The following is a 57,671-nucleotide window of genomic DNA, read 5'->3' as shown; positions in this document are numbered from 1 at the left end:
ACACGCCGGAGGGCCAGGACCTCGCCGGCAAGCACTTCTACCGTCCGCGCGACCCACAGGCCGCGGCCAAATACGCCTCCACCTTCCCGGCATTGGAGCTCGTGACCATCGATCACTTCGGTGGCTGGGCCAAGGCGCAGGAGACTCACTTTGCCGACGGCGGCATCTTCGACCAGATTTATACCCGCGCGAAATAGGCACGGGCCCCGAACATCCATCCAACCGACAAGCAATCATGAAAACACGATCCCTCTTCCCGCTCGCTTTGGCCGCCCTACTGGCGCTGCCAGGCTGCTCTGGCAAGAAAGGCAAACTGGAACTCCAGAATGTCTCCTACGATCCGACCCGTGAGTTCTACGAGGCGGTGAATGCGGCCTTCACCAAGAAGTGGGCTGCCGATGGCAAGGGCGAGATCGACATCGTCCAGTCGCACGGTGGCTCCGGCAAGCAGGCCCGCGCCGTCATCGACGGCCAGCCGGCCGATGTCGTGACCCTCGCTCTGGCGGGTGATATCGACGCCATCGCCAAGAAGGCGCAGCTGCTCGCGGAAGACTGGCAGAAGAAGCTGCCGGACAACAGCTCGCCCTACACCTCCACCATCGTCTTCGTGGTCCGCTCGGGCAACCCGAAGGGAGTCAAAGACTGGCCGGATCTGGTGAAGTCCGACATCAAGGTGGTCACTCCGGATCCCAAGACCTCCGGTGGCGCACGCTGGAACTACCTGGCAGCCTGGGCATGGGCCGCGAAGGAATACGGTGGCGATGAAACCAAGATCCTCGACTACATCACCAAGGTCCTGCGCAACGTCCCGGTCCTCGATTCCGGGGCCCGTGCCGCCACCACTACCTTCGCCCAGAACAAGATCGGCGACGTCTTCCTGTCGTGGGAAAACGAGGCGTATCTGATTGAAAAGCAATTCCCTGGTCAGACCCAGATCGTCTATCCGTCGATCAGCATCCTGGCGGAGCCGCCGGTGGCCGTGGTCGAAAAGAACGCCGCCAAGAACGGCACCGCCGAAGCAGCCAAGGCCTACCTCGAGTTCCTCTACACCGACGAGGCCCAGGACTTGGCGGGGCAGAACTTCTACCGTCCCCGCAAGGCCGAGATCCTTGCGAAATACAGCAGCAAATTCCCCTCGCTGCCACTGGTGACGGTGGACAAGGACTTCGGTGGCTGGGCCGCTGCACAGAAGAAGCATTTCGACGACGGCGGCACCTTCGACAAGGCCATGGGAGCCAAGTGAGCAAGGCATGCCTCCGGTTCGGCTTGTGCTGAAGCACTCTGACTGAAAGTAAGGGGCGGGTGAGGCAATTGCTTCACCCGCCCCGGCTCGCCGGAGACCTGTCAGATCCCGATTTCTAGTTTCATGGCGAAACAGCGCGTCATCCCCGGCTTCGGCCTATCACTCGGCATTACCATTACATGGTTGAGCCTGATCATCCTCATTCCGCTCGCGGCCCTGTTCATCAAGGCAGCGGGCCTGGGGCCTGACGATTGGAAGAAGATCCTGACTTCGCCGCAGGTGCTCGCCGCGGCCAAGCTCACCTTCGGGGCCAGTGCGGCGGCTGCAGCGGTCAGCGTGGTCATCGGCCTGCTCACGGCGTGGGTGCTCGTCCGCTATGACTTCCCCGGGCGCAAGATCCTCGACGCGATGGTGGACCTGCCCTTCGCCCTGCCTACGGCGGTGGCGGGCATCACCCTGACTTCGATCTATGCGCCGAATGGCTGGATCGGCCAGTACTTGGAAGCGTGGGGGATCAAGGTCGCCTACACGCCCACCGGGGTTTGGGTGGCCCTCACCTTCATCGGCTTCCCCTTCGTGGTGAGAACGGTCCAGCCGGTCATGGAAGATCTCGCCCTGGAGCTGGAGGAGGCCGCGGCCAGCCTCGGCGCGAATCGCTGGACCACCTTCCGCCGCGTGATCTTCCCCATGCTGGTGCCCGCCCTGATCACCGGCTTCACCTTGGCCTTCGCCCGCGCGATCGGCGAATATGGCTCGGTCATCTTCATCTCGGGCAATCTGCCGATGAAGACCGAGATCTTGCCGCGCCTCATCGTCTCGCAACTTGAGCAGTACAAGTACGAGGCCGCCGCCGTGATCGCCTCGGGCATGCTCATCGTGTCCTTCGCCCTGCTTTTCCTGATCAACCTCCTGCAACGGCGCCTCAACTGGCAGGCCCGCTGAACCGCTGCGATGAGCCGTCCTTCCGCTACTACTGAATCCGGTCCCGTCCGCTGGTTGCTCATCGGCCTGGCCTTCGTCGCGCTTTCCCTCTTCCTGCTGCTGCCGCTGGCGGCGGTCTTCGTGGAAGCCCTGCGCCAGGGCTGGGATGTCTTCATCAAGGCCTTCTCCGATAAAGCCGCGGCGTCTGCGATCAAGCTGACCTTGCTCTCCGCAGCGATCGCGGTGCCCCTGAACACGATCTTCGGCGTCGCCGCCGCATGGCTGGTCACCAAGTTCCGCTTCAAGGGTCGCTCCTTCCTGATCTCTTTGATCGACCTGCCCTTCGCGGTCTCGCCGGTGATTGCAGGCTTGGTCTTCGTCCTGCTTTTCGGGGCCAGAGGCTGGTTCGGACCCTTCCTGCAAGAGCACGACATCCGGATCATCTTCGCCCTGCCGGGCATCGTGCTGGCCACGGTTTTCGTGACCTTTCCCTTCGTCGCGCGCGAGCTGATCCCGCTGATGGAAAGCCAGGGCAGCGATCAGGAGGAAGCCGCGGTCACCTTGGGTGCCGGCGGTTGGCAGATCTTCTGGCGCGTCACGGTGCCCAATATCAAGTGGGGCCTGCTCTACGGAATCCTCCTGTGCAACGCCCGCGCGATGGGTGAGTTCGGAGCCGTTTCCGTGGTCTCCGGCCATATTCGCGGCAAGACCAACACCCTGCCGCTACACGTGGAAGTGCTCTACAATGAGTACCACTTCAGTGCGGCCTTCGCCTGCGCCGCGCTGCTCGCCCTGCTGGCTCTTGTGACGCTCGGCCTGAAAACCGCCGTCGAGCATTTCACCGGGCACACCACCAAGGGCCGCCATTGAAACCCGATCTTCGCCACAGCCCGTCTTCCTCCAGTCTTCTGTCTTGAGTCTTTCAGTCTTGAGTCTCTTCCCATGTCCGTCTCGATCCAATCCATTCACAAGACCTTCGGTAACTACACCGCCCTCGACGATGTGTCGTTGGAGGTTCCGAACGGCTCCTTGACCGCTCTGCTCGGCCCCTCGGGTTCGGGCAAGACCACGCTGCTGCGGATCGTCGCCGGCTTGGAGTATGCCGATCCCGGCAGTGGCCGCGTGCTTTTCCATGGCGAGGACGTGACGGAGGTCCCCGCTGGCAAACGCGGTGTCGGCTTCGTCTTCCAGCACTACGCGCTCTTCAAGCACATGACGGTGGCGGATAACATCGCCTTCGGCCTGACCGTACTCCCCGCCGCCTCCCGGCCGCAGAAGAAGGAGATCGACGATCGCGTGAAGGAGCTCCTCCGCCTCGTGAAGCTCGAGGGTCTCGACAAGCGCCGCCCGCATGAGCTCTCCGGCGGCCAGCGTCAGCGCGTTGCTCTCGCCCGCGCCCTCGCCATCCGTCCGAAGGTCCTCCTGCTCGACGAGCCCTTCGGTGCACTCGATGCCCAGGTGCGCAAGGATCTGCGCCGCTGGTTGCGCCAGTTCCACGATGAGATCGGCCTGACCACCCTGTTCGTCACCCACGACCAGGAAGAAGCCCTCGAACTGGCCGATTCCGTCGTCGTGATGCGCAACGCGCGGATCGAGCAAACCGGCCCGCCCCAGGGAATTTACGACGAACCCCGGACTTCCTTCGTCTATGAGTTCCTCGGCGAGGTCAACAAGCTGGACGACGGCCGCTATGTCCGCCCGCACGAGATCGAGCTGCTCTTCGCCGCGGAGGAAGGCGTGCACCTCGCCGGTCGGGTCAGTCACCTCTTTGTTGCCGGACCCGTCGCCCGCCTCAGTGTCATGCCGGAAACAGGCAGCCGCCGCGAGATCGAAGTCTGGGCCACCCGCGACCAGGTCGACGAGATGGCTCTCAGTGTCGGCGACATCGTCGGCCTCCGCTTCCCGGAGCTGAAAGCCTCCCAGCGCCCGCGCAAGACCCCTGAAAAGGACGACCCGAACGATCATTCGATCTAAGGTTCAGGCAGTTCCGCCCCGCCGCAAAAAATCCCCTTGAAAACCCGTCTCCTTAAAACCTACATTTAGGTATGGATATTGAGTAGGCCACTTGGCCGGACATTGAAAAACCACCACCGCAAAAACCATGCATCTCACCACCTTGCATCCCGACCTCCGCAAGAACCTCCGGAACCTTGTTCAAGGCTACGTCGAGCATTGCGAATTCTCGCCGCACCTCACCGGCCGGATCGATTTCCCCATCTACTACATGGGCTTCAAGTATGGTGCCCCGGTCTTCACCCACACGGGTCCGGGCAAGGCAGGGATCGACCGTCCGGTGGTCGGCATGATCGGCTGGAATACCCCGGCGAGCCAGCTCCCGTCGCAGGTCCTGCTGGAGTTCGTGGAGATCTTGACCCAGCACCCGAAGCTGGCCCAGGAGTCGATCCTGCGGATGCTGCCGGTCGCCAATCCGGTGGCCTTGGAGCTCGATCAGGACGCTCCTTCCCGGGAAGATTGGGATCTGCTCGGCAATCTCGCCGACCAATTCCACGAGCAGGCCGCGGACGGCTGGATCGAGGTCCACACCGCTGACGTGAGGGAATTCACCCTCGCCGGCGAAGTCAGCCCGGCGCTCTACAAGACGCTGGAGCAGGCCAAGGAGCGCGCCGGTCTCCGCGAGCGCCTCGGGGTCCGCTTCCCGGATGTCTTCGACCTGAAGCCCGTGCGCCACGATGAGCGCTGGCAGGTGCGCCTGATCATTCCCTCGGATTGGGATGACTCGCGCTCGATCCGCGCCACTGCCCGCTTCCTGGCCCGCTTGGTCCACGTCCAAGCCCGGATCAATCGCCGCCAACGCAAGTCGGCTCGCCTCTAACATTCGTCGGCTTTTCCGGACTTAATACTCTACCAACCATTCTACATTCCATGTCCAACTCGATTTCACCGGTAGCCGTGATCGGGGCCGGTTTTAGCGGGACTTTCACCGCCATCCATCTCGCCCTCCGCCTGCCGGAGCGGCAGGTCATCTTGTTCGAGGAGAGTGGCGAGGCTGGCCCGGGCCTGGCCTACCGGCGCGATGACCCGCATGCGGTGATGAATATCCCCGCGCGCCGGATGAGCGCCTATCAGGACGATCCGGATCATTTCTACCACTATGCCCGCCGTACTTTGGGCGATAGCGTCAGCCCGGAGGATTTCCTGCCACGCCGGGTATACGGAGACTACATCAAGCATTGCCTTGATGAAGCGCTCCAGCAGTGTCCGAACCTCAAGGTCGATTACCGCGGCGTCGTCGATGTCCAGACCAACACGGCGAGCAGTGTCGCGGTCCTGACCTTGAAGGACAATAGCGCCCTGATGTGCTCGCGGGTGGTCCTTGCCAACGGCAATCAAGGCTCGGCCTTCTCCGGTTCAATCTGGGCCCAGCATACCCTTCCCGCACGCAAGGCCTCGACCTTCGATCAGGTGAAGCCCGGCCAGACCGTCTTGGTGATCGGCACCGGCCTCACGATGATCGATGCGGTGCTCGAGCTCGAGCGCCAGGGCAATGCCAAGCAGATCCACGCGATCTCCCGCAATGGTCTGGTTCCGCAGCCGCACCGCAACGCTTCGCTGGTGCAACCGCCGGAGCTCGATGAACTGCCGGACTCCGACCTCCAACGCAGCGTGAGGCTCTTCCGCCAAGCGGCGGCTCGCCATGCGAAGGATGGCGGCGATTGGCGTGATCTCTTCGCGGCACTGCGGCCCGCTACGCCGTCACTGTGGGAGATGTCACCCCACGACCGCGGCCGCTTCCTGCGCCATATCAGCCCCTTTTGGGAAGTCCACCGCCACCAGTGCGCCCCGGCCACTCACGTGGTCTTCCAAGGCTTGGTCGACTCCGGCAAGCTCGACATCCGCCGCGGCACGATCGTCTCCGTGGAGAACAAGGACGGCCGCCTTCGCCTCGGCCTCGCGCCGCGCAATCGTGCGGCGATCACCCGCTGGCTGGATGCCGATCATATCATCGATGCCACCGGTCCGGCCCGCGACATCACGACGGTCCGCCATCCGCTGATCACGAACTTGCTCCGCCGCGGCTTCCTGGTGCCGGATGAACACCGCCTCGGCGCACAGATCCAAGCCGACTACCGTGCGCTCCAGCGCAATGGCTACCCCTTGGAATGGCTCTACGTCACGGGACCCATGCTCCGGGCCCGCTACTTCGAAGCGACGGCCATTCCGGAGCTCCGTCTCCACACCGCTGCCTTGGCCGCACGCCTCGCCGCGGACCTGGAGCCGAAAGTGCGCCTGGCGGCCGCTGTTTAGGCGGTGCGGCGCCAGATCCGCTTACCGTTCAGCTCGTCCGGTTCAAAGATCCATGTCTCCGGCCGCGAGGCCGGGGACATGCCTCCGAAGTCCTCCGACCCCGGCGAGATATCGATCGCACCAGAACTGAATTTCTGGGGCTCGATCTCCTCCCGCCATTCGGGAACGGTAATAGCCTCCACCCAATCGCCAATCCGGCAATCTTCACGGGCGAGCTGCAGTGATTCAATCAATGCGGGATCCATAGATAAAAAAGCTCAGTGTTTGACGTGCGCTTTGCCGCCCTTGCGACCGCCTTTGCGGGCAGGCTCCTTGTTGGTGGTCGTACCCCGGCCGGAGCCGGACTTCTTGCCGCCGTGGTCCATCTTGTTGACGGTGGCCCAAGCGCGCGAATCGGCTTCCTTCTTGGAAACCCCGCGCTCTTCGTAGCCCTCCTCGATGTGCTCGGCTTGGCGCTTCTGCTTGTCCGTATAGCTGGACTTGTCTCCTCGTGGCATGGCTTTGGTCCTTTCTAAAGCTTTGGTGTGATGCTGGAGATCCTCCAGCATACCCCGTTCCGCGGGTGGCGCCCTTGAAAGATCGGCTCTCAAGCGCATCTCAGGCTGCAGCGGATTGCAGCGGGCATCGGGAAAGCGTGCAGAACGCTCCACCGGAACACCCCGGCCACTCGCAAAATAATTCTTCCGAAGGGGAGATCCTCCCCGACCATTGAGAAGCACGCCACATGACCCGCAGGGAGCGAGACCAGCAAATCGAGGAAGCCGTCCGGGCCCACCACTCCGGCCTGCGCTATTTCATCCGCTCGCTGGGCGTCAATGAGGCATGGGTGGACGACCTCGCCCAAGAGACCTTCCTGATCGCCCACCGCAAGTGGGAGGAGCTGAATCATCCGGACAATGCCCGCAGCTGGTTCCGCCAGATCGCCCGCAACCTGGTGATGAATGAATTGTCGAAGGCCGGGCGCCGCCAGCGCCTGCTCGACGAAAAAATCACCGGCCTGCTGGTGGCCGCCGAGCCGGACAGCCCCGCGCCTGGCGACCTGCAGGACACCGAGATCCGCCACGAGGCCCTGCGCCAGTGCCTTGACCGCCTCGCCCCGAATGTCCGCAAGGTGATTAGCGCCCGTTACTACGACGACCGCAATGCGACTGAAATCGGCGACCAACTTTCCATGAACCCCGCGGCCGTGCGCAAGATGCTCTTCCTCGCCCGCAAAACCCTGGCCGACTGCCTCACGGCGAAAAGCGTCAACGCTTCCCCCTGAGATCCGCCCGTGAACTCCGACGACGATACCGACTTCGATTCGCTCTGCGCCCAGTTCCTCGACGGCAACCTGAGCGAGCCCGACCGCGACTCGTTGGCTTCGATGCTCGAAGCCGATCCGGCGAAGCGCGAGGATCTGCGCTCGCAGCTCCTCGTCTCCGGGGCACTCGCGCGCATGAGGCCGGAGCTCAGTGACGAAGCTTTCCTGCATGCGGTTCTACCTCACCTCGAAAACGTCGGCAGCGAGGACGAGGGAGTCTTCCCGGGACGGGTGATGAATACCATCCGCTTCACGCGCATGCGCCGCGGAGCCCTGGCAATCGCTGCCGTGGTCGCGATTTTGGCCGGTTTGGCCCTGTTCTGGCCCGGAAAGGCCCCCCAAGGGGCCCCCCCGGGGGGAGAGGTGGTGGCGAGCCTGTTCCAGAGCACGGAAGAGAGTGAGGAACCGCGCTTGGTGCGAGTTGGCGAAAAGCTCGATTTCGCCGAAGGGGTGTCGCGGATGGAGTTCGTGAACGGCGCGGTCGTGGCGATCGAGGCTCCGGCCTCACTCGCCGTACGCTCGGTGGACGAGTTGGCGCTCGAACACGGCAAGCTCAACGCTTGGTGTCCGGAGACCGCGCATGGCTTCCGTGTGGTTACCGGCTCAGCCACCTTGGTGGATCTCGGAACCGCCTTCGGAGTCTCGGCGGACAAGGATGGCACCGCGGATTTCGTGGTGCTGGAGGGCAAGGTGGAGGTCAAGAAGGACGATGAGACCCGCACCCTGCTCAAGGGCGGTGCGGTGCGCGCCAGCCGCGGCAAGGGTCGCCTGCGCGATCTCGCCTACGAGCCGAAGGGTTTCCAAGGCACTTGGCGGGTGGCCTCCGGGATCCGCAAGACCCGCGGCGAGGTGGTGTCTGCACCACCGGGAACTCCCGAGGAGCTCGCCGCCCTGGAGGATGACGAGCGCATCTTCGTGATCCCGGAGCGGCGTGATCTGGAGCTTTCCGTGCCGATCCAGGTGGATATCACCGAGGCTGGCAACTACGAGGGCCCCAACTTGATCGCGGCTCCCGAGTTCCAACTCCAGCCGAAGGGAAGGGTCCGCAGCTACCTGATGCGCTACAATCCGGTCGGTAAGATTCATCGCCCCGACTACCGTCGCTTCAAGGGCTCGGTCACCTTCGATCGCCCGGTACTCGCGGTGATCGTTGGCAGCCGCAAGCTCGACCGCACCGACAAGGTGCTCTCGAAGGCACCCTTGCCGCCGCTGAGTCCCGAGGACGCCGAACTGCGCGGCTTGGAGCGGACCAAGGGCGGCGACCGGGTGGTGCTCTCCAAGGACCGCCGCACCGTGCATGTGACCTTCTATGCGGGAGAAGCGATTGATGAGATCCGCGCGATCACGGCGGATGGCAAGCAGTGACAGGAAAACGCTCCGCGTTCGGGGAACATTCCGTGGACTTGTGAAACGGGTCATCTGAAATGTCGTCCTTTCGCAGGTCCTCCCTCGCATGCTTGTTGCTGGCCCTGTTCGCGGGTTCCGCGCAGGCGCAGAGCCTCGTGCTCGATTTCCAGTTCAACCAGAACGCGGATCTGGAGTCGGGGACGAATGGCGGTGCGGACGACATGGGCAGCACCACCGCCACGCGCTCGAATATCGGGGTGGGGGATGGGACTTTTCTCAATTTCACCGTCGCCGCTGCGCCCGGGAACCTCAATTCCGCGGACAATGGGATCGGCGTGCAAGGTGGCACCGGAGTGGCGCGGATGGGCCCGGGAGAGAGCGCGACCTTCAAGTTCAACCGCAAGGTGATCGTGAACGGCTACACGCTGAACGAAGTCACCGGCACGGACGACTCCACTTTTCTCACCCCGACTTCCGGTGGGGTCCAGACCCGCACCACCGCGGCGGTCACGGGCTTGTCCTTGCCTCTGGAGATCGGCCAGACCTTGGTGCTTTCCTCGACCGTGGGAGATGGCATCCGCATCGCGACCCTGACGCTGACGGTTCCATCCGCTTCGGATGATAAATTCCAAGTGCTGCACGATAGCAGTGCCAATCCTCTGGAGGTCTTGCGTAACGACGCCAGCGGGGTCTCATTGGTCTCCTTGACCCAGCCTGCCCATGGCAGTGCGGCGATTGATGGCAGCCGGATCCTCTACACTCCGCTCGCGGGCTACGTCGGTCCGGATTCTTTCACCTACACCAGCAGCGCGGCGACTTGGACCGTCACGATGGACGTACGGCGCTACCCGAACTTCGTGATGATCTATGCGGATGACCAGGGCTGGACCGGTACCAGCGTGCGCATGGACAAGGATCGGGCGGATTCGAAAAGCGACTACTACCGCACCCCGAACCTGGAGCTGCTCGCTTCCCAGGGCATGCGCTTCTCGCGCGGTTACTCGCCGCACCCGAATTGTTCGCCATCGCGCTATGGCATTCTAACCGGCCGGACCCTGGCACGGCTGAAGATGACCGACATTGTAGGCCGCAGCGGCAGCGAGCTTTCCGGGAAATACAAGCTGATCACGCCCGGCAAGGCGGTGAATGCCATTCAGGCTGCGGAGCGGACGACACCGGAGCTGCTCAAGGCGATTCCCGGTTCGGGTTACTCCGCCGCGCATTTCGGGAAGTGGCACTTGGCCGGGGATGGACCTGCTTCGCACGGCTTTGATGCCGATGCCAACGACGGTGCTACCGGCAACGAGGATGGCAACACCGGCAGCGCGCCGATCAATGCCGATGCCAAGCGCGCTTATTCGATCACCAACCGGGCGATGGACTTCCTCGACAGCCGGGTGAACAGCGGCTCGCCCTTCTATCTGCAGGTTTCCCACTACGCGGTCCACGAGTCGATCCAGACCACGCAGGCTTCATTCGACTCCTACGCCAGCGTTCCGGTGGGCACGAACCACACCAACCGCAACTACGCGGGGATGACCACGGATCTCGACATCAACGTCGGCCGTTTGCTCGATCGTCTGGAAGGCCTCGGCATCCGCAATAGCACCTACGTCATCTATCAGGCGGACAACGGCGCACCGCAGGACATGTCGCAGAACGATCCCCTGCGCGGCTATAAGCCGGAGCTTTGGGAAGGCGGCATCCGCGTTCCGACCTTTGTTCGCGGCCCCGGCGTGCCGGCGGATTCGCAGTGCAAGCAAGCGGTGAGCGGCATCGACTGGATGCCCACGATCCTCGATTGGGCCAGCGGTGGCACGGCCACGCTGCCGGCGCCGACCGATGGCGGCAGCCTCGCGCCGGTGATCCACAGCATTGCCCAAAATGAGGCGGTGCAACCGGTCGTTGCGCGTGGTGGCGAGATGGTGATCCATTCGCCGCACTACATCGGGCCGCTGCCATGGCCGGACGATTGGAAGGACACGCCCAAGGACATGCGCCCGCGTTCCGCGATTCTCTCGGGCAACTACAAGCTGGTGGCGAACTACGAGAAGGGCAGCCTTGAACTCTACGACCTGAATAACGAGATCGGCGAGCTGACCAATCTTTCCGAGGCCCAACTGGCGATAAAATGGCAGCTCTGGGTGCGGCTGCGTGATTACCTCAAGGGCGTGAATGCGCAGATGCCGACGCTCGATCCCAGCTATCAGGGAACCTCGGTCGGTGACTTCGTGCTGCCTGCCGCGACCGGCCCTTTGGGCGATGCGGATTCGGATGGGCTGAGCGATGCCTGGGAATTCCGCGAACTGCTGACTTACGCCTTCGATGGCAATGGCGACATGGACCAGGACGGGGTGAGCAACGCGCAGGAACTCGCCCAAGGCACGGATCCCTTGCTGCCGAATGCCCTCGCCATCACCTCCCTTGCCCATCCAAGCCCGGATCAACTCCAGATGACCTGGAATGCCACACCGGGTGCGCAGTTCGTGATCGAGTCCTCTACAGACCTGACGAATTGGGCTGCGGTTCAGACGATCACCGCCGGTGACAGCCATCTGGGCAACGCCACTGTGGCCTGCAGCGGGCCGCAACAATTCTTCCGCGTGCGGCTGCCTTGAGATCGCCGCTACCAATCCACCTCTTCCGCTCCATTGATCTACCCTTGCATGAAACGTCTGCTCCTCGCGCTCATTTGCGCTTCGCCACTGCTCCTCCACGCCGATCCCGAGCCTGCCGCGGCTCCGGCGAAGCCGAACATCATCGTCATTCTCGCGGATGACATGGGCTTCTCCGATATCGGCTGCTACGGTAGTGAGATCCCGACGCCAAACATTGATGCGCTGGCGGCGAAGGGGGTGCGCTTCTCGCAATTTTACAACACCGGCCGTTGCTGTCCCACCCGGGCTGCATTGCTCACCGGCCTCTATTCCCACCAAGCGGGGATCGGCTTGATGAATGAAGATGAGAAGGAGCCCGGCTATCGCGGCTTCCTCACCGACAACACCTCCACGATCGCCGAGGGCCTGAGCAAGGCCGGCTATTTCACTGCGATGACCGGCAAGTGGCACGTCGGCCATGATCCAGACCAACGCCCGGGTGCGCGTGGCTTCCAGCGCAGCCTGAACATGCCGGCCGGCGGTGTGTATTTCCCGGATAGCCCGCGCTGCAATCTCTTCCTCAATGGCGAGTCGATCGGCCCGCGCGATGAGCGCCTGCCGAAGAACTGGTATAGCAGCGACCTGTGGGTGGACTACGGCATCCGCTTCATCGATGAAGCGCGCAAGGAGCAGAAGCCCTTCTTCCTCTACATGGCCTACGTCGCGCCGCACTTCCCACTGCAAGCGGAGCAGGCGGACATTGATCGCTTCCGCGGCAAGTACAAGGAGGGCTGGGATGCCCTTGCCGCCAAGCGCCTCGCCCGCCAGCGCGAGATGGGCCTGATCGATGCCGCATGGCAGCAAGCGCCGCGCCCGGACACGGTGGCCGCGTGGGATAGCCTGGATGATGCCGCTAAGGACCGCTTCGATCATCTGATGGCAACCTATGCCGCAGTGGTCACGCGCCTTGATCGCTCGGTCGGCACCTTGGTCAATGCGCTCAAGGAGCGGAACACCTTGGACAACACGGTGATCCTGTTCATGAGCGACAATGGCGGCAATGCCGAGTCCGGTCCGAATGGCAAAAGCAATGGCGATCCAACCAAGGCGGACTCGGAGTGGTTCTGCGGACAAAGCTGGGCCTACCTGGAGAACACCCCTTTCCGGATGTTCAAGCACTTCAACCACGAGGGCGGCATCGCCTCGCCGCTGATCGCCCACTGGCCTGCGGGGATCAAGGTGGCGGAGGGTTCGCCGAAGTTCATCACCACCCCGGGGCATGTGATCGATATCCTGCCGACCTGCTTGGATCTGGGTGGAGCGACTTATCCGGAATCACGGAATGGCAAGGCGGTGACGCCGGTGGCAGGGTTGAGCTTGAAGCCTTTGCTGACGGGGTCAGGTCCGCTCAAGCCCCGCGAACTCTTTTGGGAGCACGAGGGGAATGCCGCGGTGCGTCAGGGGGACTTGAAGCTGGTGCGCAAGGGGATGCGGGGACCGTGGGAGCTCTACGACATGAAGGCGGACCGCACGGAGCTGCATGATCTCGCTTCCTCGCAGTCGGAGAAGGCGGAGGAATTGAGGAAGCTGTGGAGGAGCTGGGCAGAGAGGTCACAGGTGCTGCCGAAGCCCGGGGCGCAAGCGGGTGCTGGCGGAGGCGGCAAGCGTGGAGAGAAAGGGGAGGAGTAGATCGAGGAGACGAGTGGCAGTGGTGATTCGGCACCTGCTGCCACTGGTGAATCCGCGGACCGCCTGGTGCTTCACGGCAGCAGGCTACACGCGGTCCAAGGCGGCTGCGCCGCGGGTATTGGGGAACACCAGGAGGGTTGATGAAATCATTCTCGTGGAGCGCTTGCGTTTCGGCGGTTAAGCTACCGGATGCCAGCCTTGGAAAATCCATTCCCCTGAATCCCATGAAAACAACGATCGTGGCCATGATGCTCGCGGCGCTCATCCTTCCAGTGGAGGCGGGGGCCAAGCGCGGCGGGATTCCGAAAGGACCGACCAAGCGCGACAAGGCGGAGGAGAAAAAGGAGCAGAAAGAAAAGGAGGAGCGCGACCGCAAGCACGAGGCCGTGAAGAAGTTCCTTGAGGAGCGCGACGGGAATCACGACGGCTCGCTCAGCCGCGATGAATTCCTCAGCCGCGAGACTGACAAGGAAGCGGGCGGCAAGAAGTTCGACGACGCCAACAAGAACGGCGACCGCACCCTCTCGAAGTCGGAAATCGAAGCGCTGCTCGGATTGTAGGGAACAAGCACGGTCTGCGCGAAACGTCTTGGTGCAGGGAGGCATGGTCGTCGCGACTGGCCATGCCTGCCGCAGGATTGGTGGGGCGGCCCAGCTGCGGTGGGGCAGAGTATTCCGGGCCGTCAGCAAATCGCGGAACACCCGTGCGCTTGCCGAAATCCTTTTAGGAAGACCGCAGTCTGGTGCCGACGCGGCGCCGTGCGGGCCAAACCAAGAACGCAAGTCAGCAAGTTAGGACCCACCCACCATGAAGAGCAAAATCAGTCTGATCGTACTGGCGCTCACCGCACTCGTCCTCCCGCTCCAGGCCGCCAAGCCGGGAGCCGGCGCGAGGAAGCACAAGCAGGAGGCCCACGCTGGCTTCAAGAAGAAGGACGCCGACCACAACGGCTTCTTGACCAAAGAGGAGTTTGCCGCTGGCGGCAAGGTCGGTCCCAAGCGGGAGAAGATCTTCGTCCGCAAGGATAAGAATGGCGACGGCAAGCTCTCCCGGAAGGAGTTCAATGCTGGCGGCAAGAAGAAGCATGGCAAGGGCCGTCACGCCCACGCCAAGGGCGGCAAAAAGAAGCAGAAAGGTTGAGCCGGGTCCGAATCGTATCCGGTTAGCGAACGAACGAATTTCCCCCCGCAGCGCGGGAGCGCCCTGGATCATGACCAGGGTCCCGCACCATCCCTCGCGCGACTCCTCTTCCATTGCGCGGGAAAAAAGAAACCGGTGACGGGCCGAGCCCGCCACCGGTTTTTGCGTTGCTACTGAATTGCTTCTGCAGGCTGCCGGCAGCTCAGGGCTGCGTCGCCTTGAGACGTGCGAAGAGCTTGCCGCCTACCGCATTGGAAGCCGGGATATTGACCGTGACGGTATCCGGATCGGTTGCTGCGTTGACCGTTACCACCACGCCGTTGGCATCCGGGCCGGAGGATGCGGCACCGATGAGGACCGCCTTCGGCCAGGTCGCGGCCAGGGTGCCGCCATACTCGACCGCCAGGGTGACGGCACCGATCGAGTCTTCCTCACGCTTGAAGCTTAGCGTGATTCCGGATGTGGCATTGGCAGTGACGGTCGGAGCGATTGCCGCGGTGTCGTTCAAGGTCGGGTTGCCACCGAGCACCCACTCCAGGCCGGTGCTGATGCCGTCGCCGTCGAAGTCGAATTCGAAGTCGGTGTTGGTCAGGCCGGGGAAGCTGGAGGTCCAGGTGGTGTAGGGATTGCCGCCGGAGCCGACCGTCAGCACCAGGTTGTTGCCGCTGATGGCGAGCGTGCCGGTGAGACCGGGGGAGATCTCAGCGCTGAGGTCCGCCGGATCGAGCGTGCCGGTGATCCCGGTGCCGGTGCTGATCAGGGTGTAGGTTCCCGCCTGGAGTCCGCCCGAGTTCGTGATGTTGAATTCGCTCAGGCCGATGGCTCCCGTGCCGAGGGCCAGACCGCCATCCACCCGGATCTTGTCGTTCGTTCCGGCCAGGGCACCGAGCTGCAGGATGATCTTGCCGGTGCTGCTGCTGATCAGGCTGACGTCAAGGCTGCCGTTGATGGTCAGCGTGGCCTGCGTGTCGGTGTTCACACCGGCAGCGCTGGTGCCACCGGGCGAGATCCTGCTGGCGTTCTGAAGCTTCACGTTGCCACCGATGCTACCGGAGCCACCGAGCACGCCGCCCGAACCAGTGTTAGTGCCGACCCCAACCGTTTCCCCGAAGAAGAGATTGCCCGGGACCCGGCCATTCACCAGCAGCGTGCCGTTGTCCACGACGTGGGTGGGGCCGGTGTAGTCGTTGGTGTTGTTGGTGATCACCACTGTCCCGGTATTGCGCTTGGTATAGCCGGCCACCCCGCTGCCGGTCATCTTGCCAGCGATCACGATGGTGCCGCCCGCCACCGGACTGATGCGGGAGACGCCCGCCACTGCCGAGGGGTCCGCGTCGAGGTGGATCGTGCCGCTCAGGGTGGCATCGGTAGCGCCCGTGGCGAGGTTGATGATCTTGTTCCCGGTGCCGCCGTTGGAGAAGAAGATCTCGTTGTCGGTGGAGCCGGTGAGGGACAGGGTGTTGGTGTTCGCCAAGCCCGGGCCCATGGTGATCGGGCCGCTGCCGAGGTTCGCATCGCCCGCGATCAGGACGCCGTTGTAGATGTTGAGACCACCGGAGAAGCTGTTGTTCCCGGTCAGCGTGACGGTCCCGGTGGCGCGCTTGTTGATCGAGCCGCTACCGGTGATGGTTCCGGCATAGGTCGTGGCATCCGAGCGGTTGAAGTCGGCGAATGCGCCCGCTTGGACCTGCAGGTCACCACCGATGGTCCCGGCGGCAGCGCCAGCGCCGATCTGGAGAGCGCCCGCATTCACCGTGGTCAGGCCGGTGTAGCTGCTGTTCCCGCCGAGGGTCAGGGTGCCGGTGCCGTCCTTGGTGAAGGTCCCGCTGCCGCTGATGACGCCGTTGTAGGTGAGGTTGTCACTCCGGTTGAAGGCAACCGAGCCATTGTTCACGATCGAACCCGCCCAGGTGCCCGTGGTGCCACCGGTGCCGACCTGCAGGGCTCCGGCATTCACGGTCAGGGACGCGGTGCTCGGGTTGGTGCCGGACAGGATCAAGGAGCCGCCGTTCACGGTGATTGCGCCCGTGTTGGTGTTATTGCCGGCCAAGGTCAGGGTGCCGCTGCCACCCGCCGTTACAGAGGCGGTACCCGTCAATGCAGCACCAAGGATCACATTGCCGGAGGAGGTCTTGTTGATGGCAAAGGCATCCAGGTTCTCGATCGAAGTCGGCTGGATGCTGAGGTCGTTGCCGGCGGTGTTCTTGAAGTTCACCGTCCCGGCGAGGATGCTCTGGATGAGGGTCACGGTCCCGGTGGCGGCGTCCGTGAAGTCGACATTGTCGCGTTCGAGGAAGTCGTCGTGGGCAGCGGTGCCCAGATTCTGGAAGTTGTTAGAGGCATCGCCGACGCCCCAGAAGGCACTGCTGTAGGCGCGCCATTCCAGATTGGCGGCTTGGAAATTGTAGATCAGGTCCGAGGTGCCACCGGTGCCGCCGAGGCTGAGCACACCGCGGCCAGCGTTGAAGAGGATGAAGCTGTTCAGATCCAGGCCGCCGTTGTTGTCGTGAAGGATCACGGCACTTGCGCCCGCGGAGGGTGCGGTGGCAGTCACGTTGATCGCTTCGCCGGGGGCGATGATCACGTCGGCAGCACGCAGGTATTGGTTCGCGCCGGTGGTGCTGGGGTTGAACTGGAGGTTCGCGCCGTTGGCGAAGGTGATCGAGCCGGTCGTCGAGCCCTCACCATCCAAGGTCGTGCTGGGGGCAACCGAGATCGGGCCGCTCAGTGAGCCGGAAAGCTCCAGCGCGCCGGTATTCACCGAGGTTAGGCCGGTGTAGGTATTCGTGCCGGAGAGCACCACCCGGCGGACCCCGCCGATATTGACGGCGGCTCCCGGAGTTCCTTCGCCGATATTGCCGGTGAAGATCAGCTTGTCGGTGGTCTCGGCACCGTTGCTCTCAAAGGAGTTGGTGCCGTTGAGGGTGATGTTGCCCGCGATCGTGTCACCGTTCAGGTTCGAGCCGCCGTTGAAGATCTTGGCGTCGGTGGCGACGATGTTGCGCGGGAAGGGATTGTTGATCTGGAAGACCCGGAATTCCGTGCCGCTGTTCAAGGTTAGCAGGCCGTTGTTGTAGAGCGCCGCACCCTCGGTCTGGAAGGCGCCTTGCTGGACCACGATGTCGCCGATGGTCACCGGTCCGCGCAGGTCGAACTGCCCCGCTCCGACCTTGGTCAGGGTGAAATTGCCGGTGGTTGGGCTGCCATTGTGGCCCACGCCGTAGCGGATGCCGGAGGGCGCGCCCACGCTGGCGTCGGCAGTGAGGATCAAGCCATCGGTGATCTTGGTCTCGGTACCGCTGTTGCCGCTATTCGAGTAGAGTGCACCGATGCCGCCTTGGCCGGCCCCGGCGATCGAGACGCTCTCGCCTGCCGGGATGATGTTGTTGTTCACATCCAGCGTGCCGCCGGCATTGACGACGGTATCGCCGCTGGTCGCTCCCAAGCCGTTGGCATTGCCGAGGCGGAGGATGCCCGCATTGATGGTGGTAGCCCCGGTGTAGGTATTCGCACCGGAGAGCAGAAGGGTGCCGCTGCCGGACTTGGTGATCGATCGCCCGGCCACGCTTTCGTTGATCGGGCGGGAGACGACCAGGTTGGCCGAGCCATTATGGACGACCGAGAGATCGCTCCCGAGGCTGACCGTACCGTTGTTGTCGGTGCCGGTGCCTTGGCCGATGGTGACCAGGGCGCCCACGGATGCGTCGACATTCAGCGAGGCGCTCCCGCTATCTGCGGTGAGGTTGAGCATCCGCGCCGTGGCATTGTTTTGGTTGGTGCGGATTTCCAAAGGGGCGGTGAATGCCCCGGTGAAGTTGATCGAGCGCACCGTCCGGGCCGCGCCGCCGAGGAAGGTATTGTAGGTGGCGATGGGGGTGGCTGCGTTGAAGACCACATCCGCGGTATTGTTGAAGGCGGGCGTGGTTCCTCCCCAGTTCGCCGGGGTGGCGGTATCCCAAGCGCCACTGGTAGTGCCGGTCCAAGTGTAGGTGGCGGCGGGCAGGCTGTGGGCGGTGGCCAGGAGGGCGGCGATGATCGGGTAGACGTGGTGTTTCATCGAATCGGTGATGCGGAGATGGGCGACCCGACCGGGGTTTGGCACCGGCTGAATCCGGAGCGGACGGTAGGAATTAGAAACTGACTGGATAGTCTAGATTAAAAGTGACCAATTCCTGGGGTTTTTTCGGGTCGCTAATTTCAGGTGTCACCAGCCTGCGGATTGTTCCCTTGCAGTTTTTTGCATGTCACGGCGCGCCGGGTTCCGGCATGGCTCGGTGCGTGCAATCGCCCCGCCGCTTTGAAGAACTCGATTTCCGCCAGACCGCGCTCGGGGATTTGAGCCTCCGGCGCCGGATCATGCCCTCGCTCGATAACCTGGAGGTCCACGAGATCATCCTCGGTGACGCCTATCTGATGACGAGCATGTTCACCGAGGTGGAGCAGGCACTGTCCCGGCTGGGACTGGCTGCCGCGGAGCAGGCTTTCCCCGGGGAAGCTGCCCGGCTCGATGTGGTCGTCGGGGGCCTCGGGCTGGGCTACACCGCCCGCGCGGCGCTGGAACATGCCAGCGTAGCCTCCCTGATCGTGGTGGACTACCTGCAGCCGGTGATCGAATGGCATCAGCAGGGCCTAGTGCCCCTAGGCGCCGGGCTGGTGGCGGATAAGCGCTGCCGTTTCGTTCACGGGGATTTCTTCGCGCTGGCCGTGGCGGGCAGAGAGGAAGCGGCCTTTGATCCGGATGTCCCGGGGCGTCGCTTTCATGCCGTGCTGCTGGATATCGACCACTCACCCGCGAATCTCCTGCACGAGACGAATGCTGCCTTCTACGCGACGGAGGGCCTTCGGAGCTTGGCGGAGAAGCTGCATCCGGGCGGGATCTTCGCCCTGTGGTCGGACGATCCGCCGGAGGCGGGCTTCATGAAGGCGCTGGGTGAGGTCTTCGAGAGCTGCGAATCGCAGGTGGTGAGCTTCTACAATCCGCTGCGGGAGAATGAATCCGCCAGCACGGTGTACGTGGCGCGGAAGCGGAGCGAGTAGCCGACAAGAAGAAGTTCAATTTGCCTTTCTCCCGCATGCCCGATCCTGATCTTCCCATCCGTGCCGCCACGGAAACCGCCATCGCCCACGGGATTGTCCCGGACCGTTGCGAGATCTTGCAGAACAGCAGCACTCTGGTGGTCCGCCTAACAGAAGACTTGGTCGCACGGGTGGTGCAGGATGTGGACGGTCCGCGGCAGGGGACGGACTGGTTCGCCCGCGAAAATGCGGTGGCGCAGCATCTGGCGGGGAACGGGGCACCGGTGATTCCGATGCATCCGAAGATTCCTCCCGGCCCACACCAGCACTCGGGGTATCCGATCAATTTCTGGCAGTTCGTCACGCGGGTGGAGGATGAGCCGGGGCCGGAGGCAATCGGGCGGACCATATTCCATTGCCATGAAGTGCTGCGCGCTTTCACTGAACCGCTTCCGGAGTTGGCGATTCTCCACGAGAGCGTCGCTCTGTTAGAGACCTTGGAGCGGCGCGACTTGTTTCCCTTGGAGACGATCGGGTTGCTCCGCGAACGCATGGAATCCTCCATCGCGGGCTTGTCGGGATTCCCCGGACAAGCGCTGCACGGCGATGCCCATCTGGGCAATCTCATGAACACCACGCTCGGCCTCCTGTGGACGGATTGGGAGGATACCTTCAGCGGCCCGGTGGAGTGGGACTTGGCGTCGATGATCTGGAATGCGCGGGTTCTGGAGGAGGACCACACCTATGCGGATGCGGTCCTCGATGCCTATCGCGCGGCGGGAGGGATCATCGATCGGGTGATCATGCAGCACTGCATGATCGGCCGGGCGGCAGTGATGACCGCTTGGTATCCGGTGTTGTATCCGGATATGAGCGCGGAACGGCAGGAGAGGCTGCGCCACCGTCTGGAGTGGCTGGCCGCGGCTGGAGATTGAGCGCTTTCAGCTTCAAAAGCACAGCGGACCATGTTCGGGTCCCTCGCAGATTCATGAAGATCGTCCGCCGCCTCACTTTTGCCGCATTGGCTTCCTTGTTCGCCTCTTGCACCACCTACTACAAGGACCCTGCCGGGGATTCCTCGAACAACGCCGTGCTCACCAGTTCGACGTACGATCACTTCTACAATTACGAGTGCTACATCGTGAAAGACGTGGACGGTCTGCCGATCGATTACTATTGGGTGGGGCCCGGTAAAAAGAAGATCTTGCTCGCACCGGGCGAGCACCAGTTGACGGTGAAGGCGGCCTACTCCGGCGGTTTCCAATCCGCTCCCTTCGAGGTGAGCGAGACTCTCCGTGTTCTTGCTCGTCCCGGGCGCAAGTACAAGGCGACCGGAAAGATCGAAAGCTTGCGGGCCAGCATCTGGATCAAGGATGAGGCATCGGGCGAAGTGGTTTCGGAAAAGAAGAGGGCGGATCTCCAGCCCGCCATGCAGGGCGCTCCGCCGACGCTGCCGATACCGCCGGTCATGCTGCGATAGCAGATTTCGCAGGGGGCACGCGGTCGCGTGCCCCTTTTGCTTGAGGCCGGGGACCTGTCGAAATCGGCAAAATCCGGTGGAGTTTGCGGGTAGCTGTTGTACCGGCTTTGGTTGATGGGGATTATTCCCGATTCCGCATGATGACGAACAACAACCCCGCAAAACCATGTCACTCAAAACCAAGGACGCGCCCGCGAGCCGCGTCTCCAAGAAAACCCGCGACTTCCTCGCAAAGCCGAAGAAGCTCCTAATCGGCGGCGATTGGCACAAGGCCGCCAACGGCAAGACCTTCGATAGCTTTGACCCATCCACCGGTGAGGTCTTGGCCCAGGCGGCCGAGGGCGATGCCGAGGACATCAACCTCGCCGTGGCCGCCGCGCGCCGTGCCTTTGACCAAGGCCCCTGGCGCAAGATGACTTCCTCCGAGCGCAGCCGGATCATCTGGAAGATCGGCGACCTGATTCTGGAAAATCTCGATGAGCTGGCAGAGCTGGAGTCGCTCGACAACGGCAAGCCGCTCGCGGTCGCGAAGGTGGCGGACGTGCCGCTCGCTGCGGATCTCTTCCACTACATGGCCGGCTGGGCCACCAAGATCGAGGGCAACACCATCCCGATCAGCGTGCCCTATGCGCCCGGTGCCAAGTTCCATGCCTATACCTTGCGCGAACCGATCGGTGTGGTCGGGCAGGTCATCCCGTGGAATTTCCCGCTGCTGATGGCCGCGTGGAAACTCGGGCCTGCGCTGGCGGCGGGAAACACGATCGTACTCAAGCCTGCGGAGCAGACGCCGCTCTCGGCGATTCGCCTGGCGGAGCTGGCACTTGAAGCCGGACTGCCCGAGGGCGTGCTGAATGTCGTGACTGGCTTCGGCGAGACGGCCGGTGCTGCACTCGCCGCGCATGCAGGCGTGGATAAGATTGCCTTCACCGGCTCGACGGAGGTCGGCAAGATCATCGTGAAGGCGGCAGCGGGGAACTTGAAGAAGGTCACCCTCGAGCTGGGTGGCAAGTCGCCGACCATCGTCTTCAAGGACGTCGCGGATGTGGATGCGGCGATCCAAGGCGCGGCGAACGCGATCTTCTTCAATCACGGCCAATGTTGCTGCGCTGGCTCGCGGCTCTATGTGCAGAAGGACATCTTCGAGCGCGTGCTTGAAGGCGTCTCCGGCGTGGCGAAAAAGATCAAGCTGGGTGCTGGCGTGGATCCAGAAACGGAGATGGGGCCGCTGGTTTCGGAAGAGCAGCTGAAGCGCGTGACCGGTTATTTGGAGTCCGGTCAGAAGGAAGGCGCGAAGGCAGTCACGGGCGGCAAGCGGGTGGGGGATCGCGGTTACTTCGTGGCTCCGACGGTGTTCACAAACGCGAATCCCAAGATGCGGATCGTGCGCGAAGAGATCTTCGGCCCGGTGGTGGTCGCGGAGCCCTTCGATGATGTCGAGAAGGTGGTCCAGCAGGCGAACAACTCCGACTACGGCCTGGCTGCCAGCGTGTGGACCAAGGACATCAGCAAGGCCCATCGTACTGCCGCGCTGCTGCGTGCCGGAACGGTATGGGTGAACTGCCACAACATCTTCGACGCCTCGATGCCCTTTGGCGGCTACAAGCAGTCGGGCTGGGGGCGCGAGATGGGGCACGAGGCCCTGGAGCTGTACACCGAGACGAAGGCGGTGTGTGTCGCCCTCTAGAGGCAGAAATTACCAATGACCAAGCACTGATTTTTAACCGGTCAGTGCTGGAGAGCAGGACGGCTTCGCTGTTGGGCGAGGCCGTCTTATTGCTTCGCTTCGGCTGGTACTGGTGCCGGGGCGGGAGCTTCCTTCTGATAGATTCGCACGTAGTCGACCTCGTAGCGCTGGGGAAATGTTGTGCGGGAAGGATCACCGCCTTGCGGGCCACCGATGGCGAGATTCAGGCGAAAGGCCTGGGGCGCGAGGAAGGGATTGATCGCGGGGCCGTCGCCGTTCTTCACGTGCTTCATGAGCTGCGTGTTGAGGATCTCTCCATCCAGCCAGATCACCATCTTCTCCTCGTCCCACTCGAGGACCCAGGTGTGGAAGCGGTCCTTCCACGTCTCGTCGGTGGCAAAGCGCCCGATCGAGTGCGAGCCGGTGTTCCAGACATCGTGCCCGCGTTTGCCGGCCCAGCAGAAGTTCGCGTAAATACGGCCGCTGTAGTACTCGAGGATATCGATCTCGCCGCCGTGCGGCCAGCGGCCGCGGCCGGTGGTCCAGATCGCCGGCCACATGCCCGGCAGCGGCGCGAAACGGGCGCGCACCTCGAAGCGGCCGAACTTCCAGTCCTGCTTGCCCATCGTGCTGATGGATGCGGAGGTGTACTCGGCCTGCTTGCGGTTGCGCTTCCAGTCGCCACCGGCATCTTCCCGGAATCGTGGATTGGGGACCACTTCCTTGCGGGCTTCCAGCACCAGCAGGCCGTCCTTCCGGAAGGCATTGTCCTTCTGATACCACTGTAGCTCCTGGTTGCGCTGGAAGCCTTCCTCGAAGCGCCACTTGTTCTCATCCAGCGGGCCATCGCCGTCGAACTCATCGGCCCACACCAGCTTGTAGGCGGGATCGTGGGACGGCTCGACGACGGCTTCTTCTTCGGCGCGGATGGCCGAGCCTAGAACGAGGAGGATGGGAAGCAGGCGGAGCATCGGCGGTGAGGAAACTCGCAGTGGCAGGAATCGTTTCAGGAAACGAGGCGGATTTGACTCCTATTTTCGTGGGAAGCGCCCAAGAATGGGCTTCGTGGACCCGGATGAAAAGCGCGAACCGGATTGGGATTCCTTCGAGACCTACAAGGGGCCGGAGGAGCAGGAGTGCTTCCCCGCGTGGTGCTACAAGGTCTTCGATGTCTTCATGATCCTGCTGGCGGCGGCGATCGTCTTCGCGATCTCCGGGGCCTTGGCCTTCCTGGCCACCTCGCGGCGCAGTGCCATCAGCGAGACGCCGGAGACGGCGTGGATCAAATTTTGTGCTGGCGGTTGCCTCGGTGTGGGCTGGGCGGCGCGTCTCTACTTTGGGAAGAAACCCTCGCCACCGATCTAGCTATGGCCGCGACTGCACGGGAGATTCTCCACGAATTGGAAGCACTCGGCAATGAGGGCACCAAGAAGATGCTGATGCGCAACCACGGCATCCGCGAGCCTGTCTTTGGCGTGAAGATTGGCGACATGAAGCCGATCGTGAAGCGCATCAAGAAGCACTACCAGCTCGCGCTCGATCTCTACGCCAGCGGCAATTACGATGCGATGTACCTCGCTGGCTTGATTGCGGACGATGCGAGGATGAGCCGGGAGGATCTCCAGCGCTGGGTGGAGCAGGCCTATGGTGGCTCACTGACGGGTAGCACCGTGGCTACAGTCGCGGCGCAGGGACCGCACGGTCATGAGACGGCGCTGAAGTGGATCGATTCTAGCAAGCCGCTGATTGCGAGTGCGGGTTGGGCCACGCTGAGTTGCCTGGTCGCTTTGAAGGCCGATGCCGAGCTGTATCTCGATGAGTTGAAGAAGCTCCTCCAGCGCGTGAAGAAGGAGATCCACCAAGCGCCGAACGATACCCGCTACGCGATGAATGGCTTCGTCATCAGCGTGGGTGGCTATGTGGTGCCCTTGACCGAATACTCCAAGCAGATCGCAGCGGAGATCGGTGCGGTGGGCGTGGACATGGGCAACAATAGTTGCGAGGTGCCGGATGCAGGGAAGTGCATCCGCAAGATGGAAGCCCGCGGGAACCTCGGGAAGAAGCGGAAGACGGTGAAGTGTTAGAAGCTCCAAGAACGGCAACGCAGTTCTTGGAGCATGAAAGTCGCCCTTGGCGTTCTTCCTTACAACAAATCCTTCGGCAGCTTGTCCGCGAGCTTCTTGATCGCATCCGCCTGATGCCGGTTCGCGATCAGCAGCGCATCATCCGTCTGCACGATGATCAGATCATCCACCCCGAGCAGCGCGATGTGCGAGCCCTTGCGGGCGTTGAAGACGATATTGTTCTCCGAATCGATCTCGGAGACGGGCGCGTTCACGCGGTTCTCGTTGCCGGCATTCTCCAGGTAGTTTGCGACGGAGAGCCAGGAGCCCACGTCGTCCCAATCGAAAGTCGCTTCGATGTTGAGCACGCGGCGTGCCTTTTCCATCAAGCCGTAGTCGATCGAGATTGGAGTGAGCTTGGGGAACTGCGCCGCGACCGTGGCAGCCACATTGGACGAACGGCGGATCTCGGAGATGAAGGCACCGAGTTCGGGCTGATGCGTGCTCAGCTCGCGGATCACGTTGTGGATCGTCCAGACGAACATCCCGGCATTCCAGCAGAAGCCACCTTGGGCCAGGAACTGTTCGGCGAGTTCGGTGCTCGGCTTCTCGCGGAAGCGCTTCACCTCAGCCGGCATTTGTTCGCAGTCGAGACCGGGGATCGAAGCCCGCTGGCCGCGCTCGATGTAGCCATAGGAAGGACAAGGCCAAGTCGGCTTGATGCCGATGGTCACCAAGCCGTCCGACTTCTCCGCGGTGGCGATCGCATCGCGCATCACCGAATGGAAGGAGTCCGTGTCGCGGATCAATTGGTCCGCGGGCAGCACGATCATGACCGCGTCCGGATCGCGCGCGGCGACGAGGCCGATACCCAGAGCCACGGCGGGAGCAGTGTCGCGCTTGGCCGGCTCGGCAAAGATGTTTTCCGGCGGCAGTTGCGGAGCGATTTCGCGCACCGCCGCCTCTTGCTGCGCATTGGTCAGGATCAGGATATTTTCCAGCGGCACCAATCCATCGAGGCGCTGAATCGTTTGCTCGAGGAGCGTAACATCTCCGAAGAGATTGAGCAGCTGCTTGGGCTTGGCATTCCGGCTCAGTGGCCAGAAGCGGGTGCCGGACCCTCCGGCAAGGATCAGGGCGTAAATGGGAGCGGCGGATGACATCGGTGGGGGAAATCTAACGCCTCCCTTCGCGGGGGAAAGGGCGAATCGCCGATTTTATCAAACCAAGTCCAATGGCGAAATGATGGCCAGTATGATCGCGCATCGCCAGACACCTTGTTTGTAGCGCCTGACACGCGACAGGAGGGAGCTCCCGCAGCGGTGAAAGTTGCGGTGAATGGCGCACAAATACGGGTCTTACATCTGGGTAGGGTTGTGGATCATTTAAGCTGAGTAAGTTATAAAATACTCCCTAAACCACTAGGTTCACGGACTGGGTAAACATGGCTACAGCTCGCATCAGGATGGCTCCCCGTGCCTTCCGCCGTACCCACGAACCCATGAGACCCAACTTCTCCAATCCATTCCTGCCGACCCTCCTGCTCTGCGCGGCGCCTGTCATCACCTTCACATCCGCCTCGGCGGAAGTGATGAGCTTCAATGAAGCGAATGCCACCAACGTGTGGACGCTTCCCACCGGCACCAACCTGCTGAACGGAGCCACCGCCGTCCCTGCCACCGCGAATACCCACGAAGGCTCATCGGCAAGTTGGACGGCACTGACCGACGGGGTGCTTGGCACGCCCGGCACCAACGCGGCCACCGTTACCCCGAGCAATGGCGATTCCGTGACCTTCCCGCTGGATATCGTGGCGAAGCCCGCCGGTTACGACATCACCACCTTCGACTCCTACGTCACTTGGGAGAACAGCGGCCGTACCAACCAGAATTTCACCCTGCAGTATTCCACCGTCGGAGATCCGACGACTTTCAACAACATCGCCACGGTCGCCAACGGCGACTCCGGTGCTGACAAGGCGACCCACGTCAGCCTGACCGATACGACCGGTGTGCTTGCCAGTGGCGTGCACTCCTTGCGGCTCGTCTTCGACGGCCAGGAAAACGGCTACGTGGGCTTCAGTGAGCTCAAGGCGCTGGCTACTCCCACGAACGTCAGCACCCTGATCGAAGCCAACAACGGCAATGCGTGGACCCTGCCGTCGGGTGCCAACCTGCTGAACGGAGCGAATGCAAATCCGCCCAACACCAATAGCAACGAAGGCTCTTCCGCCGACTGGTCGACCGTGACCAATGGCCAGCTTGGTGCCGCCGATAGCATTCCTTCCAGCGTGACCCCTCCGAACAACAGCTCGGTGGTCTTCCCGCTCGATCTTTCGGTCAATTTCAACGGCTACAACCTCAGCTCGATCGACACCTACTGCTCGTGGCCGAACAGTGGCCGCGACAACTCGGACATCTCGATCAGCTACTCCACGGTGGCCGCTCCAGAGACCTTCATCAAGCTGGGCAATGCCGTGGTTCACACCGGCGAACCGCTGAATGCCACCCACGCGCGGCTTACCCCGGTCAGCGGCTTCCTCGCCAGCGGCGTAGCGGCGATCCGCTTCGACTTCGGTCACCAGGAGAATGGCTATGTCGGTTACCGCGAGTTCATCGCCCAAGGCTCGCCGGTTTCCCTTTCCGATCCGATCACCTGGACGGGCAGCAGCGGTTCCGGCGGCAATGCCAACTGGATCAGCGGCTCCGACAACAACTGGAAGAAGACCGTCGGCGGTGCCGCGACCACCTTCAATCCGCAGGCGACTGCGACCTTCGATGCCACTGCCGCGAACCGGAACATCAATATCCCGACCGGGCTCACGGCCTCGGCCTTGGTCTTTTCGAACAGCGCCAGCACGCCTTACACCTTCGGCGGCCAACTGCTCACGGTGAGCAATGACGTGCTTTCCTCGGGTGCCGGCAGCGCGACCTTCAACAACGCGGTGAATGCGGTCACGGGAGTGACACTGTCCGGTTCCGGCAATCTGGCTTTCAATGGCGCGCTGCAATCCAACGGCCTCACGGTTTCGGGCAGCGGCAATATCACCCTGAATGCGGCGAATCCGGCGCTTACCGGCAATGCCTCTGTCAGCTCCGGCACTCTGACCGTCTCGAACAACAACGGTGCGCAGAACGCCAAGTTGGTGGTTACCGGAGGTGCCGTCCGTTTCACTTCGGCCGCACCTCAGGTCGCCAGCATCGCAGGGGCCTTCGGTTCCTCGATCGTCCTGGGCAACAGCAGCGGCTCGGTGAATACCAAGCTCTCGGTGGGGGATGTCGACTCCGTCAGCAATTTCGCGGGATCCATTTCCAATGCCGCCGGGGCCACCGGCAGCCTTACCAAGACTGGCACCAGCACGCTCGTGCTTTCCGGTGCGAATACCTACACCGGGACCACGACCGTGAACGGCGGTCTCCTCAAGTTCGACCAGCGCCTTGCGCTCTACAACGGCAACACCGCCGCGTGGACCGCGAGCAACATCGTCGTGGCGAATGGCGGCACGCTTGGCTTGAAGGTTGGCGACGAATTCACGGATACCGACGTGAACACCGCTCTCTCGCTGGGCGGCTTCCAAGCCGGATCCGCACTCGGGATTTTCAATGAGCTGGATTTCACCCTCTCCCGCAATCTGACCCAGCCGGGGATTGGCCTCTTGAAGGCCGGTCCGGGCCTCTTGAATCTGACGGGCAACAATACCTCGAACGGTCTCTACCGGATCGTGGACGGTGGTATCAACGCCGCCAGCACTTCCAGCACGGCGATCGGCGGCAGTGTCCTGATGGGCAACGCCGTGGCCCACGTCTACCTGAACTTCGCCGGCAGCAACCAGTTCGGAAGCGGCAGCGTCCTCGGCTTTGCGAATGGTAGCTTCTACCAGTCGAAGGTTAACCTGCGCGGCACGAACCAAACCGTGGCGGGCTTGGACGGTGAACCCTTCCCCGCCAACCGTGTCTCGCTGATCCAGAACGACGAAGTCGGCCAGATCGGCTACACCACGAACCCCGGCCCGGCGACCCTCACGATTAACGCCGCTACCGATCACAGCTTCTACGGCCTGATCCGCAACCAGGACGGCGACCCGGTCTCCGTGGTCAAGACCGGCCCGGGCACCCAGGAGTTTGTGAACATGGCGACGGTCCAAGGCTTCGGCTACAGCGGTCCCACCACCATCAATGAGGGCAGGCTCAAGCTGAACTTCAACGGCGGCAACTCCGGCTATGCCTCGAACGTCACCGTCAACAGCCCGGGCGTGTTCCAACTGGAAGGGGTCTTCAACTTCTTCCGGACCATCTCCGGCAACGGCGGTCTGGTGAAGACCGGTTCCGGCCTGATCAGCGTGGCGAACGTGGACGGCTTGGCCAACGTGAACACCTTCAGCGGCGGCACCGTGATCGAGGAAGGCACCCTGAAGTTCTTTGCCGCAGGTCCCAGCACCGCGGACGGCAACGCCCCCGGCCAGTTCTGCGCCGCCGGTCCGATGGACCCTTCGAACATCATCCGCGTGAAGGCCGGTGCCCGTCTGGGTGTCGGTGGCGTAGCGCCCCTCGGCCAATCGCCGGTGCTGCCACAGTTCGCGCCGACCATCGTGGTCGAGCCCGGCGGAGGCATCTGGGGTAGCGAAGGCAACGACATCTCCTTCGTGCCGAACATTCACTTGGATGGCGGCACGGTGGACGTGACCAACGGCAGCGATACCGGTGGCTTCCACATCAACATGGCCTTCGTCGGAACGGTCGTGGTCGGTGGCACCAGCAACACGCCGTCCACCGTTTCCACCTCCGGAACCGGAGCGAATGCCAGTGTTGGGCTCGGCTCGCTGGGCCTGCTTGGCACCACCTTCCAAGTCGCGGATGTCACGGCCTCGGCCGATGCCGACCTGGTGGTCAGCTCGAATCTGAAAGACGTCCTCGGCAACCCTTCGCCGCTGATCAAGACCGGCCCGGGCACGATGCAGTTGATCGGTGCGAAGGAATACACCGGGGCCACCACCGTCAGCGAAGGCGTGCTCCAACTGGACACCGCCACCCTCGCGGACAGAGCCAGCGTGTCGATTGCCGCGGCAGGGACCCTCAACCTGCAACACAGCAACACCGACATCGTCGGCGGGCTGAGCTTGGGTGGGGTCCAGATGGCGGCGGGAATCTACGGTGCCACCACGAACTCGACCCCCGGCATCATCAAGACGCCCCGCATCACCGGCACCGGACTGCTGGACGTGAGACCGGGCCTGACCTACGACGCCTGGGCTGCAGCGATTCCGAATCCCGCCGACCGTGATCGTGGCGACGACCCGGATTCCGACGGTTTCACCAACCTTGAGGAGTTCCTCTTTGGCACCTCGCCGACGGCGGCGAGCGGCAGCCTGAGCACGATCGAGAAGACCGAGGCCGGCTTGGTCGTCCACTGGAACCAGCTCGCTACCGGCAGCAGCATCTACGTCCTTCAGGAAAGCACGAGCCTGCTCGACAACCCTTGGGCGACCAGCGGTGCGACCATCACGGATGCCCCGGTGCAGGATCTGCCGGACTATGTGCGCAAGCAGGCCGTCCTCCCGGTGACGGGGATCCGCAAGTTCGTGCGCGTCCAGGCCACCGAATAAGGGCCAACCAGCCACTGAATTAACGAGTAAATCCAGCTCCCGGGAAGGCCTGCCTTTCCGGGAGTTTTCGTGTCCGGAGGCTGGGTCCGGGCCTACGCGTTTCCGGGATTGTCTGCGGCTGGGGCCATGGTTAGACTGCGCGCATGAACCCCGACGACGACGGAGAACGGACCTGGACGGAAGCGACGGCACTGGCGGCTCCCGCCTTGCTCGGCGCGGCTGCAGGCCTGATCTTGGGCGACCTGATGAGCCCGCAGGCCCGCCGTGGCGCTGCGCTCGGGGTGGCCGCACTCGGGGTGGCTACCCTGCTGCCGCTCGCCGTTGGCTTTACCATCGGCCTGATCAACGGTCCGGAGAGCAAGTTCGGTGCCCGCCGCCGCTTGCGGAAGATCCGCGACGCCGCCGGTGGTGTCGGATACTCCGACGACGACGATCTGGGCGACCTGCGGGCGGTCTGATGCGGCTCGCGATCACCGGCACGACGGGACGGGTGGGCCAGGCGCTGGCCACCCATCTGCGTGACCGTCACGAGCTGATTGAGTTACCGCGTTCGCTCTTCGATCTGGCTGGCCCTGATTTGCCGGCGAAGCTGGCTGAGCTGGATTTCGACATGCTCCTGAATCCCGCCGGGCTGACCGGCCTGGAGCACTGCGAGGATGACCCGGCGCTGGCGGAGCGGGTGAATGCCGCCGCCCCGGCCGAGATGGCCGACTTCTGCCGTCGGGAGGGCAAGCGCCTGCTCCATTTCAGCACCGACTACGTCTTCGACGGTCTCGAACCGGGCCTGAAAGGCGAAGACAGCCCGGTCGCGCCGCTCTCCGTCTATGGCCGGACCAAGGCTGCGGGCGAGCGTGCGGTGCTTGATGCCGGTGGCACCGTGATGCGGGTTTCCTGGGTCTTCGGACCAGAAAAACCGGCCTTTCCAGATACCGTGATCGACCGCGCCCTGGCGGGTCAGGAGGTCGCGGCAGTGGCGGACAAATTTTCCCGCCCAGCCCTGACGACGGACATCGCCGAGTGGGTTGGGACCGTGCTGGAGGCGGGCTGCCCGCCGGGGATTTTCCATGCCTGCAATGGCGGTCCCATCACCAGCTGGCATGGCATGGCGGAGGAAATCATCGCCTGCCTGCGGGCGCGGACCGGACTGGAATTGCCCGCTCCCAAGCCGCTTTTGCTGGCCGAAATGGCCGTCTTCCGGGCCGTCCGGCCCCGCCATACCGCCATGGCCATCACGCGCTTGTCAGCACTGCTCGGCCATGAGCCGCGGGACTGGCGGGAGGCCTTGCGGGAGCATGTGGAATCCCGTCTGATATCACGTTGACCCTCCACCGAGGCCGTGGCACTTTGCTCTCACTTACTTCATGAAGTCGCCTTTCCTCGTTTTAGGTACCTGTGGTGCCCTCATCCTAGCTTCCTGCGAAACCGGGGAGGTGACCACCAGCAGCGAGTTTGACCCGCTGCTTTCCCCGGGCGGCAACCGGGCCAAGGTGGCAGCCCGCAACGGTTACAAGCCGGGGACCTTTGTCCGCACCAACATGGACAATGTCGCCTTCTTCAAGAAGCAGCCGAAGGGGAACGTAGATGCGGACAAGACCCTGCCCGGGAATACCCAGATCAAGGTGATTTTCGACGACGGCAACTACGTGAAGGGCGAACTCGACAGTGGCGAGGTCGGCTTCGTCCTCTCCGTCCAGGTGACGGACCAGAAGTCCGGCATGAGCCCGGCCACCCTCGGGACTGGCAATGAATTCCAAGTGTATCCGCCGCCGCCGGGCGGTGTGCCGCCGATCATCGACCCGAATGTGCCGACGATCCCGCCGGTGATCGACCCGAATGCCACTCCCGCGCCGCCGCCACCGGAGGCTACCCCGGGCACCCCGACGCTGGAGAACCCGCCGGCCCCGCTGCCGCCGGTCGAGTCGACGCCCTTGCCTCCAGGCAACGAGTCGCAGTGAGGAAAGCGAAAGCGAAACGAAAAAGGCCGCGGGGTGACCGCGGCCTTTCAGTTTTCCGTTAGGAGAGAAAGGGCGTCTCAGCCGAGCGCCTGCAGGGCAGCCTTCACGCCGTCGAAGTCAGGCAGATCCTTCGGGTGATCCTTGATGTCCACGAAGCGGACCACGCCTTCCTTGTCGATCACGAAGGCCGAGCGCTTGGCCACGCCGCCCATGATCAGGTTGGCCTCGGGAAGGAATTGCTCGTAGGCCACGCCGTAGGCCTTGGCGACGCTGTGCTCGTAGTCGCTGAGCAGCGGCAGGGTGATGCCGGACTGTTTGGCCCAAGCCTCTTGGGCGAAGGGGCCGTCACCGGAGATGCCGAGCACCTTGGCGTCGAGCGATTCGTATTCGCCGATGCCGCCGGAGATGTCGCAGAGCTCCTGGGTGCAGACGCCGGTGAAGGCCATCGGGAAGAACAGCAGGACGATGTTCGACTTGCCGATCAGGTCGGCCAGCTTGACGAGCTGTGGGCCTTCGGCGGTTTTTGAGACGAGGGTGAAATCCGGAGCTTTGTCGCCTACTTGAATGGCCATGGGATGGGAATTTGAGAGGTTGTTCTTGAAAGAGCGGCCACTATAGGGTCACCCACCCGCCGGTCAACGGCACCCGCGTCATGAGCTACGAATTCTCCAATATCGGTCGGCAGCTTGCCGGCGGCAGCGGCATCGAGGAACTGATGGAGGACTTGGGGAATGCCCTCGCCTCCGGCGGCCCGGATATCTGCATGCTCGGCGGTGGCCAGCCGGCCCACATCCCGGCGGTGAATGCGATCTGGCGGCGGCGCATGGAGGAGATCCTCGCTGAGCCCGGCGTGCTGGAGAAGATGCTGGCGAACTACGATCCGCCGCGTGGCAATCCGCGCTTCATCGCGGCGGTGGCGAATTTGTTCCGCAAGGAGTTCGGCTGGGCGCTGGGACCGGAAAACGTGGCGGTGACCTCGGGCGGGCAGACGGCATTCTTCTTCCTCTTCAACGTGCTGGCCGGCGAGATGCCGGACGGGAAGCGCAAGAAGATCCTCCTGCCGCTGGTGCCGGAATACATCGGTTACGCGAACCAAGGTTCCTGCGGTGACCTCTTCCGCGCGGTACCGCCGAAGATCGAGAAGACCGGCCCACACGAGTTCAAATACCGCGTGGACTTCGACGCGCTGGAAGTCACGGACGACATCGCCGCGATCTGCGTCTCACGCCCGACGAACCCGACCGGCAATGTGCTGACGGATGAGGAGATTGCCCGCTTGTCCGCCCTGGCGAAGAAGCACGGCATCCCGCTGATCATCGACAATGCCTACGGCGCGCCCTTCCCGAATATCATCTTCACCGGCGCGAAGCCGATCTGGGAGGAGCACATCATCCTAACCCTGAGCCTGTCGAAGATCGGCCTGCCGGGCACCCGCACAGGCATCGTGGTGGCGCATCCGAAGATCGCCGCGGCGATGGCCTCGATGAGCGCGGTGGTGGGTCTGGCGAATCCGAACATCGGCCAAGCGATCGCGCTGCCGCTGATCGAGAGCGGCGAGATCCTCAAGATCGCCGATGAAACGGTGAAGCCCTTCTACGTGGAGAAGTCGCGCCAGGCCCAGGGCTTCGTCGCGGAGAGCTTCGGCGAGGACTTCGAATACTACATCCATCGTAGCGAGGGCGCCCTCTTCCTCTGGCTCTGGTTCCCGGGCCTGCCGATCACTTCCAAGGAGCTCTACGAGCGCCTCAAGAAGCGCGGTGTGTTGATCATCTCCGGGCACTACTTCTTCTTCGGCCACGACGACGAGTCATGGCGTCACCGCCACGAATGCCTGCGCATGACCTTCACCATGGATGAAAGCGTGGTGCGCCGCGGCATCCAGGCGATCGGCGAGGAAGTGCGCCGGGCGCATGCGGAAGCGCTGGAGACGGCGGGAGTGTAACGACGTATGGTAGGCGCGCTGGTGACAGCGCGTCAGCCCGCGGTGGTGGGGCGTATCACAAATACGCCTTCACCTCGCGCGAGAGGCGCATCGTTGCCTCTAGGGCGCGCGCGCCATTCGCAACCCACTGCTGGCCGAACTCCTGGAAGCCGAGCGGCTGAACGGTGGCGCAGAGCAGGGTGGCCAGCACGAGCTGGTTCGCGAGGTAGATGATCACAAGCGAGAGGAAGGTCCCATTCTCGCGCAGGTCCGGCTGGTCGCGCGGGATCATCCACAGCGTCCACAGCAGGTGGAAGGCCCAGAAGAAGCCGACGTAGCCGAACATGATCTTCTCCGAGACCGGGGTCGCTTGGAAGGCCAGGCTGAGCAAGGCGTGGAGGATCACGCCGACCACTGCCCACAGCGGCACGAAGTAAGGCGAGAGCGCGATCGCGATGTTGGTCTTGTCAGTGGTGACGTAGCCACCATCGAGGCTCACGCCCCAATCGCTCACACGCCCGCGGAAGGCCCAGATGAAGAGGATGTGCGTGAGCTCGTGGCCAAGCACATACAGATACAAGAAGACGGAGCGCAGCAGGCCGCTGAAGAACCAGCCGGTCATCAACAGGGCACCGGTGGCGAAATACCAGAAGGCTGGCGTCGTCCAAAAATGCTTGTCGATCGTCGCGTTGGTAAACTGCGTGAAGAAGGTCCACGAAGTGATCCAGCATAGCGGTAGCAGTATCAACCCGAGCACCCAGCGGCTCACGCGAGTGATAGCTCCGGTGGGCGGATCCATGTAGCCCGGAGTGGCGGCGAAGGACGCCCGCACGTTTTTCAGCTCGCGCTGGTTCAGACGGCGGTTGATCCGCTCATGGGCGCGCGCGTTGGCCTTGCTCAGGGCCTCCGTCAAACTCTGGCGGCGGCGGGCGCGGTTCCCGGTGCTGGAGCCGAGCCGGATCTGCTTCTTGGGGGTCCTCGCCATGCGCGCGCCTTGATTACTTAGCTTTGCTTAAGGAATCAAGGAGGATCGCTGTTCAGACGATCTTGAGCCGTGCGAGGTCCTGAGTATCAACCAAGCCGACCGCCCGGCCCTCGCCATCCAGCACGACGACATCGTCAACCCGATGGGAACCAATGGTTTGTAGCGCCTCCACGGCGAGCGAACTGGCATCCACGCTGATTGGCTTGCGGGTCATGAAATCGGCCACGGCCTGGTCGCCGACGTGCGGATCCCGCTGGTAGCAGCGGGCGAAATCGCCATGGGTGAAAATCCCCGCCATCTTGCCGTCCGGCTCCACCACCACGCAGGCACCGGCGCGGGCGCTGGACATGGCCACAAGGGCATCGCGCACCGTGGCACCATTCGGCACGGCGGCGAGCTGCTCGCCCTTGCGCATGATATCCGACACCCGGGTCAGCAAGGCGCGGCCCAGTGCGCCACCGGGATGGAAGCGGGCGAACTGTTCTTCCGTGAAGCCGCGGGACTCGAGCAGCACCATCGCCAGCGCATCGCCCATCACCAGCATCGCGGTGGAAGAGGAAGTGGGGGCGAGCTTCAGCGGGCAGGCCTCGCGATCGACCGAGGTGTCGAGCACCACGTCGCTGTGCTCGGCGAGGGTGGACTTGGGATTGCCGGTCAACGCGATCAAGCCGACGTCGAAGCGCTTGATGTGCGGCAGCACGTCGAGCAGTTCTCCGGTTTCTCCGGAGTAGGAAAGCAGCAGAACAGCATCACCATCCGAGACGATGCCCAAATCGCCGTGCAGGGCGTTCTGGGAATTGAGGACCACCGCGGTGGCACCGGTGGAGTTCAGGGTCGCGGCGATCTTGTGGCCGATGTTGCCGGACTTGCCGATGCCGACGACGACGATCTTGCCGCGGCGGTCGAGGGTCTCCTGAAGCAACTTCACCGCCTGCGCAAAGGAATCATCCAGCCGGCTGGCCATGCGCTCAAGCGCGCTGGTCTCGATCTCGATGACTTGCCGCGCATTCGCCAGGAAATCCATGCCCATGCCGGGAGGATGAGCGGGGAGGGACGCTTCGGAAATGGGAAAATCCTTCCGGGTTTACTTCTTCTTGTCCTCTTCCTTGGCCTTCTGCTGCTTCTCCATGAGTTCACCGGTCTTGTTCCCCTCGGTGCTGCCATCCGCGTTCTCCAAGAGGTAATCGAAGGCCTCGTCCAGTTTCACGGATACGGATGCGCCTGCCTTGAGGTCCTTGATGTAGAAGGGATCGTTCTGCAGCACCCCGGACAAGACGTCACCGTCGCTCCACTTCAGGACCTCCACCCACATCCACTCCTTGCCTTCATCGTCACGGGGAAAGCCGCCCTTGACCAACAGGTGGGCACCGGGCTCCAAGCCCTTGCGGAAGGTCTCCTTCATGGCGGCGAGCTTGAGCTTCGCGGCTGCGGACGCCTTCTCGATCTCTCCGTCATGCTTCACGGCGACGATCGCGTCAGAGCTCCCCCACATGCGTGCCAGCAGGGAGCTGCGGCGTTCGTCGTCGGTGGCCCCCTCCCCATGGCGGAAGTCCAAGGCCACTTGGGCATTGTCGGTATCGCCCTCGTCGGGAGTGCCTTTCACCACGGCGATCACGGCTTTGCCTTCGGCCTTTTCCTTGAGCGATGCCCGGTAGTAGTCCCGCAGATTGGGAGGTATGAGTTTATCAATCGAGACCGGGAAATGGGCCGGGTCCTTGAGAACTGGATCGGCGGCGATGGTCTGGCAAAAGATGTTGATCAAGTTGCCGCACTGATTCCGGTCGAAGGCGGTGAATTGCTCGATCGCCACGTCAGGCAGAGCGAATTTCTCCATGCCCAGGGTAATGGCCCGCATGTGGCCACTGCCATCATCGCGCGGATAGTTGTGGATGGTTACTTGGCTGCGGAGATCTGCAATCTCAGCACTACCCCAATCGTCAATGCGCGTTTTCTTCCACGCATCGCGGTGGAAGCATTCGCGTGTGGCGCTATCCCAGATGAATGCTCCGGTGCTGGTGGCGAAGGCGTGGACCACGCGGTTGAAGGAATTGGCCCGCTTCCAGACTCCGTCTGCAGGGGTGACGAGCACTGCGATCGTGGCGATCTCGGTGGCTTGGATGCCTTTGATGTCATCATCACTCATGCCGCGTCCGGAGGACTTGAAGTAACCGGCATCCGGGACGGGATAATTGTTCAAAGGGGCCTTTTCCTCGGTCAGCATGACGAAGGGCGGCTCCGGCGCATCCTTGAAGCTTGGGACCACGGGAATCCCGGGTAACTCTGCGGCCAGTGCCTTGCGCAGCTCGGTGTCTGGATCCGCCTTCGGTTTGGGCGTGTAGTAGAAGACGACGCCAAAGGGCGCATAGTCCTCGCGGATGTCTCCTGCGGGATGAGTGTTGGCCTCCTTGGCTTTGCTACAGGCCGCTTGGATCTCGGCCTCTGTCAGGCGGATATTACAGGCCGGGCCCTTGTCGCCGAGAATCTTGGCGGCGAGCAGGCCATTCGTGGGACCCAATACCGAAAAGTGACCCTGCCCCTTTGCGGTGACGAAGCCGAGCTTGGGATTCCGGTTGCGCTTCCGGAGCCTGTCGATCGAGTCCTTGTTGCCCTCTTCTCCCTCGATCACAAGGGTAGGGGAGCTGATCCCATTCAGGAATTCCACCGGAGCGCGCAGCCGGCGTTCCTTGGCATTGTGCACGTCGAAGGGGACGTTCTCCTGACCGTAGCCTGCGGTCTCATCCGCTGGGCCGAACGAGATCACCGCACGGAAGCGGCCCTCCGGCGCAGCGGCCGCCACGAGCAGCGCCAGCGTGCCGCCAGTGCTATGACCACCGAGATAGATTCGTGAGGGGTCTACCCAAGGCAAGGCTGCTGCATGAGCGGCAGCTGCCAGCACATCGTCAACTTCACCATAAAGTCCCTCCTTGAAGCCGGGGTTGTCGTTTCCGCCCCGCAGCGAGGGATACATCATCGCGAGTCCGGCCTTGCGGTAGGCGGAGGCGGATTGGTCGTTCTCGACCGGAATGTCATCCTCCCAGGCGATTTCCGAGATGCTGTTGCTGAAACCACCGGTCAGCCAGATCACCAGTGGGTGCTTCTTGCCGTCACCGGGATCGGGGCTGAGATACGCGGGGAGCTTGCCCGCCGGCGAGGTGTAGGAGATGAGATTGAAGACACCTTGCGGAGGCGCGGGTGCCGCTTCGTCTTCCGACTCTTGCTTGATCAAGGTGGTGGCAAACCCAGCCCGCGCCGCCGCCAATCCAGGCGCAGCGCTGCCGCCCGCGGCGGGCGACCCTGTAGGCTTCTTGCAAGCGTTGGACAGCAGCATGCCGAGCGTAAGCGCGGCCATGCCAAACAGTCTGGGAAGAGGAGATCCGGACATGACAAGGAGATGAGGGCAAGATGGGCCTCCGGTGAAGCGGAAAAGCGCGGCGCCTTCTTTACAAACGCGGGTCCACTGGCTCGCTCTCCATCGCCAAGACGGCGAGCACGCATTCGTGGACTTCGCGCAAGGGGCGTCGGGCGACGAAGCGTGACAGGCCCTCGATTCCCAAGGCGAATTCCCGCTCGGCCATCGAGCGCTTGTGGCTGAGGCCGCGCTCCTTGAGCCGCGAGAGATGCTCGGGGTGATCGTATTCCGGACCGTAAATGATCCGCAGGTATTCACGGCCACGGCATTTCACTGCCGGTTGGACCAGGCCGCGCTTGCCCTTGGTGATGAAGTCACGCGGCTTCACCACCATGCCCTCGCCGCCATTGGCGGTCATCTCTTCCCACCAGGTGATGGCAGCGGCGAGATCCTCTGGATTCTCCAGGTCCACTTCCCGCCAGCGCGTGGCCGGGAAGAGCTCGGGATCCACGGCTTGCAGGCGCTCGGCCAGGGCCATGTGCCAGGGGTGATCGCGGTCGGTGTAGACCGCGCCTTCCCCGGCGAGGAAGTGGAATGGCGCCAGCTTGAGGCCCTCCAGGCCTGCGACCTCCCAGCAATAGTGCCGGTAGGATTCGCGGTAGCGCTCCAGCATGGTGGTGCGGGCGCTATTGCGCCTGGCAAACTGGTCGAGCATGGCGCGGGTCTCCGCTTCCATCAGCGGATTGCCGCCGGTATCGGCCAGCACCGCAGCCAAGGCGGCGGAATGCGCCGTCGCGGCGGCGCCCACCGCAGCGTACTGCGATTGTAGTAGCTCCATCGCCTTGGCGGACCAGGGCATGAGCTCGCAATCGAGACAGAGCCAGTCACTGCCCAATTCATCCCAGGCGCCGGCGCGCTCCAAGGCGGTGGCGAGGCGGTCGAGCAGAGCTTGCTCCAGCGAAACCTCATTGAAGAAGGCCCGGCCGGTACGGGTGTAGATCACGCCGCGGCGTTCCTCCTTCAGGCCGAAACGCGTGATCGCCAGCTCCGGATCGCGGCAGACCATCGCCACGGCGCGCGAGCCCATGTGCTTCTCCTCGCACACCACCGAGGTGACGCCAGCCTGCGAATAGTAGGCGAAGGCCTCCTCCGGTCGCTCCAGCCAGCCATCCTGCTTGCTGGTGCCACAAGGCGACATCGTGGGCGGCAGGTAAACCAGCCAGCGTGGATCGACCGCAAAGCGGCTCATCACCTCCAGCGCGGCGAGCACGTTCTCTTCCCTCACCGTGATGGCGGGGCGCAATGCGGTATCGATGTAGCGCCGACCACGCAAGTCATCGAGATCGAGCAAGCGGTCGTGCGCAAGCTGCGCGTCCGGGCCAATGTCCGGTAGCAGCGGGCGGGCAGACTCGGCATAGGTGGCAAGCGCCGTAGTGCTCACCGTCTCCAGCTCCGGATAACGCAGCGCGGTGAGGGCACCGCCGAAGCAGCAACCAGTATCGATATTCACCGTGTGGTTTAGCCAGCGCGGCGCGGCGAAGGGCGTGTGCCCGTAAACCACCAACGCCTTGCCGCGGTATTCGCGGGCCCAGTCGAGTCGCTCCGGCAAGCCGTATTCATCGCGCTCACCGGTGGTCTCGCCGTAGAGACAGAACTCACGGACCTTGCCCGAACCGCGGCCTTGCATCTCCTCCTTCAAACCCGCGTGGGCGACGACCAGCTTGCCCTCGTCGAAGACATAGTGACTGACTAATGCATCGAGGAAGGCAGTGAGATCACGTCGCTCCACCGGATCAGCCTCAAGCTGCGCAACCGTCTCTGCGAGGCCGTGGGTGAGCTGCACCTTTTTGCCATTCAGCCAGCGCAGGAACTTCATGTCATGGTTCCCCGGCACGCAGATCGCGGTGCCCGCCTTCACCGAGGCCATGGCGATCCGCAACACGTTCGGTGAATCCGGGCCGCGGTCCACGAGGTCACCCACGAAAACAATTCGCCGGCCTTCTGGATGCGAGACGACATGGTCGCTCACGGCGTAGCCAAGCTTCTCTAACAAGATCAACAGCTCCGGGTAGCATCCGTGCACATCGCCGATGATGTCGAAGGGGCCGTGATCCTGCTTGCGGTTGTTCCACAGCGGCTCGCGCTCGATGCCCTCCACCTCGTCGACTTCCTCCTCGCTCTTGAGATAGACGATGCTTCGGAAACCCTCGGTCTTCAGCCCGCGCAGGCCGCGCTTCAGCAGATTCATCTGCCGCTTGATTACCTGTGGCCCGAAATCGCGGTCAGGCCGCGTGGCATTGCGCTCTTGGCAGAGACTCTCCGGAACCTTGAAGACAATCGCAGCAGGCAGGAAGTGATACTCGCGTGCGATGGCCACCAACTGCGCCCGCCCTGCGGGATCGACGTTCGTCGCGTCCACCACCGTCAAGCGCCCCAGCTCCAGCCGCTGCCGCACGATGTAGTGCAGCAGCGCGAAGGCCTGCGCACTTACCGTCTGGTCATTCTCGTCGTCGGAGACCATGCCACGGCAGGCATCCGAGGATACGACCTCCGTCGACTTGAAGTGCCGGTGTGCAAAGGTCGACTTCCCTGATCCCGAAGGACCAACGAGAAGCACCAGCGACAGCTCTGGAAGGCGGATCTTCATTGCTTCGTGTCACGTGCCAGATAGCCCGCGATCAATGCGGCATAATCGTCACCATGGGGCAATTCGAGCACCTCGGCCAAACGCTGGCGGGTGACAACGGCGGTCTCTCCGGTGAGCGGATTGGTTCCCGTCTTCTCGTAGCCCTCCCATGCCACCCCGTAGCCGCGCTTCTGCCAGGTAGGAAGATCGTTGAAGTTAATGCCGTTTGAAAACAGCAGATCGTGTTTCGCGGCGACGGTCATGCTCGAGAGCTGGCTGGTGGCCTTGGTGGCACTCATTCCCGCCTTGCGCAGCATCCAGTAGCAGTGGGAGTTCAGGCAGTTCCGTCCCGCATCCTCCATCCGCCAGCGGAAGTAATCGCAGGTCGTCTTCAGATCGGGGAGTTCGCTGATCCGGCAGTCCATCACCGCAGGGCGGCCGATCGTCAGGCTCAGAGTGGCACTGGCTTCACCGGAGAGGACGGATAGCCACTTGCGGTGCTTGCGGTCGAAGGTCTGGTCTTCGAGATGGAAGAGCAGCGAGATCTCGTCGCTCTGGGCATAGGCGAAGGGGATCTTGAAACCACACTCCATCAGGCGCTTGATCGTAGCCAGCATCGCGTCGCGGAAGCGCACGTCGTATGGCGCCTCATAATCCATCAGCTCTTTGGTCAGTTTGGTGAAGCCACGGCCGTCCAGTCGTGCGACCACGTGGAAGCCCGGCGGAACGCAACGGTCGTTGGCCTGCTCGTAGATGCGTAGTAGTTCGTCGAGTTCGTCAAACCTCATGGTGCCAGGGTGTGATGGTGAAGCCTTCCTCGGTCATGGAGACGAAGTGCAATTCCGTGAAGCCCTCCTCCAACGAGGGCAATTCCAAGCGGGCGTGGTGATCGCGCACGCCAACATCCGGGATGCGGTCCGCGCCGCGACGCTGGCGATTGCGTTCCAGGCAATCCTGAATCCGCGACTGGAAGAAGTAGCCGGTGATTTTCAGTCCGCGCTCCTGAGCGGGCCTGAGCCATGGGGTGCGGACCTCGCGGGTGCTGTTGGTATTGTCGATCACACACGACTGCTCGTGCTCTAGGCACCATTGATAGAGCGAGAGCTCGCGATACCGCGTCTTGAGCATATCCCGGTTGACGCGCAGATGGGAGCCCGCGAAGCGCTCGCGGTAGAAACTGGACTTCCCGGAAGCCGGGATGCCGATGAACAGGACGACTTCCATGGCATCAAGGATCAGAAGGTGGCTCGCCGGTAAGGTAGCGGATGCCGCCCCCGGAATTGAAGATCAGTGCTTCCCATGGCCGCTGGAGATTCGTCACGACCGGTTCATCGTCCTCGATGGCGAGAAAATCCATCCAGTGGCGCACAAAGGCGGCCCAAGTCGATTCGGTCACGAGAGATCTTCCGGTGAAGAAATAGACGGTGTCGTTCTCCTGCCAAGGAAGCGCTGTTAGGGCAGCCGCGACGTCCGCCGCGCTGTCCGTGTCGTATGCCTCGGCCCAGTGGCCGATGAGCGTGCTTTCGGCCCTCAATATCCAATGTCCGTCAGGCAGGCTGAAGTAGCCTCGCGCCTTCCCGCCGAGATGTAAGTGGCAAACCTCAGATGCTTCCACAGGCGGCAACTCACGAACGAGCGTGCGTGCTTCGGGTGAGAAGAACTCTTCGGATCGTCGACTCCGGCTTGGTCTCGTGTTGGCTTGGGCAGGCTGTTCCTCCTCCTTCGGCGAAGGGACTGTTGAATTGCCGCCATCCCGGCGGGTAAAGACCGCCATCTGGCTCGGCGGCCCGTGCTCGGCGTCCTCTTCCCCCAAGGGTTCGAAGGCGACTTCATATCCATGTTTTCCCGCCACGCGTTCCGCCCAGATGCGGAACTCCGACCTGGTCCATTCAAAGCGGTGATCCGCATGTCGCAGCGCACCCGGCTTCATGCCTTCGAAGAGCACGTTGTACTCGCGGTTCGGCGTGGTTACGATCACCCGTTGCGGCGTGGCTGCTGCGAAGACCACTTCCTCCAGCGAGTCGAGGCGGTCGGCATCGAGGTGTTCGATCACTTCGACCAGCGCCGCCACGTCGTAGCCGCGCAAGCGCGAGTCGCGATACACCAGCGAGCCGAGGAAAATCTCCACCCGACCCTGGCGCTTGAAGGGCGGCAGGCGCTCGAGCCGCTCATGCGCGACTTCTAGTGCGCGGCTGGAGACATCCATCCCCGTGACCTTCGGAATCTTTGTCTGTCCCAAGAGGCGGCGGATCAGCTTGCCATCGCCGCAGCCGAGATCGAGCACGGAGCCCGGTTGATAGCTCGCGATCAACTCCGTCACGCGATCGAGACGCAGCTCGTGCAGGGAGATCTTCTTCTCGACCGCAGGTTCGGTGGCGATGTCCTCGGTTTCCTCGCTTTCTTCCTCGGCCTCGGGTTCCGGTGCCAATCGTTCGAGTGCTTCGCGGGCAAGACGCTTCTGGAACTTCAGATAGCGGCGCACGATCCAGTCCTTCTCAGGATGGGTCGCCAGCCAGCCTTCACCCTTGGCGAGCAGTTTGTCGATCTCGTCCTGGCCCACCCAATAGTGCTTCGCACGGTCGAGTGCGCCGAGCATCACGAAGAGATGCTTCAGCAAGAGATGCAGCGGAGTCATCGCCCGCAGCGTGAGCTTGTGATAGCGGCTCTCGCCCCATGCGGGGAAAGCCGGATCCAGCGGCAGGCGCTCCGTCTCCACTGCATAGCCCAGCGGCTCGAAAAGCTTCTTCAACATCTCGCCATCGCCAGCGGGCACCACCGGCAGGCAAACTTCCAGATCCAGCAGCTTGTCCACCAGCTCCGGCCGCTTGGTGCAGCGGCCATTCAGCGCGGTGCCAAGTCCGCGCGAAATCGCCACCGACAAGAACGACGACGCGGCATAGGGGCGGTCATTCACATACTGCCCCAGGGCCCAGCCACCTTGCCGCGCACCGGGCGACCGCACCATGTCGATCGGATCCACCTCCACGCTGAGCACCGCTTTGCACTCATCCTGGCGCGCGACCGGATAGAAGATCAGTCCCTTGCCGAAGGCCAAGTCGATCGCGTGGCTCCGGGCCGGATGCTTGTGCAGCAAATGGCCGAGATCCGTGGCGTCAGGCGTCCGGTTGGTGATGGTGAGGAGCAAGGTCCGGTCGTTCTAACCGCGATCCCGCTCTCGCGCAAGTCATCGCGCGCCCGAAGGCAGCGCCTGCGGGGAGGAGGTCGGGCCGTGGATCTCCAGGATATCCGGACCACCCTTCGGATCCGGCACGAAGCGCACGCGATCGATGGAAAGTGCGCGCGGCTCGGTCTCCTTCAGGGTGTGATGGCGGTGGTAGACGATGAAGATCTCCTTGCCGTCCGGCGATTCGGTAAAGCAGTGGTGCGCCGTGCCGTGGGCATACTCTGTCGACTTCATCACCGGATTGAATTCGTACTTCTTCCACGGCCCCAGCGGGCTATCGGAAGTAGCATAGCCCATCGCATCCTCCGGGCTCTCGAAATGGCTGCCCGAGTAGGTCAGGTAGTAGATCCCCTTGTGCTTCAGCATCGCGGGCCCCTCCGTGACCTTGGCCTGGTGCCGCTCCCACGCCTGGTCCGGCTTCACCATCTGCTTCAGGGAAGATTGATCCACGCTGACCATGTCGGCATTCAGCTTGCCGCCCCAGATCTCGTTTCCGTCACCGAAGGTCACGTAGTAGAAATAGCGCTGGCCATCCTCATCGGTGAAAACATGCCCGTCGATCCGGATGCTTTCGGGCGTGATCGGTGCTTCCTTTTCCTGCTTGAAAGGCCCCATCGGTGATATCGCGGTGGCTACGCACATCCGCTCGTCCGCCGCGTAGTAAAGATAGAAGATGCCATCCTTCTCCACGATGTCTGGTGCCCAGAAGCCCCAATTGCCCCAGCTGTCCTCGTTCTTCAGCACGAAGCCCTCATCCGTCCAGTTCACCAGGTTGTCCGAGGTGTAGAGGCGGATCCCCCGCGTCATCCGCGGGAAGTCCGGGCTGTAAGTCGTATAAGCGTAGTATTTCCCGCCCTTGTGAAACACCACCGGATCCGCGCAACCGCCTTGGACCGGGTTCGTGTAGCTGCGGGACAAGGTTGCCGCACGATACGCCGTGATCTGCAGATTCCGGAACGAGGCCGCGCCATCCAGCGCCCGCAGCGCGAAGCCACCCTTCGCGAAAGCCGCGTCGATCCCATCAAATACCGGCCAAGTGCTCTCTGTGATCGCCTCATCATCCAGGAAGACCTTCACGTTGTTCCCCGCTGCCTGCACCTGCAGGTGATACCACTGCTTCGGCTTCACCTCGAAAGGCCGCACCGCGATCCCGCGCCACTTCGGGTCCGTCGCCCCCCACGCCGCGATGTTGCCGCCCGCCTTCAGCCCCACGTAGTAACCACGAAAGGCATCGACGCCCTCGGCCACCTCATCTCCGCGGAAGATCACTCCGGCCTGGGCTCCCTCCGACTCGGCCTGAAGCTCCACGTCCAGCTGGAAATCTCCCGCCTGAAGCTCCGCGATTTCAGCCTTCGGTCCCATGCCGCCACTGACATGAAGTTCTCCACCCTTTGCCGACCATTCACCGCCATGAATTTTCCAAGTGGACGAAGGAAAGGCGGTGAAATCCTCTTTGAAAGGCAGCGCGGGAGCCGCCGCCAGCACGCCGGCAGTTGCTGAAAGTAGGAGAGTCGCGACGCGAAGAAGCATGCCAGATCCTGCGCCACCCCGGCAGACGGGGCAAGCCGCCGCGGCGGCAGCGGGTAGCTGTCCCGGCATGAAAGACGCAACTTGATTTCCGCAAAGATAAGCTTATTTCCATAGACCAGCCCTTTACCAGCCATGTCCCTCTCACACGCCTTGACCAACAATCTGGAGGCGACCCGCCTGATCAGTCTCATGAAGCTGCGGGTCGCCGAAGAGATCAATCCACGGGACCAGCACGGCCCCTATATCCTCCTCCAGACCGGCCACGCCCCAGGTGACCTGAGCATGAAGGCCGCGGATTACCTCCTCGGCCGCTCCGGAGAGTGGATTGCGCTGCATTGGTTCCTCCGCATGCCGGTGCAGCAGCGCCGGGAGGAGTTCGTGTTCGGCACGATGACGGAGGTGGTGACCCTGATGGAAGACCTCTGCGGTGATGTGAAGGTGATCGATGAGCTCGATGATCTTGATGACGATTCCCCGGTGGACGAGGAATGGCACAGCGCAATCATGGGCCCCTGAGCTTCACGATCTCAAACCAGCGGCGCCAGCAACTGCGACAGCGTCTCCGCATCGATCTTCAGCTTCGAGGTATCCTCCGACAGCAGCGCCTCCACCAGCGCCGCTTTGTGCTTCTGCAGCTCCAGGATCCGCTCCTCGATCGTCCCGCGGCAGACCAGCTTATGCACGAAGACCGGCTTGGTCTGGCCGATCCGGTGCGCACGGTCCGTCGCCTGGTTCTCCGCCGCCGGATTCCACCAGGGATCGTAGTGGATCACCGTGTCCGCCGCCGTGAGGTTGAGCCCCGTACCGCCAGCCTTCAGCGAAATCAGGAATACCGGCACCTCGCCGCTCTGGAATTCCTTCACCAGCTTCGCCCGGTCCTTGGTCTGTCCGGTCAGCTTGAGATGAGGAATCTTCTCTTTGATCAAATGCTCTTCGATCAAAGCCAGCATGGAGGTGAATTGCGAGAAGAGCAGAATCCGCCGCCCCTCTTCTAACAAAGTGGGCAGCAGCTCCTCCGTGAGATAGTCCAGCTTCGCCGAATCCTCCACCTTCTTGGCCGCAGGCGTGTCCAGGAGCTGCGGATGACAGCAGATCTGCCGCAGCTTCAGCAGCGCATCCAGCACGATGATGTGCGATTTCCCCAGGCCCTTGCTGGCAATCGCTTCGCGCACCCGCTTGTCCATTGAGGCGCGCACCGATTCGTAAAGGTCCGTCTGCTTCTTATTGAGATCGATGCCGTGAATGATCTCGGTCTTCTCCGGCAAGTCCTTGGCCACCTCGTCCTTCGTGCGGCGAAGGATCAGCGGCGAGACACGGCGGTTCAGCGCTTCTTGCGCATCCTTGGAACGCTCCCGCTCGATCGGTCTCCGGATTCGCGTGTTGAAGCTTTTCTCATCCGGCAGGAATCCGGGCATCAGGAAGCGCATCAGGCTCCACAGCTCGCCCAGGTGATTCTCCATCGGAGTGCCGGAGAGGCAGAGCCGGTGCGCAGCCCTCAGCTTGCAGGCACTGATCGCTACTGTGGCCTTCGGATTCTTGATGTGCTGTGCTTCGTCGAGCACCACCAGATGCCAGTCATGCTGCGAGAGCATTTCGAAGTCGCGGCCTAACAGCGAATAAGAAGTGAAGACCACCGCAGCTTCCGGGATGCGGTCGAAGAGCTCCTTCCGTTCTGGCCCTTGCAGCGCCAGCACCGGCAGCGATGGTACGAACTTCGCCGCCTCGGCTGCCCAGTTCGGCACCACCGAGGTCGGTGCGACCACCAGCGAGGGCTTGCCGGGCTGCTTGCCGTGCTCCTCGGCCAGATGGGCGAGCGTCTGCAGCGTCTTGCCCAGACCCATGTCATCGGCGAGAATGCCATTCAATCCCTGCTCCGTCAGGAACTGCAGCCAGCGGAAACCCTCCTCCTGATAAGGCCGTAGCGTCGCCTGCACCGCCGCCGGAATCTCCAGTGCCGGCAGCTCCTTGATCTCGCGCAGATTCTTCCCCAGTCGCGACAGCCGTCGCCCCGTGTCCGAGGAATCTACATCCAATGCGTCCGCCACTCCGGCCGCCTCCAGGCGATCTACCCGCAGCGGTCCATCGCCGCTCCGTTCGCGGAAGAGATGGCGGACCTGCGTGACCATTTCCATCAGCGGCTTTGCCGGAAAGCGGACGAAGCCCTCCGCGGGATTCTCGCAGCGGATCATGACAAATCCCGATGCCGGGCCCTCGGGCGGAAGACCCTTGGCGATGATCTCCGCGATCACCGGAATCAGGCTGAAGCGCTTGCCATCCAGCTCGTAGGAAACATCAAAGCGGAACCAGTTGATGCCATGATCGGCATCGGTCTCGATCTCCGGCACAAAGTCCGCCACTTCCCGCGATGTCAGTCCGGCTGCCGGGTCGACCTCGATGACCCAGCCCTCCTGCCGCAGCTCATCCAAGTACGGATGTTGCAGTATCTCGATCCATGCCGCCTCGTGCGTGGGATAGGGGCGCGCCGCCACCAGTGAGTGACGCGTCTTCCCATCGAGTAAATTCTGGGGGATCGATCGCAGCGCCGCCGCCAATCCCACCGAGGCCAGGCGCCCCTCTGCCGAGCGCTCGGCATGAAAATCCCGCGGCCATACGATCCGCTGGCCATTGCGCACCCCGACATGCTGGCGCGGCTCGCTGTGGCTTAGCGGATGGAGGCGCGGGCTATCACCATAGGTGAAGGTCAGCTCGCCCAGCACCACTTCCATGCGCTGCCAGTAGTCGTTGAAGACATGCTTGTGCACCCGCAGGTGGGGCCGTGGTGGCGTGGCGGGCCGAGTCACGGTCTCCAGCGCCACAGGCATTGGCAGCGCGACCGATTTCACTGTGCGCAGGTGCCCGATCACATCCGGCACCCGTTCCGCCGGCACCACCGGCCCGCGCAGCCACGCTGCCAGGACCGGCCCTGGCATGGAGCTCTCGAGGATTCCGATTTCGCTACGCTCCAGATCCAGATAGCGCGGCGGCACAGTGGCCATGAAGACCAGATCCTCATTCACGCCACGCAGCACCGGCCGGGCGCTGCCATCCGGCTGCGATTCCCACTCCGCGCTTACTTCCAGTGGAGCACCGGCACTCACGGGAAAGTAGGCCGTGGAACCGCGCTGATCGATGCTCGCGGCCCCGAAGTAAGTTCGTCCGGTCGCAAGACATCCCTCCAGCAGCTCATCCCAGCCAGGTCCCTCTAACACGACCTCGCCCCACGTCGGATACTTGCGCTGCTGCTGCCGGTAGAGCGTGACCAGCAGCAAATCCTCCCGCGTCATGTAGCGCGCCGGCTTCGAGGGGTCGGCCGCTGCCTCTCCGCCGAGGATCCGGACCGTGCCATCCTTGAGACGGTTCCCGACACGCAGGGTCAAGCGGGGACCGTCTTGGGTCGGCTCGATGCAGTAAGCAAGGAAGCGCGACTCCGACGATGCCTTCCCGGCCTGCTGCTCGCTCTGCTCCACCCGCGAGGCATTCTCGAGTTCCCGCAGCCACGAGGCCAGCGGGCTATCCAGCGTCTTTGCCGGGGCGAGCGCCGGCAGCGAAGACGGCTGGACCACTTCCTCTCGCAGCAGCGTCAGCAGCGCGGCTCCGTGCTTGCAGGAGATCTCTACCGGGCAGGTACAGTGGCTCTCCACGGACCAAAGTCCGCGGCTTTCGGCAAAGGTCAGTGTCGTATCGTAGGGCTTCCGGCGCGTGCCTTGCACCGATGCCGTGACGATCAGTTCGCCCATGCCATCGATGTCGATCATCTCGACATCGCGGATGCTGCTCTTGTTCGCGTAGTCCTTGGCCCGGAGCTTGGTAAGCTGGTCGAAGCGACTGCGCCACCCTCCGATCACGATCCACTCATAGAGAGCGGGCCGCGCGCAGATGGCGGCGAGAGCCTCTTCCATGTTTGCCTACGTCAGTTCGCCACGATGTTCACCAGGCGTCCCGGCACCACGATCACCTTACGCACCGTCTTGCCCTCGATCTGCTCCTTCACCTTCGCGGCGGCGAGAGCAGTGGCTTCCACGGCCGCCTGATCGGCGTCTTTGGCCACGGTGATCTTGTCGCGCAGCTTGCCGTTCACCTGCACCACCAACTCAACCTCGTCGGTCGCCAGTGCGGCTTCATCATGCTCCGGCCATGGCTCGTTCGCCAGCATCGTCGTGCCGCCCAAACGCGCGTGGATTTCCTCGCTCAAGTGCGGCGCAAAGGGGTTCAGCACCTGCAACAGCAGACGGAATTCATTCAGCGGCACCACCTCCGCCTGAGTGAAGGCATTGGTGCAAATCATCATCTGTGAGATCGCGGTGTTGAAGGACAGCTTGGCGATGTCCTCGGTGACCTTCTTCACCGTTTCGTGCACCACCTTCAGCATCGCCTTGTCCGTGCAGGGCACATCTTGGATCTTCGCGGAGCGTTGCCACTCGCCGGCCTGGTTCTCTTCATAGGCGACGCGCCAGACGCGGGCCAGGAAGCGCGAAACGCCCTCCACGCCCTTCATCTGCCAAGGCTTCACCTGCTCCAGTGGCCCCATGAACATCTCGTACAGGCGCAGCGCGTCGGCACCATAGAGCTCTACCACGTCATCCGGATTCACCACGTTGCCGCGCGACTTCGACATCTTCTGGTTGTCCTCGCCCAGGATCAGCCCCGGGCTGAAGTAACGGTTGAAAGGCTCATTGCCCGAGACATGGCCCAGGTCGTTCAGCACCTTGTGCCAGAAGCGGGAATACAGCAGGTGCAGCACCGCGTGTTCGGAGCCACCCACGTAAAGGTCCACCATCCCTGGTTTCTCCCCGCGTCCGGCCCAGTAGCTTTCCACCTCTTTGGAGATGAAGCGTTCGCTGTTGCTGGGATCGCAGTAGCGCAGGTAGTACCAGCAAGATCCCGCCCACTGCGGCATCGTGTTGGTCTCGCGGATCGAGCCGTCCGGCAGCTCCACCCACTCGCGCGCCTTCGTCAGCAGCGGCTCGGGCGAACCGCTCGGCTTGTAGTCTTCCAGCGGTGGCGCCAGCAAAGGCAGCTCGGCATCCGGCAACGCGTAATGATTGCCGTCCTTCCAGGTCAGCGGGAAGGGCTCGCCCCAGTAGCGCTGGCGGGAGAACAGCCAGTCACGCAGCTTGTACTGGATACGGCGCTTGCCCAAGGCCTTCTCTTCCAGCCAGCCGATGATCTTCTTCTTCGCCTCGGCGGTCGGCAGGCCGTCCAGGAAGCCGGAGTTCACCGCAGTGCCCGGATCCGTGTAACCTTGCCAGTTCTCGTCGCCCGCAGGCTGCACCACCTGCACGATTGGCAGCGCGAACTTCTTCGCGAACTCAAAGTCGCGCTCATCATGCGCCGGCACTGCCATGATCGCGCCCGTGCCGTAGCCCATCATCACATAGTCGGCGATCCACACCGGGATCGACTCGCCGTTCACCGGATTGGTTGCATGCGCGCCGGTGAAAACGCCGGTCTTGTCCTTGCTCAGGTCGCCGCGCTCCAGATCGGACTTCGAGGCGCAGGCCTTCACATAGGAGTCCACCGCGTCCTTCTGCTCCGCCGCCGTGATCTCCGCGACATAGGGGTGCTCCGGCGCCAGCACCATGTAGGTGGCCCCGAACAAGGTGTCAGGCCGCGTGGTGAAAACCGTGACCGTGTGGCCATCCAGCTTAAAATCGACTTCCGCACCCTCGCTGCGCCCGATCCAGTTCCGCTGCAGCAGCTTGACCCCTTCCGGCCAATCCAGCGGCTCCAGCTCATCGATCAGGCGCTGGGCATACTTCGTGATCCGCAGCATCCACTGGCGCAGCGGGCGGCGCTCCACGGTGTGGCCCTTGCTGCGCCACTCCTCGACCTCTTCGTTCGCCAGCACGGTGCCCAGGTCTGGCGACCAGTTCACTGGCGCCTCATGCACGAAGGCCAAGCGCACCGCATCGATCTGCTCGCGCGTCCAGCCCTTGGCTTCCAGCTCCGCCACCGGTTTCGCCTTGTTGGCCTCTTCATCGAAATACGAGGAATACAGTTGCAGGAAGATCCACTGCGTCCAGCGCACGTAGCCCGGATCGGTCGTCGCGATCTCGCGGTCCCAATCGTAGCCGAAGCCCAGCGACTTCAACTGTCGCTTGAAGGTCGCGATGTTCGCCGTCGTCGTGATCGCCGGGTGCTGCCCGGTCTTGATCGCATACTGCTCCGCCGGCAGGCCGAAGGAGTCCCAGCCCATCGGGTGTAGCACATTGAAACCTTGGCGGCGCTTCGCCCGGCCGATGATGTCGGTCGCGGTGTAGCCTTCCGGGTGCCCCACGTGCAGGCCCGAACCGGAAGGGTAGGGGAACATGTCGAGCACGTAGAACTTCGGCTTCGTGGCATCGAAGTCCGCATCACCCGGATTCGGCGTGCGGAAGGTCTTCTCCGCATCCCAGCGCGCCTGCCAGGCGGGCTCGAATTCGTCGAAGGGGAATGGCTTGCGGCGCTCAGACATGGCTCAATACAGGATTCTCCCGCCACCGGCGGGGGGCGGAACTTGGCCGAACTCCCTAGATTTGAAAAGGAAAACCCCTCCGGTAGGGCACCCCCCAGCCTGCCGCACAATCATTGACACCCAATCCCTCAGATCCTTCGCTTCCCCCATGAACATCGCCCTGATCTCCGCCACCTGGCATGCCGACCTGCTCGCCGGAGCCAGCGGCTCCTGCAAGGAGGCGCTCCACGGCCACACCACCACGGACTTCACCGTCCCCGGCGCTCTAGAAATCCCACTCTTCGCCCAAGCCCTCGCCCGCACCGGCAAATACGATGCCATCATCGCCTTTGGCCTGATTGTCGACGGCGGCATCTACCGCCACGAATTCGTCGCCGATGCCGTGATCTCCGGCATGATGCGCGTGCAGCTCGATACCTCCGTGCCCGTCTTCTCCTGCGTGCTCACCCCGCACCACTTCAACGAAAGCCCCGAACGCCTCCACTTTTTCCGCGATCACCTCGTGATGAAGGGCAAGGAAGTCGGCAACGCCTGCCTCAAAATGCTATCGGTGCTGACCTCCCTCAGCTCCGATCCAAGTCCCTTCGCGGACAAATTCTGAGCCGCGGATCAGGTGGACGGCACCTTCGCCGGCTCAGCCGCGGGCTTCTTCGCCAGCTCCTCCTTGATCGTCGCGATGTAGGCTTCCGGCCCGCCTTTTTGGTAGCCCAGGTCCTTGGACAGCTTCTTGCCCTCCGCATCCAGTAGCAGCACCGTCGGATACCCTCCGTTCAGGTACTCCTTCTCCAGCGTTTTGTTCTGCTTCGCCAGCGCCTCGGGCAGCTTGGTCTTTTTCGGAAAGTCCGCCTCCATCAGGATCAGGTTCGCTGCCGCGTAATCCTTGAAGGCCTTTTGATCGAAGACCTCTTGGTGCAGCTTGATGCACCACCCGCACCAATCCGAGCCCGTCAGGTTGATCAGGATCGGCTTCTTCTCCGCTTTGGCCTTCGCCTTCGCAGCCTCCCAATCGGTCACCCATCCCTCACTGGCGGCCATGGCCATCGAGGCGGAAGCAACAAGCACGGCAAGCGGACGGAAAAACGTCTTCATGCCAACTAGGACGCGCCGGGAGCCCTCCGCATTCCATGAAAAGGAGGGTTTTCACCGCGAATGTCATTCCAACAAAAAGCCCCGCCCGGCACAGGATCCGGACGGGGCCCGGGCTGCCATGAACGAATAGCGCCCGCGTAGAAATTCAAATGGCTCGGCTCAATCGAGCTCCTTCTTCTCCAGCTCGCCGTCCAGGTGCTTGAGCATCTCATCCACCTTCATGAACTGGGCCGGATTGAAGGTGGAGAACTGCTTCCCCTCTGCGGTCAGCAGCAGGATCGTCGGGAAGCCCTCCACGTTGTACTTGTCCCGCAGCGGCTCGTTCTTCTTCGCCAGCTCCTCGTCCTTCTTCGGGAAATCCAGTTCCACCAATACGAACTTCTCGGCCGCCTTGTCGGAGAACTCCTTCTTGGACAGCACCGCCTTCTTCACCGCGATGCAGGGTGCGCACCAGTCGGAGCCGGTGAATTCCACCAGCACCGCCTTCTTCTCCTTCTTCGCCTGCTCCAGAGCCTTCTCCAGATCGGTCGTCCAGCCCTCCGGAGTCGCGGCGAAGGCTGAGCTCACCAGAGCGGAGGTGGCGGCGAAAAAGGCAAGATGGGTTATGGCTTTCATTACGTGGCTATAGGCGTAGCACAGAACCGGAATATTTCAAAATTCTTGGCCCGGCAGCGCCGCTCCGCTACCCCGCAGGCATGCCGCCGGAACTTCCCGTCCTGATCGTCGCCACCCGCAATGCCCATAAGACCCAGGAAATCCGGGAAATGATCGGCGATCGCTACAAGGTGCTGGACGTGAATGATTTTCCAGCCCTCCCCGCGATCGATGAGACCGGCACCACCTTCCTCGAAAATGCCACCCTGAAAGCCGCCGGCATCAGCCGCGAGGTGACAGGATTGATACTCTCCGATGACTCCGGTTTGGAGGTCGATGCCCTCGGCGGTGCTCCCGGCGTCTGGTCCAGTAGCTACGGCGGCGAGGAGGGCAACCACCCGAAAAACAACGCCCGCCTGATGGCCGAAATGGCCGGCAAGACCGACCGCGCCGCGCGCTTCCGCTGCACCATGGTCCTCGCCCAGGGCGGCCAGGTCCTCGCCTACTTCAGCGGCACCGTCGAAGGCCGCATCCTCGAAGCCCCCTACGGTGCCGGCGGCTTCGGCTACGACCCGCTTTTTGCCCCCGAAGGCCACACCCAGAGCTTCGCCGAATTGGGCCCGGAGGTGAAGAACGCCCTCAGCCACCGCGGCCGGGCCCTCGCCAAGGTCATCGCATGGCTCGAGGCCCGCGACTGATCTCCCACGGCCCTTAGCGCGTAGCGGAACGGCTGCGCCGTTCCGGCTGGGCGCATTCCTCCCCCAAAACGCCATTCCCCTCCTCCATGGCGGACTCCCCAGCCTGGAATAGCGCAGCCATTCCACCACTCCCTCGCGGCTCCGCCGCCTTCGACCTTGGACTGCGGAGGCTTGCCACCGCCTTCGGCAGGCAGCTTGCTGCCGTGGAGCACCTAACGATCTCCACCCCATCCCCGATCTCCCCCAAGCCCACCCCAGCGGCCCGCAATCACCTTCGCCTTGCAGCCTCGAAAACCACTTCCACCACCACATCAATAGCGGTCAGATCTCGCATCTTCACATCAACCCCCACTGACGATGTTGAAATGCGAGAGTTGACCACGAATGGTGGGAGCCTCCTCATGACGAGCCGAGGCCTCAAACGGAGAATCCCAAGGACTGGTATCAGTTTGACTCCTTACGATCCGCCTCTACTTGGTCCTGCTCCCTTCCTTGTTCCTTGATTCTCATGAAAACGATCCTCCGCTTTCTTCTAAGTGCTTCGATGGGGTGCATGGCCTGCGCCAAGGCCGAGGAGGCTCCTGTCCTCACTCTTGCGATTCTGAACCCGCTCGCAGAAGAGTCCGTGCCCGCCGGCGTCATTCCATTGAGCAATATCAAGCGGATTGATGTGGAGTTCACCTTGGACAGGAAAATAGAGGAGGAGGACGTTTCTGAGTCGGGTGTATTGCCGGTGAACCCGGCTCAAGGGCAGAACCCCAATGAATACATCACGATCAAGGTTACCGACGTCGCCTCCGGGGCTCCGGTTCCAGTAAAAGTTAACTATTACGGGAGTGGGGGGAAAGACGGCAAAAAGATCGTGAACTACTCGATGGAGATCCTCCAGCCGTCGGAAGTCCGGCTCGCCAAGATCCAAGCATGGGTCGCTGAAGTGCGAGCGCAGCAGGCCGCGATTCCAGGTGAGGAGAGCGAGCAACTCCTGAACAAGTTTGACGAAAAAAGTGCCGAGCTGGTTGCCGCAATGGACAAGCTCTACTACGAGAATCGTTTGGGGAAATTCAAAGTGATTGCCGAGTATCATTCCAAGGCTCCGGCAGCATGGGTAGGAACCACCTCGAGTCAGGAGCTTGTCGTGGAAGTGAAGGACAAAGGGTCATTCGTCGAAACGCTCAAGAAGCCTACGCCCGAGAAGCCTTAGTTGGGAATGAAGCTTCATCGATGGATCGCCGGATGGGCTTTGGTGGTCTCACTTGCCCTGTTGCTGCTCGCTCTCCCATGGGTCGGAGCCGCCGTGTTTTCACTGAAGCATGCGTTGTCGGAGTTAGACCTTGTTGGGTCTGAAACTTACCAAGCCAATCGATCGTTTCGCATCGAGCGGGGAGTCTCGGCGCTTCTGATGTATGGGTTTGGAATGGTGGCCACCGCAGGATTTTGGGGGATAGCGAGGGCTTGGGTCACCTCGCTCTTCATTCGCATTTCGATTTGGGTATTGGCCGGGATCGCTGCGTTCGGGGCTATCAAGCTTGCGGGCACCCTCGTGGGCGAGGGCACGGATGTCTCCTTCAAGGTGATCTTCATCGGCTTGCCGGGCGTGATCATCTGCCTCGCTGTGCTCGCAACCGTATTGCTGGTGACAGGGGGCACTGAGAGGGGGCAGTCCTGAAAACTCCCTCAGCCACCGCGGCCGCGCCCTCGTCAAGGTAATCGAATGGTTGGAAAAGGAGCGCTGAAATTACCACAGCGCGAACCAACGGAATCTGCTAGATCCGCCCGGTGAGCCACACGACCGAGGATGACAGCAAGAAGCGCAGGGAACTGCGCATCTTCCTCGTCTTCTATTTCGTGATCCTTTCCGGGATCACGGCCGTATGGCTGCATGGCTCACGGTCCTCCATCGCCGCTCAGTTCTGGAAAAGCACTCCCTGCACGATCGAGCGCTTCGAGATCGTGGCGGATCGAGCCTCGAATCCCGCGTTTAGGGCGGACCTGATCTTCCACTATGAGGTCGACGGTGTCCGCCACACCGGTACCAAGCTCCTCCCGGGCCGGGATGGCAACCGCGACTACGGAACACTGGCGGAAATCCGCGAAGTTCTGGTCCAACCGGCTACCCGCGGCAACATCGCCAACTTATCCGGTACGGAAGCCCGTTGCTTTGTGAGTCGCTTCGATCCCGCGCGGGCTTCCTTGAAAAGGTCATTGCCCGACGTCCTCGCGGGAGTCGTGGTCGCGGGCACCGTCCTCGGCTTCTTCGGTGTCTTCGGAACCTGCGTGATGCTCGCCAGCTTCCGGAGAGACCCTGGAGATGCCGGAAAGGCGATTGCTATTCTGGTCAAAGCAGTCGTGCTGCTCTTCACCCTGGCGAGCCTGGCGATCGCTGGCCTCTTTCTCGCCCAAGTCATCGAGACTTTCCGGATGAAGGAATGGAACGAGACGCAGGCCCAGGTGGTCTGGAGCCGCACGGATAGGGTCGAGGTGGGAAAACGCTCCAAGAGGGTGCCTGATATCTTCTATCGGTACCAAGTGGAGGGCCGGGAGTACCTTTCAAACCGCTACTCGCTGAAGCCCTCCGATTTTGCCGGGGAAAAGGCCACCGGAATCGCAACGAGTCATCCGGAAGGATCCAAGCTATGGGTCTTCTTTGATCCGGAGAAACCCTGGCGATCGGTGATCCGGCGCGATGGACCGGCCATCGGGTGGACCGTCCTGGCGCTGATTCCTTTCATTGCATTGCCGGTCGGAGTTTTCCTGTGGAGCGGAAGACAACGCAGCCGCCTCACAAAGTCTCCTCTGCCCCCGCGCCGGGAAAGACGCCCGAGATCGCTCCGCGAGCGATCGCGGGGCAAGTGGTGAGAGTCTGGAAAAAAGAAACGCGGGTTGATTTCCACGGATAAACTCCTCCCAATTTCGTTATGACCTTCATCTCATGCGT

Annotated in this window: 48 protein-coding genes and 1 pseudogene (2 of these 49 running past the window's edge); 31 read left to right on the top strand and 18 right to left on the bottom strand. The window is 62.7% G+C overall.

What is annotated here, in order from left to right; genetic code table 11:
* From BV071_RS15975 to BV071_RS15945, 7 genes are all read left to right on the top strand, one after another.
* Positions 1–197 carry the 3' portion of a sulfate ABC transporter substrate-binding protein gene (locus BV071_RS15975; RefSeq protein ID WP_052573419.1) on the top strand. The gene continues 817 nt to the left of window position 1, outside the view, so 197 of the gene's 1,014 nt are visible here — the last part of the coding sequence; its start codon lies beyond the left edge, outside the window; the stop codon is at positions 195–197.
* 38 nt (positions 198–235) lie between these two features.
* Positions 236–1,243, top strand: a complete 1,008-nt coding sequence (locus BV071_RS15970; RefSeq protein WP_035609115.1) for a sulfate ABC transporter substrate-binding protein — start codon at positions 236–238, stop codon at positions 1,241–1,243.
* A 123-nt stretch (positions 1,244–1,366) separates the two neighbouring features.
* A complete protein-coding gene (gene cysT / locus BV071_RS15965; protein ID WP_035609112.1) occupies positions 1,367–2,185 on the top strand; it encodes a sulfate ABC transporter permease subunit CysT in 819 nt (272 codons plus the stop codon).
* Between the two features lie 9 nt (positions 2,186–2,194).
* Positions 2,195–3,034: a sulfate ABC transporter permease subunit CysW gene (cysW, locus tag BV071_RS15960; protein ID WP_052573418.1), complete on the top strand. Its 840-nt coding sequence runs from the start codon at positions 2,195–2,197 to the stop codon at positions 3,032–3,034.
* 72 nt (positions 3,035–3,106) lie between these two features.
* Positions 3,107–4,138, top strand: coding sequence for a TOBE-like domain-containing protein (locus BV071_RS15955; RefSeq protein ID WP_052573417.1), 1,032 nt, complete (start codon positions 3,107–3,109; stop codon positions 4,136–4,138).
* A gap of 127 nt (positions 4,139–4,265) precedes the next feature.
* The gene (locus tag BV071_RS15950) at positions 4,266–4,997 is read left to right on the top strand and encodes a hypothetical protein (protein ID WP_035609109.1); all 732 of its coding nucleotides are present in this window, start codon (positions 4,266–4,268) and stop codon (positions 4,995–4,997) included.
* 50 nt (positions 4,998–5,047) lie between these two features.
* A complete protein-coding gene (locus BV071_RS15945; protein WP_035609106.1) occupies positions 5,048–6,430 on the top strand; it encodes an FAD/NAD(P)-binding protein in 1,383 nt (460 codons plus the stop codon).
* Here BV071_RS15945 and BV071_RS15940 read toward each other — a convergent pair.
* Both BV071_RS15940 and BV071_RS15935 read right to left on the bottom strand, forming a co-directional pair.
* Positions 6,427–6,675, bottom strand: a complete 249-nt coding sequence (locus BV071_RS15940; protein WP_035609102.1) for a hypothetical protein — start codon at positions 6,673–6,675, stop codon at positions 6,427–6,429. The genes BV071_RS15945 and BV071_RS15940 overlap by 4 nt on opposite strands.
* Positions 6,676–6,702: 27 nt before the next feature.
* Positions 6,703–6,927: pseudogene (locus BV071_RS15935) on the bottom strand (plasmid stabilization protein); the annotation flags it as partial.
* Positions 6,928–7,154: 227 nt separating this feature from the next.
* Between BV071_RS15935 and BV071_RS15930 the strand changes: the two are divergent.
* The 6 genes from BV071_RS15930 (at position 7,155) to BV071_RS15905 (ending at position 14,506) form a co-directional block, all read left to right on the top strand.
* A complete protein-coding gene (locus tag BV071_RS15930; RefSeq protein ID WP_052573416.1) occupies positions 7,155–7,694 on the top strand; it encodes a sigma-70 family RNA polymerase sigma factor in 540 nt (179 codons plus the stop codon).
* Between the two features lie 9 nt (positions 7,695–7,703).
* The gene (locus BV071_RS15925; RefSeq protein WP_035609099.1) at positions 7,704–9,098 is read left to right on the top strand and encodes a FecR domain-containing protein; all 1,395 of its coding nucleotides are present in this window, start codon (positions 7,704–7,706) and stop codon (positions 9,096–9,098) included.
* 92 nt (positions 9,099–9,190) lie between these two features.
* Positions 9,191–11,698, top strand: coding sequence for a sulfatase-like hydrolase/transferase (locus BV071_RS33085; protein ID WP_052573415.1), 2,508 nt, complete (start codon positions 9,191–9,193; stop codon positions 11,696–11,698).
* Between the two features lie 48 nt (positions 11,699–11,746).
* Positions 11,747–13,366, top strand: coding sequence for an arylsulfatase (locus tag BV071_RS15915; RefSeq protein WP_081886031.1), 1,620 nt, complete (start codon positions 11,747–11,749; stop codon positions 13,364–13,366).
* A 224-nt stretch (positions 13,367–13,590) separates the two neighbouring features.
* The gene (locus tag BV071_RS15910) at positions 13,591–13,926 is read left to right on the top strand and encodes a hypothetical protein (RefSeq protein WP_035609097.1); all 336 of its coding nucleotides are present in this window, start codon (positions 13,591–13,593) and stop codon (positions 13,924–13,926) included.
* Positions 13,927–14,173: 247 nt separating this feature from the next.
* On the top strand, positions 14,174–14,506 hold the full coding sequence (locus BV071_RS15905; protein ID WP_035609094.1) for an EF-hand domain-containing protein: 333 nt from the start codon (positions 14,174–14,176) through the stop codon (positions 14,504–14,506).
* 202 nt (positions 14,507–14,708) lie between these two features.
* On the opposite strand, the gene BV071_RS15900 is transcribed toward BV071_RS15905, so the two are convergent.
* The gene (locus BV071_RS15900; RefSeq protein ID WP_265594500.1) at positions 14,709–18,563 is read right to left on the bottom strand and encodes an autotransporter-associated beta strand repeat-containing protein; all 3,855 of its coding nucleotides are present in this window, start codon (positions 18,561–18,563) and stop codon (positions 14,709–14,711) included.
* Between the two features lie 221 nt (positions 18,564–18,784).
* Between BV071_RS15900 and BV071_RS15895 the strand changes: the two genes are divergently transcribed.
* From BV071_RS15895 to BV071_RS15880, 4 genes are all read left to right on the top strand, one after another.
* Positions 18,785–19,543, top strand: a complete 759-nt coding sequence (locus tag BV071_RS15895; protein WP_265594499.1) for a hypothetical protein — start codon at positions 18,785–18,787, stop codon at positions 19,541–19,543.
* Positions 19,544–19,578: 35 nt separating this feature from the next.
* A complete protein-coding gene (locus BV071_RS33080) occupies positions 19,579–20,457 on the top strand; it encodes an aminoglycoside phosphotransferase family protein (RefSeq protein WP_052573414.1) in 879 nt (292 codons plus the stop codon).
* Between the two features lie 53 nt (positions 20,458–20,510).
* On the top strand, positions 20,511–21,002 hold the full coding sequence (locus tag BV071_RS15885; protein WP_035609085.1) for a hypothetical protein: 492 nt from the start codon (positions 20,511–20,513) through the stop codon (positions 21,000–21,002).
* A 166-nt stretch (positions 21,003–21,168) separates the two neighbouring features.
* Positions 21,169–22,686 carry an aldehyde dehydrogenase family protein gene (locus BV071_RS15880; protein ID WP_035609083.1) on the top strand — a complete coding sequence of 506 codons (1,518 nt, stop codon included), beginning with the start codon at positions 21,169–21,171 and terminating at the stop codon, positions 22,684–22,686.
* Positions 22,687–22,772: 86 nt separating this feature from the next.
* On the opposite strand, the gene BV071_RS15875 is transcribed toward BV071_RS15880, so the two are convergent.
* Complete coding sequence (locus tag BV071_RS15875) at positions 22,773–23,657, bottom strand: glycoside hydrolase family 16 protein (protein ID WP_052573413.1); 885 nt, start codon at positions 23,655–23,657, stop codon at positions 22,773–22,775.
* An 85-nt stretch (positions 23,658–23,742) separates the two neighbouring features.
* Between BV071_RS15875 and BV071_RS15870 the strand changes: the two genes are divergently transcribed.
* Together BV071_RS15870 and BV071_RS15865 are read left to right on the top strand one after the other, a co-directional pair.
* Positions 23,743–24,051, top strand: coding sequence for a hypothetical protein (locus BV071_RS15870; protein ID WP_035609080.1), 309 nt, complete (start codon positions 23,743–23,745; stop codon positions 24,049–24,051).
* A 2-nt stretch (positions 24,052–24,053) separates the two neighbouring features.
* Positions 24,054–24,770 (top strand): DNA alkylation repair protein, encoded by a 717-nt coding sequence (locus BV071_RS15865; RefSeq protein ID WP_035609078.1) that lies wholly within the window; start codon positions 24,054–24,056, stop codon positions 24,768–24,770.
* A gap of 59 nt (positions 24,771–24,829) precedes the next feature.
* Here the strand turns inward: BV071_RS15865 and BV071_RS15860 are convergent, their stop codons facing one another.
* Complete coding sequence (locus BV071_RS15860) at positions 24,830–25,912, bottom strand: sugar phosphate nucleotidyltransferase (RefSeq protein WP_035609076.1); 1,083 nt, start codon at positions 25,910–25,912, stop codon at positions 24,830–24,832.
* 338 nt (positions 25,913–26,250) lie between these two features.
* Here BV071_RS15860 and BV071_RS15855 point away from each other — a divergent pair, with 338 nt between their 5' ends.
* The 4 genes from BV071_RS15855 to BV071_RS15840 all read left to right on the top strand — a co-directional run bounded on the left by BV071_RS15855 (position 26,251) and on the right by BV071_RS15840 (position 32,306).
* Positions 26,251–30,351, top strand: a complete 4,101-nt coding sequence (locus BV071_RS15855; protein WP_035609072.1) for an autotransporter-associated beta strand repeat-containing protein — start codon at positions 26,251–26,253, stop codon at positions 30,349–30,351.
* Positions 30,352–30,494: 143 nt separating this feature from the next.
* The gene (locus BV071_RS15850; RefSeq protein WP_035609069.1) at positions 30,495–30,809 is read left to right on the top strand and encodes a hypothetical protein; all 315 of its coding nucleotides are present in this window, start codon (positions 30,495–30,497) and stop codon (positions 30,807–30,809) included.
* A complete protein-coding gene (locus tag BV071_RS15845; protein WP_052573412.1) occupies positions 30,809–31,672 on the top strand; it encodes an NAD(P)-dependent oxidoreductase in 864 nt (287 codons plus the stop codon). The genes BV071_RS15850 and BV071_RS15845 overlap by 1 nt, the downstream gene beginning before the upstream one ends.
* A 40-nt stretch (positions 31,673–31,712) precedes the next feature.
* The gene (locus BV071_RS15840) at positions 31,713–32,306 is read left to right on the top strand and encodes a hypothetical protein (protein ID WP_265594498.1); all 594 of its coding nucleotides are present in this window, start codon (positions 31,713–31,715) and stop codon (positions 32,304–32,306) included.
* Positions 32,307–32,383: 77 nt separating this feature from the next.
* Here the strand turns inward: BV071_RS15840 and BV071_RS15835 are convergent, their stop codons facing one another.
* Positions 32,384–32,878: a redoxin domain-containing protein gene (locus BV071_RS15835; RefSeq protein ID WP_035609064.1), complete on the bottom strand. Its 495-nt coding sequence runs from the start codon at positions 32,876–32,878 to the stop codon at positions 32,384–32,386.
* Positions 32,879–32,958: 80 nt separating this feature from the next.
* Between BV071_RS15835 and BV071_RS15830 the strand changes: the two genes are divergently transcribed.
* A complete protein-coding gene (locus BV071_RS15830) occupies positions 32,959–34,248 on the top strand; it encodes a valine--pyruvate transaminase (RefSeq protein ID WP_035609062.1) in 1,290 nt (429 codons plus the stop codon).
* Positions 34,249–34,303: 55 nt separating this feature from the next.
* Here BV071_RS15830 and BV071_RS15825 read toward each other — a convergent pair whose 3' ends face one another.
* The 8 genes from BV071_RS15825 to BV071_RS33075 are packed head-to-tail and all read right to left on the bottom strand — an operon-like array spanning position 34,304 to position 45,901.
* Positions 34,304–35,212 carry a hypothetical protein gene (locus BV071_RS15825; RefSeq protein WP_035609059.1) on the bottom strand — a complete coding sequence of 303 codons (909 nt, stop codon included), beginning with the start codon at positions 35,210–35,212 and terminating at the stop codon, positions 34,304–34,306.
* Between the two features lie 52 nt (positions 35,213–35,264).
* Positions 35,265–36,242 carry a KpsF/GutQ family sugar-phosphate isomerase gene (locus BV071_RS15820; RefSeq protein ID WP_265594497.1) on the bottom strand — a complete coding sequence of 326 codons (978 nt, stop codon included), beginning with the start codon at positions 36,240–36,242 and terminating at the stop codon, positions 35,265–35,267.
* A gap of 54 nt (positions 36,243–36,296) precedes the next feature.
* A complete protein-coding gene (locus BV071_RS34320) occupies positions 36,297–38,594 on the bottom strand; it encodes a DUF2314 domain-containing protein (RefSeq protein ID WP_265594496.1) in 2,298 nt (765 codons plus the stop codon).
* 58 nt (positions 38,595–38,652) lie between these two features.
* Entirely contained in the window at positions 38,653–41,208 is a 2,556-nt protein-coding gene (locus BV071_RS15810) for a polynucleotide kinase-phosphatase (protein WP_035609057.1), read from the bottom strand.
* The gene (locus BV071_RS15805; RefSeq protein WP_035609055.1) at positions 41,205–41,975 is read right to left on the bottom strand and encodes a tRNA(His) guanylyltransferase Thg1 family protein; all 771 of its coding nucleotides are present in this window, start codon (positions 41,973–41,975) and stop codon (positions 41,205–41,207) included. Before BV071_RS15805 ends, BV071_RS15810 begins: the two co-directional genes overlap by 4 nt.
* On the bottom strand, positions 41,965–42,411 hold the full coding sequence (locus BV071_RS15800) for an AAA family ATPase (RefSeq protein ID WP_035609053.1): 447 nt from the start codon (positions 42,409–42,411) through the stop codon (positions 41,965–41,967). Before BV071_RS15800 ends, BV071_RS15805 begins: the two co-directional genes overlap by 11 nt.
* 4 nt (positions 42,412–42,415) lie before the next feature.
* The gene (locus BV071_RS15795) at positions 42,416–44,332 is read right to left on the bottom strand and encodes a 3' terminal RNA ribose 2'-O-methyltransferase Hen1 (RefSeq protein ID WP_075090929.1); all 1,917 of its coding nucleotides are present in this window, start codon (positions 44,330–44,332) and stop codon (positions 42,416–42,418) included.
* Positions 44,333–44,371: 39 nt separating this feature from the next.
* Positions 44,372–45,901, bottom strand: a complete 1,530-nt coding sequence (locus BV071_RS33075; protein WP_052573411.1) for a family 43 glycosylhydrolase — start codon at positions 45,899–45,901, stop codon at positions 44,372–44,374.
* A 132-nt stretch (positions 45,902–46,033) separates the two neighbouring features.
* On the opposite strand from BV071_RS33075, the gene BV071_RS15785 reads away from it, so the two are divergent.
* Positions 46,034–46,417, top strand: a complete 384-nt coding sequence (locus tag BV071_RS15785; RefSeq protein ID WP_035609050.1) for a hypothetical protein — start codon at positions 46,034–46,036, stop codon at positions 46,415–46,417.
* Positions 46,418–46,428: 11 nt separating this feature from the next.
* Here BV071_RS15785 and BV071_RS15780 read toward each other — a convergent pair whose 3' ends face one another.
* Positions 46,429–49,800: a DEAD/DEAH box helicase gene (locus BV071_RS15780; protein WP_052573410.1), complete on the bottom strand. Its 3,372-nt coding sequence runs from the start codon at positions 49,798–49,800 to the stop codon at positions 46,429–46,431.
* A gap of 11 nt (positions 49,801–49,811) precedes the next feature.
* Entirely contained in the window at positions 49,812–52,355 is a 2,544-nt protein-coding gene (gene leuS, locus BV071_RS15775) for a leucine--tRNA ligase (RefSeq protein WP_035609049.1), read from the bottom strand.
* A gap of 109 nt (positions 52,356–52,464) precedes the next feature.
* Between leuS and BV071_RS15770 the strand changes: the two genes are divergently transcribed.
* Complete coding sequence (locus tag BV071_RS15770) at positions 52,465–52,956, top strand: 6,7-dimethyl-8-ribityllumazine synthase (protein ID WP_075090931.1); 492 nt, start codon at positions 52,465–52,467, stop codon at positions 52,954–52,956.
* A gap of 8 nt (positions 52,957–52,964) precedes the next feature.
* On the opposite strand, the gene BV071_RS15765 is transcribed toward BV071_RS15770, so the two are convergent.
* Together BV071_RS15765 and BV071_RS33070 are read right to left on the bottom strand one after the other, a co-directional pair.
* Positions 52,965–53,444 carry a thioredoxin family protein gene (locus tag BV071_RS15765; RefSeq protein WP_035609044.1) on the bottom strand — a complete coding sequence of 160 codons (480 nt, stop codon included), beginning with the start codon at positions 53,442–53,444 and terminating at the stop codon, positions 52,965–52,967.
* Positions 53,445–53,603: 159 nt separating this feature from the next.
* Positions 53,604–54,059, bottom strand: coding sequence for a thioredoxin family protein (locus BV071_RS33070; RefSeq protein ID WP_052573409.1), 456 nt, complete (start codon positions 54,057–54,059; stop codon positions 53,604–53,606).
* A gap of 80 nt (positions 54,060–54,139) precedes the next feature.
* Here BV071_RS33070 and rdgB point away from each other — a divergent pair, with 80 nt between their 5' ends.
* The 5 genes from rdgB to BV071_RS15730 form a co-directional block, all read left to right on the top strand.
* Positions 54,140–54,736 (top strand): RdgB/HAM1 family non-canonical purine NTP pyrophosphatase, encoded by a 597-nt coding sequence (gene rdgB / locus BV071_RS15755; protein WP_035609042.1) that lies wholly within the window; start codon positions 54,140–54,142, stop codon positions 54,734–54,736.
* Between the two features lie 508 nt (positions 54,737–55,244).
* Positions 55,245–55,937 (top strand): hypothetical protein, encoded by a 693-nt coding sequence (locus tag BV071_RS15745; protein WP_035609035.1) that lies wholly within the window; start codon positions 55,245–55,247, stop codon positions 55,935–55,937.
* A gap of 6 nt (positions 55,938–55,943) precedes the next feature.
* Positions 55,944–56,402, top strand: coding sequence for a hypothetical protein (locus BV071_RS15740; RefSeq protein ID WP_035609034.1), 459 nt, complete (start codon positions 55,944–55,946; stop codon positions 56,400–56,402).
* Between the two features lie 110 nt (positions 56,403–56,512).
* Positions 56,513–57,592: a DUF3592 domain-containing protein gene (locus tag BV071_RS15735; RefSeq protein ID WP_035609031.1), complete on the top strand. Its 1,080-nt coding sequence runs from the start codon at positions 56,513–56,515 to the stop codon at positions 57,590–57,592.
* Positions 57,593–57,665: 73 nt separating this feature from the next.
* A protein-coding gene (locus tag BV071_RS15730; RefSeq protein WP_035609029.1) for a hypothetical protein crosses the window boundary here: on the top strand, positions 57,666–57,671 show its start. 498 nt of this gene lie beyond the right edge of the window; the window shows 6 of its 504 coding nt (coding positions 1–6); the start codon lies at positions 57,666–57,668; the stop codon falls past the right edge of the window.

Source organism: Haloferula sp. BvORR071 (genome assembly GCF_000739615.1).
Taxonomy (GTDB): domain Bacteria; phylum Verrucomicrobiota; class Verrucomicrobiia; order Verrucomicrobiales; family Akkermansiaceae; genus Haloferula.
This window is presented reverse-complemented; position numbering and strand designations above follow the sequence as displayed.

Coding starts and splice junctions, on each gene's coding strand:
- BV071_RS15740 (WP_035609034.1), top strand. CDS start 55,944: ATGAAGCTTCATCGATGGATCGCCGGATGGGCTTTGGTGGTCTCACTT.
- BV071_RS15845 (WP_052573412.1), top strand. CDS start 30,809: ATGCGGCTCGCGATCACCGGCACGACGGGACGGGTGGGCCAGGCGCTG.
- BV071_RS15875 (WP_052573413.1), bottom strand. CDS start 23,657: ATGCTCCGCCTGCTTCCCATCCTCCTCGTTCTAGGCTCGGCCATCCGC.
- cysW (WP_052573418.1), top strand. CDS start 2,195: ATGAGCCGTCCTTCCGCTACTACTGAATCCGGTCCCGTCCGCTGGTTG.
- rdgB (WP_035609042.1), top strand. CDS start 54,140: ATGCCGCCGGAACTTCCCGTCCTGATCGTCGCCACCCGCAATGCCCAT.
- BV071_RS15900 (WP_265594500.1), bottom strand. CDS start 18,563: ATGAAACACCACGTCTACCCGATCATCGCCGCCCTCCTGGCCACCGCC.
- BV071_RS15820 (WP_265594497.1), bottom strand. CDS start 36,242: ATGGGCATGGATTTCCTGGCGAATGCGCGGCAAGTCATCGAGATCGAG.
- BV071_RS15970 (WP_035609115.1), top strand. CDS start 236: ATGAAAACACGATCCCTCTTCCCGCTCGCTTTGGCCGCCCTACTGGCG.
- BV071_RS33070 (WP_052573409.1), bottom strand. CDS start 54,059: ATGAAAGCCATAACCCATCTTGCCTTTTTCGCCGCCACCTCCGCTCTG.
- BV071_RS15800 (WP_035609053.1), bottom strand. CDS start 42,411: ATGGAAGTCGTCCTGTTCATCGGCATCCCGGCTTCCGGGAAGTCCAGT.
- BV071_RS15905 (WP_035609094.1), top strand. CDS start 14,174: ATGAAGAGCAAAATCAGTCTGATCGTACTGGCGCTCACCGCACTCGTC.
- BV071_RS15860 (WP_035609076.1), bottom strand. CDS start 25,912: ATGTCATCCGCCGCTCCCATTTACGCCCTGATCCTTGCCGGAGGGTCC.
- BV071_RS15865 (WP_035609078.1), top strand. CDS start 24,054: ATGGCCGCGACTGCACGGGAGATTCTCCACGAATTGGAAGCACTCGGC.
- BV071_RS15810 (WP_035609057.1), bottom strand. CDS start 41,208: ATGAAGATCCGCCTTCCAGAGCTGTCGCTGGTGCTTCTCGTTGGTCCT.
- cysT (WP_035609112.1), top strand. CDS start 1,367: ATGGCGAAACAGCGCGTCATCCCCGGCTTCGGCCTATCACTCGGCATT.
- BV071_RS15805 (WP_035609055.1), bottom strand. CDS start 41,975: ATGAGGTTTGACGAACTCGACGAACTACTACGCATCTACGAGCAGGCC.
- BV071_RS15885 (WP_035609085.1), top strand. CDS start 20,511: ATGAAGATCGTCCGCCGCCTCACTTTTGCCGCATTGGCTTCCTTGTTC.
- BV071_RS15910 (WP_035609097.1), top strand. CDS start 13,591: ATGAAAACAACGATCGTGGCCATGATGCTCGCGGCGCTCATCCTTCCA.
- BV071_RS15835 (WP_035609064.1), bottom strand. CDS start 32,878: ATGGCCATTCAAGTAGGCGACAAAGCTCCGGATTTCACCCTCGTCTCA.
- BV071_RS15950 (WP_035609109.1), top strand. CDS start 4,266: ATGCATCTCACCACCTTGCATCCCGACCTCCGCAAGAACCTCCGGAAC.
- BV071_RS33075 (WP_052573411.1), bottom strand. CDS start 45,901: ATGCTTCTTCGCGTCGCGACTCTCCTACTTTCAGCAACTGCCGGCGTG.
- BV071_RS33080 (WP_052573414.1), top strand. CDS start 19,579: ATGCCCGATCCTGATCTTCCCATCCGTGCCGCCACGGAAACCGCCATC.
- BV071_RS15840 (WP_265594498.1), top strand. CDS start 31,713: ATGAAGTCGCCTTTCCTCGTTTTAGGTACCTGTGGTGCCCTCATCCTA.
- BV071_RS15745 (WP_035609035.1), top strand. CDS start 55,245: ATGAAAACGATCCTCCGCTTTCTTCTAAGTGCTTCGATGGGGTGCATG.
- BV071_RS15765 (WP_035609044.1), bottom strand. CDS start 53,444: ATGAAGACGTTTTTCCGTCCGCTTGCCGTGCTTGTTGCTTCCGCCTCG.
- BV071_RS15955 (WP_052573417.1), top strand. CDS start 3,107: ATGTCCGTCTCGATCCAATCCATTCACAAGACCTTCGGTAACTACACC.
- BV071_RS15825 (WP_035609059.1), bottom strand. CDS start 35,212: ATGGCGAGGACCCCCAAGAAGCAGATCCGGCTCGGCTCCAGCACCGGG.
- BV071_RS15785 (WP_035609050.1), top strand. CDS start 46,034: ATGTCCCTCTCACACGCCTTGACCAACAATCTGGAGGCGACCCGCCTG.
- BV071_RS15945 (WP_035609106.1), top strand. CDS start 5,048: ATGTCCAACTCGATTTCACCGGTAGCCGTGATCGGGGCCGGTTTTAGC.
- BV071_RS15915 (WP_081886031.1), top strand. CDS start 11,747: ATGAAACGTCTGCTCCTCGCGCTCATTTGCGCTTCGCCACTGCTCCTC.
- BV071_RS15930 (WP_052573416.1), top strand. CDS start 7,155: ATGACCCGCAGGGAGCGAGACCAGCAAATCGAGGAAGCCGTCCGGGCC.
- BV071_RS15830 (WP_035609062.1), top strand. CDS start 32,959: ATGAGCTACGAATTCTCCAATATCGGTCGGCAGCTTGCCGGCGGCAGC.
- BV071_RS34320 (WP_265594496.1), bottom strand. CDS start 38,594: ATGTCCGGATCTCCTCTTCCCAGACTGTTTGGCATGGCCGCGCTTACG.
- leuS (WP_035609049.1), bottom strand. CDS start 52,355: ATGTCTGAGCGCCGCAAGCCATTCCCCTTCGACGAATTCGAGCCCGCC.
- BV071_RS15870 (WP_035609080.1), top strand. CDS start 23,743: ATGGGCTTCGTGGACCCGGATGAAAAGCGCGAACCGGATTGGGATTCC.
- BV071_RS15780 (WP_052573410.1), bottom strand. CDS start 49,800: ATGGAAGAGGCTCTCGCCGCCATCTGCGCGCGGCCCGCTCTCTATGAG.
- BV071_RS15855 (WP_035609072.1), top strand. CDS start 26,251: ATGAGACCCAACTTCTCCAATCCATTCCTGCCGACCCTCCTGCTCTGC.
- BV071_RS15940 (WP_035609102.1), bottom strand. CDS start 6,675: ATGGATCCCGCATTGATTGAATCACTGCAGCTCGCCCGTGAAGATTGC.
- BV071_RS15880 (WP_035609083.1), top strand. CDS start 21,169: ATGTCACTCAAAACCAAGGACGCGCCCGCGAGCCGCGTCTCCAAGAAA.
- BV071_RS15850 (WP_035609069.1), top strand. CDS start 30,495: ATGAACCCCGACGACGACGGAGAACGGACCTGGACGGAAGCGACGGCA.